54 protein-coding genes are annotated in these 57,671 nt (G+C 39.6%); 40 read left to right on the plus strand and 14 right to left on the minus strand.

Annotated features, from left to right (window positions below):
- Positions 1-185: 185 nt before the first annotated feature.
- The 30 genes from tssA (at position 186) to QUE46_RS17300 (ending at position 29,792) form a co-directional block, all read left to right on the plus strand.
- Positions 186-1,298 (plus strand): type VI secretion system protein TssA, encoded by a 1,113-nt coding sequence (tssA, locus tag QUE46_RS17155; RefSeq protein WP_286248795.1) that lies wholly within the window; start codon positions 186-188, stop codon positions 1,296-1,298.
- Positions 1,299-1,314: 16 nt separating this feature from the next.
- A complete protein-coding gene (gene tssB, locus QUE46_RS17160; protein WP_024032878.1) occupies positions 1,315-1,818 on the plus strand; it encodes a type VI secretion system contractile sheath small subunit in 504 nt (167 codons plus the stop codon).
- A complete protein-coding gene (gene tssC, locus QUE46_RS17165) occupies positions 1,815-3,305 on the plus strand; it encodes a type VI secretion system contractile sheath large subunit (RefSeq protein ID WP_286248800.1) in 1,491 nt (496 codons plus the stop codon). The genes tssB and tssC (QUE46_RS17165) overlap by 4 nt, the downstream gene beginning before the upstream one ends.
- 36 nt (positions 3,306-3,341) lie before the next feature.
- Positions 3,342-4,868 (plus strand): type VI secretion system contractile sheath large subunit, encoded by a 1,527-nt coding sequence (gene tssC, locus QUE46_RS17170; protein ID WP_286248802.1) that lies wholly within the window; start codon positions 3,342-3,344, stop codon positions 4,866-4,868.
- Between the two features lie 2 nt (positions 4,869-4,870).
- Entirely contained in the window at positions 4,871-5,647 is a 777-nt protein-coding gene (locus QUE46_RS17175; protein ID WP_286248804.1) for a type VI secretion system accessory protein TagJ, read from the plus strand.
- A 17-nt stretch (positions 5,648-5,664) separates the two neighbouring features.
- Positions 5,665-6,150 (plus strand): type VI secretion system baseplate subunit TssE, encoded by a 486-nt coding sequence (gene tssE / locus QUE46_RS17180; RefSeq protein WP_064387136.1) that lies wholly within the window; start codon positions 5,665-5,667, stop codon positions 6,148-6,150.
- Positions 6,147-7,973: a type VI secretion system baseplate subunit TssF gene (tssF, locus tag QUE46_RS17185; protein ID WP_286248810.1), complete on the plus strand. Its 1,827-nt coding sequence runs from the start codon at positions 6,147-6,149 to the stop codon at positions 7,971-7,973. Before tssE ends, tssF begins: the two co-directional genes overlap by 4 nt.
- Positions 7,970-8,959 carry a type VI secretion system baseplate subunit TssG gene (gene tssG, locus QUE46_RS17190; RefSeq protein WP_286248811.1) on the plus strand — a complete coding sequence of 330 codons (990 nt, stop codon included), beginning with the start codon at positions 7,970-7,972 and terminating at the stop codon, positions 8,957-8,959. The genes tssF and tssG overlap by 4 nt, the downstream gene beginning before the upstream one ends.
- Before the next feature lie 22 nt (positions 8,960-8,981).
- Positions 8,982-11,585, plus strand: coding sequence for a type VI secretion system ATPase TssH (tssH, locus tag QUE46_RS17195; protein WP_286248813.1), 2,604 nt, complete (start codon positions 8,982-8,984; stop codon positions 11,583-11,585).
- A gap of 238 nt (positions 11,586-11,823) precedes the next feature.
- Entirely contained in the window at positions 11,824-12,303 is a 480-nt protein-coding gene (locus QUE46_RS17200) for a type VI secretion system tube protein Hcp (RefSeq protein ID WP_024032870.1), read from the plus strand.
- 74 nt (positions 12,304-12,377) lie between these two features.
- The gene (locus tag QUE46_RS17205) at positions 12,378-14,255 is read left to right on the plus strand and encodes a type VI secretion system Vgr family protein (RefSeq protein ID WP_286248819.1); all 1,878 of its coding nucleotides are present in this window, start codon (positions 12,378-12,380) and stop codon (positions 14,253-14,255) included.
- Positions 14,256-14,262: 7 nt separating this feature from the next.
- On the plus strand, positions 14,263-14,619 hold the full coding sequence (locus QUE46_RS17210) for a hypothetical protein (RefSeq protein ID WP_286248821.1): 357 nt from the start codon (positions 14,263-14,265) through the stop codon (positions 14,617-14,619).
- A 37-nt stretch (positions 14,620-14,656) separates the two neighbouring features.
- A complete protein-coding gene (locus tag QUE46_RS17215) occupies positions 14,657-14,947 on the plus strand; it encodes a PAAR domain-containing protein (RefSeq protein WP_055015739.1) in 291 nt (96 codons plus the stop codon).
- A 2-nt stretch (positions 14,948-14,949) separates the two neighbouring features.
- Positions 14,950-15,975 (plus strand): hypothetical protein, encoded by a 1,026-nt coding sequence (locus QUE46_RS17220; protein ID WP_286248824.1) that lies wholly within the window; start codon positions 14,950-14,952, stop codon positions 15,973-15,975.
- Positions 15,972-16,823 (plus strand): hypothetical protein, encoded by an 852-nt coding sequence (locus QUE46_RS17225; protein WP_286248826.1) that lies wholly within the window; start codon positions 15,972-15,974, stop codon positions 16,821-16,823. The genes QUE46_RS17220 and QUE46_RS17225 overlap by 4 nt, the downstream gene beginning before the upstream one ends.
- Positions 16,823-21,661 carry an RHS repeat-associated core domain-containing protein gene (locus QUE46_RS17230; RefSeq protein ID WP_286248828.1) on the plus strand — a complete coding sequence of 1,613 codons (4,839 nt, stop codon included), beginning with the start codon at positions 16,823-16,825 and terminating at the stop codon, positions 21,659-21,661. The genes QUE46_RS17225 and QUE46_RS17230 overlap by 1 nt, the downstream gene beginning before the upstream one ends.
- On the plus strand, positions 21,658-22,050 hold the full coding sequence (locus QUE46_RS17235) for a hypothetical protein (RefSeq protein ID WP_286248829.1): 393 nt from the start codon (positions 21,658-21,660) through the stop codon (positions 22,048-22,050). Before QUE46_RS17230 ends, QUE46_RS17235 begins: the two co-directional genes overlap by 4 nt.
- Positions 22,051-22,333: 283 nt before the next feature.
- Complete coding sequence (locus QUE46_RS17240; protein ID WP_286248831.1) at positions 22,334-22,648, plus strand: hypothetical protein; 315 nt, start codon at positions 22,334-22,336, stop codon at positions 22,646-22,648.
- A 42-nt stretch (positions 22,649-22,690) separates the two neighbouring features.
- The gene (locus QUE46_RS17245) at positions 22,691-23,005 is read left to right on the plus strand and encodes a hypothetical protein (protein WP_286248833.1); all 315 of its coding nucleotides are present in this window, start codon (positions 22,691-22,693) and stop codon (positions 23,003-23,005) included.
- Positions 23,006-23,069: 64 nt separating this feature from the next.
- Positions 23,070-23,393, plus strand: coding sequence for a peptidoglycan-binding protein (locus QUE46_RS17250; RefSeq protein ID WP_286248835.1), 324 nt, complete (start codon positions 23,070-23,072; stop codon positions 23,391-23,393).
- Positions 23,390-23,836 (plus strand): hypothetical protein, encoded by a 447-nt coding sequence (locus QUE46_RS17255; protein ID WP_286248837.1) that lies wholly within the window; start codon positions 23,390-23,392, stop codon positions 23,834-23,836. The genes QUE46_RS17250 and QUE46_RS17255 overlap by 4 nt, the downstream gene beginning before the upstream one ends.
- The gene (locus tag QUE46_RS17260) at positions 23,833-24,363 is read left to right on the plus strand and encodes a hypothetical protein (RefSeq protein ID WP_286248839.1); all 531 of its coding nucleotides are present in this window, start codon (positions 23,833-23,835) and stop codon (positions 24,361-24,363) included. Before QUE46_RS17255 ends, QUE46_RS17260 begins: the two co-directional genes overlap by 4 nt.
- 55 nt (positions 24,364-24,418) lie before the next feature.
- Positions 24,419-24,853: a hypothetical protein gene (locus QUE46_RS17265; protein WP_286248841.1), complete on the plus strand. Its 435-nt coding sequence runs from the start codon at positions 24,419-24,421 to the stop codon at positions 24,851-24,853.
- Between the two features lie 75 nt (positions 24,854-24,928).
- The gene (locus tag QUE46_RS17270) at positions 24,929-25,297 is read left to right on the plus strand and encodes a hypothetical protein (protein WP_286248844.1); all 369 of its coding nucleotides are present in this window, start codon (positions 24,929-24,931) and stop codon (positions 25,295-25,297) included.
- 107 nt (positions 25,298-25,404) lie between these two features.
- Complete coding sequence (locus QUE46_RS17275; protein ID WP_286249256.1) at positions 25,405-26,109, plus strand: ChaN family lipoprotein; 705 nt, start codon at positions 25,405-25,407, stop codon at positions 26,107-26,109.
- Entirely contained in the window at positions 26,109-26,690 is a 582-nt protein-coding gene (locus QUE46_RS17280; RefSeq protein ID WP_286248847.1) for a hypothetical protein, read from the plus strand. Before QUE46_RS17275 ends, QUE46_RS17280 begins: the two co-directional genes overlap by 1 nt.
- 105 nt (positions 26,691-26,795) lie before the next feature.
- Positions 26,796-27,062, plus strand: coding sequence for a hypothetical protein (locus QUE46_RS17285; RefSeq protein ID WP_286248849.1), 267 nt, complete (start codon positions 26,796-26,798; stop codon positions 27,060-27,062).
- 90 nt (positions 27,063-27,152) lie between these two features.
- Positions 27,153-27,932, plus strand: coding sequence for a hypothetical protein (locus QUE46_RS17290; RefSeq protein ID WP_286248850.1), 780 nt, complete (start codon positions 27,153-27,155; stop codon positions 27,930-27,932).
- 238 nt (positions 27,933-28,170) lie between these two features.
- A complete protein-coding gene (locus QUE46_RS17295; protein WP_286248852.1) occupies positions 28,171-28,602 on the plus strand; it encodes a DUF6795 domain-containing protein in 432 nt (143 codons plus the stop codon).
- Positions 28,603-28,625: 23 nt separating this feature from the next.
- Complete coding sequence (locus QUE46_RS17300; protein ID WP_286248853.1) at positions 28,626-29,792, plus strand: lipase family protein; 1,167 nt, start codon at positions 28,626-28,628, stop codon at positions 29,790-29,792.
- Positions 29,793-29,806: 14 nt separating this feature from the next.
- Here the strand turns inward: QUE46_RS17300 and soxR are convergent, their stop codons facing one another.
- On the minus strand, positions 29,807-30,268 hold the full coding sequence (soxR, locus tag QUE46_RS17305; protein ID WP_286248854.1) for a redox-sensitive transcriptional activator SoxR: 462 nt from the start codon (positions 30,266-30,268) through the stop codon (positions 29,807-29,809).
- 77 nt (positions 30,269-30,345) lie between these two features.
- On the opposite strand from soxR, the gene QUE46_RS17310 reads away from it, so the two are divergent.
- The 5 genes from QUE46_RS17310 (at position 30,346) to QUE46_RS17330 (ending at position 34,273) form a co-directional block, all read left to right on the plus strand.
- Complete coding sequence (locus QUE46_RS17310; protein ID WP_286248856.1) at positions 30,346-30,819, plus strand: flavodoxin family protein; 474 nt, start codon at positions 30,346-30,348, stop codon at positions 30,817-30,819.
- A 64-nt stretch (positions 30,820-30,883) separates the two neighbouring features.
- On the plus strand, positions 30,884-31,396 hold the full coding sequence (locus QUE46_RS17315; RefSeq protein WP_286248858.1) for a DsrE family protein: 513 nt from the start codon (positions 30,884-30,886) through the stop codon (positions 31,394-31,396).
- Positions 31,396-32,019: a GDSL-type esterase/lipase family protein gene (locus QUE46_RS17320; protein ID WP_286248859.1), complete on the plus strand. Its 624-nt coding sequence runs from the start codon at positions 31,396-31,398 to the stop codon at positions 32,017-32,019. Before QUE46_RS17315 ends, QUE46_RS17320 begins: the two co-directional genes overlap by 1 nt.
- A gap of 123 nt (positions 32,020-32,142) precedes the next feature.
- Positions 32,143-33,693, plus strand: a complete 1,551-nt coding sequence (locus QUE46_RS17325) for an EAL domain-containing protein (protein WP_286248861.1) — start codon at positions 32,143-32,145, stop codon at positions 33,691-33,693.
- A 58-nt stretch (positions 33,694-33,751) separates the two neighbouring features.
- Positions 33,752-34,273, plus strand: coding sequence for a hypothetical protein (locus QUE46_RS17330; protein WP_286248863.1), 522 nt, complete (start codon positions 33,752-33,754; stop codon positions 34,271-34,273).
- A gap of 33 nt (positions 34,274-34,306) precedes the next feature.
- Here the strand turns inward: QUE46_RS17330 and QUE46_RS17335 are convergent, their stop codons facing one another.
- The gene (locus QUE46_RS17335) at positions 34,307-36,556 is read right to left on the minus strand and encodes a TonB-dependent receptor (RefSeq protein ID WP_286248865.1); all 2,250 of its coding nucleotides are present in this window, start codon (positions 36,554-36,556) and stop codon (positions 34,307-34,309) included.
- 280 nt (positions 36,557-36,836) lie between these two features.
- Between QUE46_RS17335 and QUE46_RS17340 the strand changes: the two genes are divergently transcribed.
- From QUE46_RS17340 to QUE46_RS17355, 4 genes are all read left to right on the plus strand, one after another.
- Positions 36,837-37,844, plus strand: a complete 1,008-nt coding sequence (locus QUE46_RS17340; RefSeq protein ID WP_286248867.1) for a LacI family DNA-binding transcriptional regulator — start codon at positions 36,837-36,839, stop codon at positions 37,842-37,844.
- Between the two features lie 164 nt (positions 37,845-38,008).
- Positions 38,009-39,250 carry a sugar MFS transporter gene (locus QUE46_RS17345; RefSeq protein ID WP_286248869.1) on the plus strand — a complete coding sequence of 414 codons (1,242 nt, stop codon included), beginning with the start codon at positions 38,009-38,011 and terminating at the stop codon, positions 39,248-39,250.
- A 16-nt stretch (positions 39,251-39,266) separates the two neighbouring features.
- Complete coding sequence (locus QUE46_RS17350) at positions 39,267-40,769, plus strand: trehalase family glycosidase (protein ID WP_286248872.1); 1,503 nt, start codon at positions 39,267-39,269, stop codon at positions 40,767-40,769.
- Between the two features lie 171 nt (positions 40,770-40,940).
- On the plus strand, positions 40,941-41,630 hold the full coding sequence (locus QUE46_RS17355; protein ID WP_286248874.1) for a response regulator transcription factor: 690 nt from the start codon (positions 40,941-40,943) through the stop codon (positions 41,628-41,630).
- 98 nt (positions 41,631-41,728) lie between these two features.
- Here QUE46_RS17355 and QUE46_RS17360 read toward each other — a convergent pair whose 3' ends face one another.
- The 4 genes from QUE46_RS17360 to QUE46_RS17375 are packed head-to-tail and all read right to left on the minus strand — an operon-like array spanning position 41,729 to position 44,855.
- Positions 41,729-42,502, minus strand: coding sequence for a CsgG/HfaB family protein (locus tag QUE46_RS17360; RefSeq protein WP_286248875.1), 774 nt, complete (start codon positions 42,500-42,502; stop codon positions 41,729-41,731).
- Positions 42,502-42,927 (minus strand): curli assembly protein CsgF, encoded by a 426-nt coding sequence (locus tag QUE46_RS17365; RefSeq protein ID WP_286248877.1) that lies wholly within the window; start codon positions 42,925-42,927, stop codon positions 42,502-42,504. The genes QUE46_RS17360 and QUE46_RS17365 overlap by 1 nt, the downstream gene beginning before the upstream one ends.
- The gene (locus QUE46_RS17370) at positions 42,917-43,315 is read right to left on the minus strand and encodes a curli production assembly/transport protein CsgE (RefSeq protein WP_286248879.1); all 399 of its coding nucleotides are present in this window, start codon (positions 43,313-43,315) and stop codon (positions 42,917-42,919) included. Before QUE46_RS17370 ends, QUE46_RS17365 begins: the two co-directional genes overlap by 11 nt.
- Before the next feature lie 37 nt (positions 43,316-43,352).
- Positions 43,353-44,855 carry a curlin gene (locus QUE46_RS17375; protein ID WP_286248880.1) on the minus strand — a complete coding sequence of 501 codons (1,503 nt, stop codon included), beginning with the start codon at positions 44,853-44,855 and terminating at the stop codon, positions 43,353-43,355.
- Positions 44,856-45,426: 571 nt separating this feature from the next.
- On the opposite strand from QUE46_RS17375, the gene QUE46_RS17380 reads away from it, so the two are divergent.
- Positions 45,427-47,928, plus strand: coding sequence for a S8 family serine peptidase (locus QUE46_RS17380; RefSeq protein ID WP_286248882.1), 2,502 nt, complete (start codon positions 45,427-45,429; stop codon positions 47,926-47,928).
- A 305-nt stretch (positions 47,929-48,233) separates the two neighbouring features.
- Here the strand turns inward: QUE46_RS17380 and puuE are convergent, their stop codons facing one another.
- From puuE to xdhA, 8 genes are read right to left on the minus strand one after another with little or no spacing between them, the layout of a single operon-like run.
- Positions 48,234-49,172: an allantoinase PuuE gene (puuE, locus tag QUE46_RS17385; RefSeq protein WP_286248885.1), complete on the minus strand. Its 939-nt coding sequence runs from the start codon at positions 49,170-49,172 to the stop codon at positions 48,234-48,236.
- 1 nt (position 49,173) lies between these two features.
- Positions 49,174-50,385 carry a urate hydroxylase PuuD gene (locus tag QUE46_RS17390; RefSeq protein WP_286248887.1) on the minus strand — a complete coding sequence of 404 codons (1,212 nt, stop codon included), beginning with the start codon at positions 50,383-50,385 and terminating at the stop codon, positions 49,174-49,176.
- A 4-nt stretch (positions 50,386-50,389) separates the two neighbouring features.
- On the minus strand, positions 50,390-51,754 hold the full coding sequence (guaD, locus tag QUE46_RS17395; RefSeq protein WP_286248888.1) for a guanine deaminase: 1,365 nt from the start codon (positions 51,752-51,754) through the stop codon (positions 50,390-50,392).
- Between the two features lie 2 nt (positions 51,755-51,756).
- Complete coding sequence (gene uraH / locus QUE46_RS17400) at positions 51,757-52,107, minus strand: hydroxyisourate hydrolase (protein WP_286248889.1); 351 nt, start codon at positions 52,105-52,107, stop codon at positions 51,757-51,759.
- Positions 52,104-52,604, minus strand: a complete 501-nt coding sequence (gene uraD, locus QUE46_RS17405; RefSeq protein WP_286248890.1) for a 2-oxo-4-hydroxy-4-carboxy-5-ureidoimidazoline decarboxylase — start codon at positions 52,602-52,604, stop codon at positions 52,104-52,106. Before uraD ends, uraH begins: the two co-directional genes overlap by 4 nt.
- A complete protein-coding gene (gene xdhC / locus QUE46_RS17410) occupies positions 52,601-53,491 on the minus strand; it encodes a xanthine dehydrogenase accessory protein XdhC (protein ID WP_286248891.1) in 891 nt (296 codons plus the stop codon). The genes uraD and xdhC overlap by 4 nt, the downstream gene beginning before the upstream one ends.
- Entirely contained in the window at positions 53,484-55,823 is a 2,340-nt protein-coding gene (gene xdhB / locus QUE46_RS17415) for a xanthine dehydrogenase molybdopterin binding subunit (protein WP_286248893.1), read from the minus strand. Before xdhB ends, xdhC begins: the two co-directional genes overlap by 8 nt.
- Complete coding sequence (xdhA, locus tag QUE46_RS17420) at positions 55,810-57,309, minus strand: xanthine dehydrogenase small subunit (protein WP_286248894.1); 1,500 nt, start codon at positions 57,307-57,309, stop codon at positions 55,810-55,812. Before xdhA ends, xdhB begins: the two co-directional genes overlap by 14 nt.
- Positions 57,310-57,671: the final 362 nt, after the last annotated feature.

The following is a 57,671-nucleotide window of genomic DNA, read 5'->3' on the forward strand; positions in this document are numbered from 1 at the left end:
TATTTCTTATTAATTATATAATTTTAAGTGTTAGTATATTTATATTAGATGTTTATTGTTTATATATTTGCAATTGTTTTGATTAAAATACAATTGTAACTAGGCTTGTATTTTAATATAAAGAATGTAATATGAAATCCGCTCCGCTTTATTGGAGTTTTATGGATAATTATTAGGACGACGGAATGTTTGTATTTGAAGAGTATATTTCCCCTATTTCTGAAACTGAGATCGCAGGCTTAGACCCTCGCTCGGATGTTTCTCCTACGTCGACTTATTACGCCTTAAAAGATTTAAGAAACCAACTTCGTGCCGCTGAAAGAAACGCGCTAGTAGACGAAGAAGGTATTTCATCACTTGCTCGCGACTGGTTACCTTTATTAGAACAATGCAGTAGCGCACTAAAATCTGAAAGTAAAGATATAGAGTATTTAGCTTGGTTTATTGAAGCGCTGTGCCGAATTCATGGTTTTAAAGGATTGGCGTTTGGTTTCAAAGTTTCTCATTATTTATTAAATAACTATTTTGATTCGCTGTATCCATCGCTTGATGAGGATGATGAGCTTTCCGATAAGGTATCTGCTATAGCGGGGCTAAGCGGAACTGCAGGCGAAGGTACGCTTATTATTCCAATTAAGAGTATCTACTTAACTGACAGTGTCAGCATAGATCCATTTACCTTTTGGGAATATCAGCAAGGTTACGATATTTCTAGGTTAAGTGATGATAAAAAAGAGAAAAAGCTGAGCCAGGGTGGCGTTGATTTTGAGTTAATTGAAAAAAGTGCCGCTGAAACCAGTACAGAGTTTTTCGTTAACTTAAAAAGTGATATTGAAAATGCAATGGCGGAATTTGCATTACTCAGTGATGCCCTAGATAACGCAACAGGTCAGCCACAAGCAACATCTAATGTTAAGCAAACGCTCGAAATTAGTTTAGCAGCAGTCAATCACTTAGCGGCCGACAAACTAGCGGCAGCAGAGCAGGCTCAAATTGCAATTGATGCTATCGATGACTCATCTCAAAGCGATGAAGACGAACCTGATGTTGCTGCGCCTAAAAAAACAAACAACCAAGAAATAAACTCTCGTGAAAATGCCATTAATAAACTCAAAGAAATAGCGGCGTTTTTTAGAAAGACCGAACCGCATTCTCCAATGTCATACACGATAGAACAAGTGATTCGATGGAGCGAATTATCGCTGCCTGAATTATTAAACGAATTAATAACAGATAGTGATGCTAGGACCGGGTACTTTAAGTTGTCTGGCATTAAGATCAGCGAAACTGAAACATAAGTAAAAGGAGTTCTCTATGAGTATCCATGATAAATTAAAACGAGTACGTAAGCCTCGCGTTCACATCACTTACGATGTTGAAACTGAAGGAACTGCGGTAAAAAAAGAACTACCGTTTGTTGTAGGTGTAATGGGTGATTTTTCAGGTGATAACACTGAAGCATTAAAACCATTAAAAGACAGACGCTTTATTCAAATTGACCGTGAAAACTTTAACGATGTTTTAAAACGCATGAGTCCTTCATTAAAGCTTGTAGTAGAAAATACACTCAGCGATGATGACTCTGAGTTTGAAGTTAACCTTAGCTTTAAATCAATCGATGATTTTGAGCCTGCAGCAGTTGTTAATCAAGTTGAACCATTACGTAAATTAATGGAAACCCGTAATAAGTTACGTGATTTAATGACTAAGATTGACCGTTCAGAAGAGCTTGAAAATGTTTTAGAAGAAGTATTAAGCAATACTTCAAGCCTTGATTCGATTGCTAAGGAACTTAAGCTAGAGGAGACTGAAAAATGAGTGCAGAGCAATTAAGTACTGAATTAGAGTCAACAGCTGAGACAAGCTCATCGTTATTAGAGCAGGCAATTGGTGCTACTAAGCAAACTGATGCAAGCCGTGCAGAAGAGCTACTTAAAACGTTAACTGAAGAGGCATTAAAAGGTACAGTTCAATGGAATAAAAACATGACTGTGACGTTTAATGAAGCAATTCAGTTAATCGATCAAAAAATATCAAAACAACTTAGTGTTGTTATGCACAGCGACGAGTTTCAAAAATTAGAAGGCTCTTGGCGTGGCTTACACCACCTTGTGATGAATTCTGAAACGAGCTCTACGCTTAAAATTCGTGTTTTAAACATGAAGAAAAAAGAATTACATAAAGATTTAAGCAAAGCGGTAGAGTTTGATCAAAGCCAAACATTTAAAAAGATTTACGAGTCTGAATTTGGTACTCCTGGCGGCGAACCTTATGGCACTATCGTGGGTGACTTTGAATTTACTAACCATCCAGAAGATGTTGAAACATTAAGCTTAATGTCGAATGTGGCAGCGGCTGGTTTTTGTCCATTTATTGCTGCCTCTTCTCCTTCTTTATTTGGGTTTGATAATTGGGAAGAGTTAACTAAACCTCGTGATTTAGAAAAAGTGTTTGAGTCACTAGAGTACACAAAATGGCGCTCGTTCAGAGACAGCGATGATTCACGTTTTGTATCGTTAACTATGCCTCGCTTCTTATCTCGTTTACCGTACGGTGCAGCATCGAAGCCTGTAGAAGAATTTAATTATGAAGAGTTTGAAGTTGAACCAAAAGCAGGTCGTTCAGTAAGCACTGATAATAGCGACTATTGCTGGAGTAATGCAGCTTACGCAATGGCTACTAATATGACCAAAGCGTTTTCACAATACGGCTTTTGTACTGCGATACGTGGTGCTGAAGGCGGTGGTAAAGTTGAAGGCCTACCAACGCATATTTTCACGAGCGATGATGGTGATCCGGATCTTAAATGTCCAACTGAAATCGGCATAACAGACCGCCGTGAAGCTGAGCTTAGTAAACTTGGTTTCTTACCTTTGTGTCACTACAAAAATACTGATTACGCTGTTTTCTTTGGTGGCCAAAGCTGTCAAAAACCACAAGTATATTCAACGCCTGATGCAACAGCTAATGCTGCAATTTCAGCCCGTTTACCTTACTTAATGGCTACGTCTCGTTTTGCTCATTACTTAAAAGTGATGGCGCGAGATAAAATTGGTAGCTTTATGGAAGCAGAAGATGTTGAGTCATGGTTAAACCGTTGGATTCTATCGTATGTAAATGCGACAGAGGGCGGTGGTCAAGACATCAGGGCACGTTACCCATTAGCCGATGCGAAAGTATCAGTTAAAGAAATACCAGGTCAGCCAGGCGCTTATAACGCAGTGGCATGGTTACGACCTTGGCTACAAATGGAAGAACTTACTTCTTCATTACGTCTTGTAGCTAAAATTCCAGAGATTGGTTAATTAACTAGTCTTTAGCGTTAAGGATAATGCAGTAAAATGAATCACGAAGAGTTTTCATTTATAAATCAAGACTACGCTTTTCACCAAAAGTCGCAGTCTAGAATTAGCGATAATGATGCTTTGCTTGATAGGTTTTTGAACGAAAAAAACTTAGACAAGGCACTGTTATTGTGGCTTGAAGGCTCTTCTGATTCTCCCATTTCTTGGACCAAAGAATCCCTAGGTCCCTACTTACAACGAATTATTGTTGAACTCGATCAGTTAATTTCTCAGCAACTAAATAGCATTATTCATGCTAAAAGGTTTCAAAAGTTAGAGGCAAGCTGGCGTAATCTATGGTGGTTAACCCTCCAAACAGAGCAGTACGACAAAGAAAATAAAGTAAAAATAAAAGTATTAAACTGTGACTGGGCAACCCTCTCTAAAGATGTAAATAAAGCAATAGATTTTGATCAAAGCTATTTTTTCCAGTTACTTTATCAAAGTGAATTTGATAGCGCCGGTGGTGAGCCTTTTGGTGTAGTAATTGGTGATTACGAAATTAGTAATATGCCCTCTAATGGTACTATTTACAACGATATTGATACTATTAAAGAAATCTCACGTACTGCAGCGGCTGCATTTTCCCCTTTTATATGTTCAGCGTCTCCTAATCTTTTTGGCGCAGATAATTTTTCGGATCTCGGGTATTACGCCGATTTATTTAACCAGTTTGAACAGCCTGAATATGTAAAATGGCAAAGTTTTAGAGCAATGGAAGAAGCACGCTTTGTTGGCTTAACCTTACCGCATGTATTAGTTAGAGCGCCATATAGCAACGATGGTAAACGCCATCAAGACTTTTATTTTAAAGAACAAATTAAAAACCCAGAAACAGATATGTTATGGGGTAACGCTGCGTTTCAGTTTGTATCAACAATAGTTAGGGCGTACTGTGATAGTGGCTGGTTTGGGCACATTAGAGGAATAGAGCCTGGTAAAGTGTCAAAAGGACTGGTTACAGGGCTCGCCAAAGATAGCTTTGCAAATGATACATACCAAAAAGAAGCTAAACCGCCACTGGATTTATTGGTGACAAGCAAATTTGAAAAACAGTTTTCTGAACTTGGATTTATTCCCACTTCCTCAGTGACAAATACTGAGCATATTGTTTTTTATAGCAATGCATCGGTACAAAAAGCAAAAAATTACGAATCCAGTGCCGCTAATATAAATGCGCGTCTTTCATCTATGCTGCAGTACATTTTATGCGTATCTCGTTTTGCACATTATTTAAAAATATTGGCACGTGACAGGGTCGGTTCATACATAAATGCGCATGCGTGTGAGCGTGATTTACAGGCGTGGATCAACAATTATACAACCGCATCAGACTCGGCATCTGAGCAAATCAGAAGTAAATATCCACTGAGTAACGCGCGCATTAAAGTAAGTGAAAACAAAGCAAACCCAGGTCATTTTTTTTCTGTTTTGCAACTACAACCCCATTTTCAATTAGATCAAATGGTCTCGAGCATTAAATTAATAACAGAGCTCAGTCCTCATCACAAAATAAAGGAATAACCATGAAGAAAATACACAGCTTAATTCGCGAGGGAAAACTAACTGAAGCACTCTCTCTGTGTGCTACAGAGCTTCAAGATGAGCCTTTAAACTTTGATATAAGAAGCGTCTATTCAGAGTTACTGTGCATAAATGGTGATCTTGAAAAAGCAGATAAACAGCTCGATTTTATGGTACAAAAAAATCCTGAGTTTGCTGTAGGTGCGGTCAATCTAAGGCATTTAATTCGTGCTCAGCAATCGCGAATAGACTTTTACCAAGGTAAAGGGATCCCTAAATTATTTCATGATGTTGATGAGATAGACACATTGTTTTTAAAGATGCATGTGGCATTGCTAGAGGGCGAAATAGACGAAGCAGCTGAGCTTTCTGCACAAATGGAAACGTTAAGAGTAAGTTCGTTAAATGATGCAGAGTCTGTGGCACGCGACTTGGACGATACATTAAACCCTTATTTAGAAGTTCTAGGCACAAATGGTGAATTTTATTTGGCAAATTTTGATGAAATTGAGTCGTTAAAGGTAGAGCCTGTAAGCTCAGTATTAGAAAGCATTTGGCTACGCGTGGAAATAACGATTAAAGAAGGCCCTTCAGGCAGTGCACATTTACCGCTTGTCTATGCCAATGCTGAGTCAGATCTCGAAAAACTAGGTCAGGTCTCTGATTGGGTTGAACTAAAAGAAGAATTCATTATTGGTAAAGGCATGAAAATGCTATTTATTAATGATGAGGCGATCACAATTCCTAATTTAAAAGTTAATGCTGTAGAACCAGCATAATTTATATTTGAGCAACAATGATAGAACATAAGCAGCAGCTTCAAGCATCTATTCTAGATAGGCTCATTGATGATGAGCCTGACTTTCAAGATGCACCATCGCGTACTGAAGGGATCACCATAAGTGAGCTACGTAAAAATGTGCGCAGAGACATAGAAGCACTGCTTAACGCCCGAATTCAATGGCATACATGGCCTACTCAATATAGCGAGCTTGCTACGTCATGTTTATCTTACGGTTTACCTGATTTTTCAAGTATGTCGGTAAGCTCTCACGAAGGTCGAGCACTACTATGCGAGACAGTTAGAAATACTATTTTAAAATTTGAACCACGATTTTTAGAAGTTGAAGTATTTACTGATGAGGAAGTACCGGTTAATCGCGTTTTAAACTTGCGTATTAATGCGCTTTTATACGCTGATCCTGAGCCAGAATTTATAAGCTTTGATTCAGAGGTAGAGCCTGTAAATTTAGGTATGAAGATTATTGAGGCATCATTATGAACGATGAATTATTAAAATATTACAATCGTGAATTAGCATTTGTGCGTCACTTAGGTAAAGACTTTGCTGAGAAATACCCAAAAGTAGCTGGGCGTTTAAAGCTTAGTGAAGACCATGTTGAGGACCCTCACGTATCACGCCTTATTGAATCGTTTGCATTTTTAACTGCCAATATTAGACAAAAGCTCGATGACAGTTTCCCTGAACTAACCGATGCTTTATTAGGACAAATGCTCCCTGATTATCAGGCCCCAATCCCTTCTATGTCGATAGTAAAATTGGAAGCCGAAAACCTCTCAACAGCGGGAGTTGTAATTCCAAGAGCAAGTGAAGTTGAAACTAACGTTGATTCTATGAAGCAATGTAAGTTTCAAACTTGTTACGAAACTTACCTTTGGCCCATTGAAATTACGAAAGCTCAGTTTGACAACAGTCCCTTTGTTGCGCCAAAGCCGCGTTGGCACGAAAAAGCAAAGTCTATATTTAAATTAGAACTAACTGGTGAATACAAAGGTGTATCGCTTGCAGAAACCGGTTTAGAAAAGCTTCGTGTATATATAAACGGGCAGTGGCATCATACACTTAAAGTGTACGAGCTGTTATTTAAACATAGTATTGGTATAGCCATAGATAATGGCGAAGAAGGCATTAAATACTTATCAAAAAATCAATTAAAAGCCGTTGGGTTTGAAACACACGAAGCGGTTGTACCTTACTCTCAGCGTTCTGCTGCTGGGTATCGACTGTTGGTTGAGAACTTCACTTTTCCTGAAAAGTTTCGTTTTTTTGAACTCGAAGGCATACGCGACGCTTTACCTAAAAACGCGCATAAATGTGACATCTATATTTATCTTGATACAGAGTCGAGTGAGCTTGAAAAACAAGTCGATAAAGAAATGTTTTTACTTGGGTGTACGCCAATAATTAATTTATTTGAACAAGAGCTTGAGCCAATTCGACCTGAGATAAGTCAGTACGAATATCAACTTGCACCGCGTTATATGGACTCAGAAATTTCTGAGGTGGTAGGTATCTCAGAGGTTATTGCTTTTGATCACAAAGGCAATAAACAAGTTGTTGCGCCATTTTACGGACAAACTCACCCAAACTATCAAGGCCACGAAGATTTATTTTGGCATATAAGAAGAGAAACCGCGTCGTGGGCGGGTGGCTATGTTGAGTCAGGTACCGAGACATTTATGTCGTTGGTAGATGCAAAGTTTGAAAACAGCGCAATGGAATACGGTGAAGGTAACTCGGTACTTACTGTGCGTGCGCATTGTAGCAACCGTAACTTACCTGCAAGTATGCCATTTGGCGACGATGAACTTGGATTACTGATGCCAGAGCGCGGCGATGTAATTAAAAAAATTCGTTGTTTAGCGCCATTTACCCATGCCGTTAGACCCGTATTAGCCGATGCAACGCGTTGGCAACTTGTTAACCATTTAACGCTCGATACGTTTAGCGGTGAAGATGCGTGCAATAAATTAAAAGAAGTACTCCGCCTTTATGATTTTAGAGCATCGCCTCAAACCAAAGGTCTAATAGATAATATATATAGGGTAAGTATTGAGCCTGCAACTGCACGTGTTATTCAAAAGGGGAGGGTAAGTTTTGTGACTGGCAGCGAAATAGAAATTACTTTTGCTAACGATGACTTTTCGGGCAGTGGTATGTTCTTTTTTGCCGCAGTGTTGGATCATTTCTTTGCTCAGTTTGCCGCTATAAATAGCTACACGCGTTTAAGCTTACGTTTAAAAGAGCAAGAGCAAATATATTATCAGTGGCCTGCGCGCGTAGGTGATAGACCACTATTATGATTAAGCAATTAATTGCCCAAGCTTCTCAAGTCGATTTTTATAAAGCGGTTTTCATTATTGAAAACCAGCTTAAAAAAAGAGGCTTAGATTATCGCCATGTAGGTTACGACAGCAACCCAAAACAAGAACTAATAAAATTTACGGCAACACAAAAGTTTGGCTACCCAGGAAATGCAATAACCAAGCTAGAAGAAACTGGCTTTGAAGATGGCCTGCACAAGGTCAATATGCAGGTTTCATTTATGGGGTTAACTGGCTGCTCTGGTGCATTACCGCAATTTTATAGTGAACTGGTTATGCAAAGGCTTCGCTATAAAGATACAACCATGCGCGATTTTTACGACATGTTTAATCATCGCCTGATCTCTTTGTATTACCGAGCTTGGAAAAAATATAAGCCTTCATTAAATCATGTAAACAATGACAAAAATAAAGATCCATATACCAAAATATTGGGGCTATTAAGTGGTGGGTATAATGAGCATCAGTTGCATTTTTCAGGTTTGTACAGTCGAAAAATTCGCAATGCATTTGACTTACAAAGTGTACTCAGCTCATACCTTGGCTGTGAAGTAAAAATAAAACAAATGGTTGGACAATGGCACGAGCTCAAAGAGCAAGAGCAAACCCGCCTTGCTAGCCAAGCGTTATTTGAAGGTCAGCATGCTCAGTTAGGTATAGATACCATGCTAGGCAAAAAGGTTTGGGATGTCTCGTCCAATATTGAAGTGCACATAAAATCAAATGATCCAAATAAAGCAAAACTTCTTTTACCAAAAGGGGTTTTGTTTGAACTAGCAAATAAAATTACTAAAGACTACGTTGGAAATTCAATTCAGTTCCGCTTAGTTATTGAAACTGATTTTCAGCATTTAGGCGCCGCTCAGCTGGCTAAGAATGATTGCCAATTAGGCGCAAATTCTTTTTTAGCGGTGCAGAATAAAAAATCAAAATCTAACCCTACTAAGTTATCGTTTAAGGGATAATTAAAATTAAAAGGAACACTGTATGTCTTCGATGACACTCAATAAATTAGTTGAAAAACTAAGCCCTGATTGCAGAAAAAGCCTAGAGGCCGCGGTTGCAATTTGTAATAGCAGAAGCCACTTTACAGTGGAGCTTGAACATTGGTTACTTGCCATGATTGAGCAGCAGCTCGATGATGTTAGACTTATTTTTGGCTCTTTTGACATTGATATTGAAAAAGTAAAACAAGACTTAAATCAATCTTTAGAAGCGTTTAAAACCGGTAGTGAGTCATCACCTAGTTTGTCTGTACATGTTACGAGTTTATTAAAGCAATCTTGGTTAAGTACCAGTATAGAGTTTACTGATAATCAAATTCGTAGTGCCTACGTTATTTATACGCTTGTAAAAGACGATACTTTATCGAGCTTAGTAACGCGCTGTAGTAAGTTATTTAATAAAATAGAGCCTGGGCAGTTACTCCATGCATGGCCAGAAATAGTCGCCCAATCGCAAGAACGTAATCATTCAGTACAAAGTACGGCGAGTCAATCGGCTACTAACTCTAAAACCCCGAGCCTTGATCAGTTTACTGTTGATTTAACGGCACAAGCAAAAGCCGGAAAAATAGACCCCATTTTAGGTCGCGACTTCGAAATTCGTCAAATGGTAGATATTTTAACTAGACGCCGTCAAAACAATCCAATATTAACTGGTGAAGCGGGTGTAGGTAAAACTGCTGTAGTTGAAGGTTTGGCACTAAGAATTGCACAAAAAGATGTGCCAGCCGTACTGCAGAACGTAAAAATTCACAGTTTAGACTTAGCACTACTTCAAGCTGGCGCAGGCATGAAAGGTGAGTTTGAAAATCGTCTTAAATCATTAATCAACGAAGTAAAAAATGCAGTTAACCCTGTTATTTTATTTATTGATGAAGCTCATACTATGATTGGTAGTGGTGGAGCAGCAGGTCAAAACGATGCTGCTAATCTATTAAAACCAGCACTTGCTCGTGGTGAGCTTAGAACCATTGCCGCTACAACGTGGGCTGAATATAAAAAGTTTTTTGAAAAAGATGCTGCGTTAACGCGTCGTTTCCAAGTGGTAAAAGTTGAAGAGCCAACGCCAGAAAAAGCAGTGGCAATGTTGCGCGGTTTAGTGCCAGTGATGGAAAAACACCATAAAGTGTTTATATCTGAGCAGGCTCTTGAAAGTGCCGTGCATTTATCTCATCGTTATATTACGGCAAGGCAACTACCCGACAAAGCAGTGGCATTATTAGATACTGCTTGCGCACGGGTGGCAATGAGCCAAGCATCTACACCAAACACTATAGAGCAACTTGTAAATCGATTAAGCGAAATAGAGACACAAGTGCAAATGTTACACCGTGAACAAAAAACAGGTTTAGATCATTCAGTGCAACTAGATACACTTAAAACTGAACTTGTAACCATTGAAGAGCAATTAGCACCATTAACTGAGCAGTTTAAAGTAGAAAAAGAAATTGTAGCTGAGCTTAATCAGGCACTCGAAGCTATTAATTCAGATCAAGATAACTCATCAGATGAAATTTTAGCCAACCTAAAGCAGAGCAAAGAAAAGTTAACTGCTTTTGAACATAATATGGTTCATTGGCAAGTGGATGAAGAGCTTATTGCACAGGTTATATCAGATTGGACTGGCATACCTGTTGGTAAAATGCACGAAGATGAAATACATGGCATTTTAAACCTCGCGCAAGAAATGAAAAAACGTGTTGTAGGGCAAGATCATGCTTTAGATTTAATCGCTAAAGTCGTGCAAACATCTCGCGCACAATTAGCAGATGAAAGCCGACCTAACGGTATTTTTATGTTGGCTGGTCCAAGTGGTGTAGGTAAAACCGAGACTGCACTTTCGCTTGCACACGAAGTGTATGGCAGTGAAGAAAATGTCACCATTATTAATATGTCTGAGTTCAAAGAAGAGCACAAAGTATCACTACTGCTTGGTTCACCTCCAGGGTATGTAGGGTATGGCGAAGGTGGCATATTAACCGAAGCCGTGAGAAGAAAACCGTACAGTGTAGTATTGCTCGATGAAATGGAAAAAGCACACCCTGGTGTACAGGATATTTTCTATCAAGTATTTGATAAAGGTACAATTAAAGACGGTGAAGGCCGCGATATCGACTTCAAAAATACAATCATAATTATGACCTCTAATGTGGGTACTGATACGACCATGAGTTTATTTGAAGACGAAGAAAGTAAGCCGAGTATTAAAGGTTTATTAAAAGCATTACAAGATGATTTACTAGCATCATTTAAGCCAGCTTTTTTAGGGCGAATTAATGTAATACCTTATATTCCATTAAGTGACGATATTCTTACAGAAATTGCATCACTACAAATTGCTAAAATAATTAAACGCGTTAAAAAGCATTACAATGCTGAGCTTAAATATGAAAATGATGTGATAGAATATATTATTGATAACTGCCAAAATGCTGGGTCCGGTGCTAGGAACATTCACACCATTTTGCAAAATAAACTATTACCTTTACTGTCGGAAGTTTTACTTTCTAACATGATAGATGATAAAGAAATAGATAGTATATTTTTGTCAGTTATAGATAATGAATTTAATATTGAGTTAAATTAAAGTTTATTTAAATTAACTTAGTATTAAGGTTGTTTCTTTATTTTTAGGGTATTATAATTTTGGTGCCTTAAATCACTACATGGAATTTTTGAGACATTGTCTTCATCTAAGGAAAGGAATCTGAAGGCCTTTTCATTGCTGTATTAAAGATAATGATTTCAAAGGAATTTTTGGGAAACCAAAGTAAATAATCCAGTCTAAATGGATAACATTGTTTAATTAAAAGGAGCATTATCAAATGCAAGCAAATACATATTTAAAATACGGTTCAATCAAAGGCGAAACTACAGCTGAATCTTTCAAAGATTTAATCACAGTATTATCTTTAGATTGGAACGTAAGCCGTGAAATTAGCGCAGCAACTGGTACAGCAATGGACCGTGAGTCTAGCTCTACTCGTCTTGGCGACGTAACTATCACTAAACTTCAAGATAAAGCATCTCCGGATCTTTTCAAAGAAGCAACTATTGGTAAAGGCTTACCAGCTATTTTCCATATCACTAAACAAGGTGATAAAGTTGAAGAAATCATGAAAATTGAACTTACAGATGCAATGATTTCTAGCTACTCTGTATCAGTGCAAAACGATCGTCCTATTGAAACAATCACTATCAGCTACACAGAAATGATGATGACTGTTACTCCAACAGACGACAAAAATAACATTACTGCTCCACTTGTATACGGTTACAGCGGTGTTAAAGGTCAACAAATGTAATTTTTGTTACCTTATAATGGCTCTGGGCTTTTGCTCAGAGCTTTTTTTGATCTTTAGGATGGGAAAGGCAAGGAATGCAACAAGCAACACAAGATAATAACGTAATTCAAATTAGCACCCCTGCTGGTAAAGATGCCCTCTATTTAACTCGTTTTGTTGCCCAAGAGGCAATGTCAGATTTATTCGTTATGTCTGCCAATATGTACACGATTGGTAAACAAATAGCACACGAAGATTTAGTAGGTAAGCCTGTATCTATTAAAGTAAAAAATGCACAAGGCGGTGGTGAGCGTTACTATCACGGAATAGTAAGTCACTTAGTTTCAAATGGTAGCCGCACAGCTGATGTAGAAGAACAAAAAAACTATATAGATTACCAAGCAACGATAGTTCCGTTTGCAGCATCAATGCGCAATCGTAAAAACAGCCGAATATTCCAAAAGAAAACAATTAAAGAAATAATTGCTGACCTATTTGGCCAACACAATGTTGCCTTTAGCGATAAAACCAGCAAAACATACCCTAAGTATGAGTACTGTGTTCAGTATCAAGAGTCAGACTTTGACTTTATCCAACGACTTTTTCAACAAGAAGGTATTTTTTACTTTTTTGAACATACGAATAGCAGCCATACACTCGTACTTGCAGATGATATAACTGCTTATGAAGTGTGTGACGAAGCTAAAGTTGTTTACTCAACTGGCCATTTAAGCGAATCACACGTATCACGTTGGCAGGGTGGTTTAAGTATTGCGCCTGGCAGCTTTAAACGTGTTGGTTACGATTTTAAACAGCCATCACGCTACCCAGATGGTGAGCAAGCAAACCCAGAGCTCCCGACGCAATCGGTATCAGAAATTTTTGAATATACGGGCGAGCAAGAATGCCACCCGCGCGCAGCTAACTTAGCATCAGTGCAGCTTGAGTCATTACAGCGAGACATGAAGCTTTCTAGTGGTCGCAGTGATTGCCGTTCATTCACTGTGGGTAGACTCTTTAGCTTTAAAAAGCACGAAGACCCACGCCTTGAGGGTAAAACATTTGTCATAACCTCTATGATGACCTCAATTACAGTGCCAAACCAATCTGGCTCGCAACAGTCATCGGTAGAGGAGGTGTATTCAAATCACTTTGAATGTGTCCCAAAAGAAATCCCTTACAGAGCACAAATAAATAAGAAAAAACCGGTAATAAATGGGGTTCAAACTGCAATTGTAACTGGCGATAGCGCCGATGAAATAATGATTGATCAATATGGTCGCGTAAAAGTGCAGTTTGATTGGGACCGAGAAGGCAAAAAGGATTCAAAAAGCTCATGCTGGATCCGTGTAGCGCAAAACTGGGCGGGTAAAAAGTGGGGGGCGTTTTTCTTCCCGCGGGTTGGCCAAGAAGTCCTAGTAGACTTTATAAATGGCGACCCAGATCAACCCATTATTAGTGGCGCTGTTTACAACGCAGATTTAATGCCTCCGTACGCATTACCTGGCGAAAAAACACAAAGTGGTATTAAAACACGCTCTACAAAAGAAGGCGGAGCTGATAACTTTAATGAGCTAAGGTTTGAAGATAAAAAAGGCAGCGAGCTTGTTTATATTCAAGCAGAAAAAGACAAACAGCTTTACGTAAAAAATGACCAAAACGACAAAACAGATCACGACCATAATATTGAAATTGGCAACGATCGAAAAGTTGATATTGGCAATAATGAAACCCTTAAAGTGGCAAAAAACCGCAGTGATGATATAGGTGAAAACGACACATTAAAAGTGGGTAAAACACTTAATATTGAAGCGGGAGACGAAATAGTAATTAAAACAGGCTCTGCACAAATTAAAATGAGCAGTAGCGGTAATATAACTATAGAGGGCACTAATATAGATATTAAAGGCAGTAATGTTAAAGTGGATGGTAGTGCCATTACTTTATCTGCCGGTATGATTAAATTAAATTAGTGCAATTATGGAAATAATAAATAGTTTTTACTCAGGGTATAGAAACGGCATTAATAATAACGGTTATGTTGTATATTGCCGTTATGGATTGCCTCATTTAATTTGTTTGCCTTTAAATAGACCTGATGATCCGTTGCTAAATCCTGCATTAACGCATTTAAAAGCAATGAATGGTTATTACGCTAATCAGTTTTTGAGTAATTTACATAGTGCATTAAATAGTGAAGATGTTATAGCTGCTTTGTATCAATATGCTCTACAAAGCCCTGTATCTATTTCTGATTACAACAAAGCGGAATTAATTGATACGTTATCGGGTTTAGTTGCTCAAAGTAAATTATTAATTATTCCTTTATTTGATTAGTTTTATTGTTAAAAAGTAAATAAGACAAGGAGTCTTTATGGGTAAGCCCGCAGCTACAATTGGTCATATGCATGTATGCCCTAAAACAACAGGTACAGTCCCACATGTTGGCGGCCCTGTTGTGGTTGGCTCTGCTAATGTATTAATAGGTGGAATGCCTGCGGCACGTAAAGGCGATATGTTAGTATGTGTTGGCCCACCCGACAGCATAAAGTCAGGCTCTGGTAGCGTAAAAATTAACGGTAAACCCGCAGCTCGAATGGGTGATGATAGCTCCCACGGCGGAAAAATTGTTGTTGGCAACCCTACTGTATTAATAGGTGGCTAATTTTGCTGTCTACCTACTTAAGTAATCATCAAGCACAATTACTCAGTATAAGTAAGGCGCAGTGCTGCCCGTTTACTTCGGTAGGTTATGTAAAAACACTTAAAAAAAAGTTGTTAGAAACAACTTGGCTAACCGCTAAAAAAAATAATACTCCTCAAAATTTTACCCAACCCGATTTAACACAACTTAATGCATTAGTAACTAGCGAGCAAAGCCTTGATGTAATTTCGCAAGCATGTATAGAAGTGATGGCTAATTTACCGCAAACAATTAACCTTGCTTTTATAAATGCTTTGCTAAACAGCCCGTCCTTGCATGGCTTAGCAAAGGTTGTTATTCATAAAGTTTTATTACAGCAACACAGCTTTAATTTAATTGCATTAATTGACTTAAACACTCTTTATTTTGCGTTAGCTAATAGCACTGAACAAGAAGTAACAACAGCCGAAACAGTCTCGTTTATCAGCGCGTTTAACCCTAATGCCAACATAAAAGTGCTAAAACATGTGTTTGATGAGCTATGTAAAAGTAAGCTTGTTAATTCACCGTTAATGTCGCTTTTTTTATTATCACTAAGTTGGGAACAGGTAAACGCTTTAAGTAACTACGCAAGCCACGTTTTAACAGTAGATGATACGTTGCATGTGCTATTACAAAGTGGCTATGTAAAGTTAGTGCCTTTAGCGTGTATGTCGTTAAACCAAGTAGAAAACCCAACAGCTATTATTGCCTTAATAAGGCGTATGCTTGGCGATAAACTCGATTTACTCGTAAGCTATGACATTCAAGTAAGCGCGTTTAATGCAAATCAACAAGCACTAGTTGCCTTTAAGCAGCAGTTACAGCAAAACTGGCCTAAATACGAGGAGGAGCTTTGCGTACAACGGTTAGTAGCCGGTAAAGCACTTAATCATAAGTTAAACGCAATAGAAATGTCGGCAATGGACTGTTATAGCCAAGCAATATTCAATTTGTATACCTACTACAAATCGATGGCTAAAAATGTAAAAGCAGAGGCGCAAGCATGAAGGCGTTTAACGTAAACGTAAGCTGTTTTTCTACGCCTTTGTCGCAAGACATAGATACACTGTTATATGCAGATACTCCAAACTCACCTAACGGTATTAATTGGCAATCATGGAATGCCTGTATTTATGATTGCATAGTAAAAGCAAAAGAGCTTTTTGCAAAAGTAGAAGACTTAAACTTGCCACTTGTATGGCTATTGCCAGCACTGGCGTACCAAGATGAGCTAAAGCAGCTTTTAGCAAAAAGTTTTAAACAGTTGTTCCCTGAACATGTAGAGCACTTATTATTTTATGGTGCTGTTGGCGCTAATACGTTAGTACAAATGGCGGGGCAAAAAAAATGGCGTAAGGCAAATGTTATAGCCATTGATGCAACCTATAAAGCCGATAAAAACAATGAGTGGGTATACTTAGGAGTAGGTGGTGCACTCGCGACTATTGAAACGATTAAAAGCGGCTGGATGCAAACAAGCCATGAGCTTGCCCCTTCAATAGATTTTATAAAGCACGACCAACTAGGCGGTATATTTTCAAATATTGCACAGGGTAATAAAGACTATATAGATCTTATATTTGCACCTGGCAACGGCATACATCAGCAAAGTGATGTATGGCTGACTAATTTACAATTGCTCAGTAATTTAATTAATGAGCATACACATTATGAATTACCTAATTACAAATTAGGTAAAATGGGTGCACTTGAAGGACTTGTCAATTTATATCTATTGACCTCAAGCCCGGCTATTGTAAATCACTTTAAACACGCGTTAGTGATTTCTCAAGAACAATCAAAATACCAGGCCGCAGCATCATACTTATGGATAAGTGAGGAAGTACACAACTAATGCAAAGTAATACAGTTGTTTTACAAGGAACGAGTTACCCCATTTGCCTAGTTGCTGGCAAAGGCCAAACGCCGTCAGGTTATGCACCAACAGTGGCAAACACCCCTGAAACGGCTAAACAACAAATAGCTCAAATTGGTGGTGCGTTAACTGGCGATGCTGCCAAACGCCTTGATGTAATTAATTTATTAAATAGTGCAGGCGTTAGCTGCCCACGCAGTGCCTCTGCCCGCGAAACCGCAAGCGTACTTACGCAGGCCTTAGTAAGTGGTGCCGTAACGTGTTACCACCAAAAAGCAAAGTCGGCTATTCAGGTAAGCGATAACACAAATAGTGGCTCAGCGGGCAAAAAGTCGAACAAAAAATCAAGCTCAACCGCATCGGGTAAAAGCGCAACGCAAGCACCTGCAAAAAATACGGGTGGGGCAAGTAATAACACCGCAAGCGAAGAGCCCATTACAAATCAAGAGTGCCGCTCAGATCCGGTTTCAATGCTGTCGGGCGAAGAAATTCTCCCGCTTATCGACTTTACCCTAGCAGGCAGCCGCCAATTAGTGTGGCGACGTTTGTATCGCTCATCTCATGCTGATTTGTGCACAACAATGGGTAATGGTTGGCGCCACGACTTTATGGCAAGCCTTACAGAGCATTACTTGCCGCCGCCAAAAGTGGGCCCTAAGCAAAAAGGCACCTATTGGTTAGAGTACCAAGACGAGCACGGTGCTAAACATAAATTTGAAAAGGTAAAGCCTGGCCAATCAAGCTATCAGTTAAGTAGTAACCTTGCGCTACATTACCAAACAAATGGTAAGCAAGTCCTTGTAACGCCAGACGACCAACACCTTACGTTTAAACCGGGCGAAAGCGCATGGTTGCTTGAAAAAATAATTAACGAAAAAGGCCAAAGCATCGCGTTTTATTACGATGCAAAAGAGCGCCTACACCGCATAGAAGTAAACAAAGTACGTGGCTGCATTATTAGCTACAACGCGCAAGGTTTATTAAGCAAAATAGCAGCGTACCACACCGATAAGAACAACAAACAGCAATTACTATCGCCATTACTAGCAAGCTATGAATACGACGAAAACAAAAACCTTGTTAAGGCTACTAATCAGCAAAACGAAACTGAGCGTTACGCCTACAACGCCGCTAATTTATTAACAAAGCGTACCCGAGCCAGTGGCTTTAGCCATCATTTTGAGTGGGATAGCTACTCACCTAGCGCTAAATGTATAAAGCAGTGGGGCGATAACAACACCTATACTTACCAGTTTGAATATAACCTAGAGACTGGTGAAACAACCTGTATAGATTCTCGCGGCCACAAAGAGCACTTTGTACATAACGCACAAGGTAAATTGGTAAAACATATCGACCCTAACGGCAACGTTTGGCAATATACATACAATGCGCAAGGCCAAAAGCTCAGTGAAATAAAGCCCGATAGCAGTACAACGCGCTATAGCTATACACCTTTCGGCCAGTTAGAAACATTAACGCAGCCAGATGGTAGCCAAACGCATTTTGCCTACAATCAACTTGGGCAACGTGTATTAACTACCTTACCTGATGGCCAAACCGTTACACGTAAATACAGTGTGGCTGGCTTATTACAAAGTGAAACCTTTGGCGATGGCCGCACTACATTATACAGCTACGATAAGCTTGGCCAGTTAACTCAGCATATAAATAAAAACGGCCAAATCACCAAGTTTATTTGGAACGAGCAAGGCGAGCTTTTAGCAAAGCATCATAACGATGAGCTAATACGTTACAGCTACGACAGTCTAGGCCGCGTAAATGCCACACTGAATAACGCAGGCTTACTCACTCAATATAAATACAATGAGCACGGCCAGCTTACACAAACCATTGCCTTTGATGAAAACGACCCTGAAAATAAACAGCATCAATATTTTAGTTACGACGAAGCAGGGCGATTAATTAGCTCGCAAAACAGCAAAGGCGACACCACCGAGCAACACTTTGAAGGGCTAAGCCAACCGCATTGTGTTATTCAGCCCGATGGCAGCGCGCTGCATTTAACGTACGACAAAGAGCGAAACCTAACCGCCATCGAGCGGAGCGACGGCCACGTATACCGCATAAGTTACGATGCGAACGAAAACCCAACACAAATAACCGGGTTTGATGGCACGCTACAGCAATATAAATACGATGCCTGTAACCGCTTAGTCTCAGTAACGCAAAGTAATAAACGCCATGTAAAAATAGAGCGCGACAGCCTTGGCCGCGTAACTGCGCAGCATGCAAGCCTTGCCAGTGACTCACATATCGTTAATAACGCCAATTACTACAGCTACACAAAGCAAGGTAAAATTGCGCGTGCACATAATGCGCAATCAACACTTAAACAACGCTTTGATAAAGGCGGCAGGCTACTGTGCGCCGAGCAAGTAAATAACCAGCAACAAGCGCATACCTTAAAATACAGTTACGACGAATACGGCAGAAGGCAAACCCTTACCCTGCCAGATTTAACTACGCTTAAATACAGTTACAATCAGTTTGGTCAGCTAAACGCTATTAACTTATTGCAAGCCAATAGCGAAGCGAATGATTCAGCTAGCGCAGAAAAGTCGCTTGTAACATTAAGCTACGACAGCCAAGGTAATATTAAAACCCAGCAGTTTGGCAATAGCATAACCCTTACTCAACAGTTTGATGTATTCAACCGTTTAACGCAGCAACAGCTTACACACCCAGCGCAAGCATTATTTGATACCTGTACGTACAATTACGACAGCGTAAACCAGCTCATTGCCCGTAAAAACGAAGGCGTAAGCAGCCAAAATATCAATTTTGAATACAACAGCCTCGGGCAGTTAATACAACAAACATTGGCAAGCTCACGTGCTGATACAACCACACACTACCAGTGGGATAGCTTTGGTAACCCGCAAAGTCAGACTGTTCAATCAAACACAAACGATGCAGACCTTAGATATACAAGCACGTGTGATAAAGAAACTAGCGATACAGCTAACGGCGAGCAGGGTATAGAACATAATGCTGCCAGTAACGAGCATACAGCCAACTCTTCTATTGATTTAACACACGCCACGCATAGCGAATACAATGAGCTAGCGCTAAATAGTAGTGAAAATAGTAGTAAAAATAGTAGCAACGCTGACTCAGTAGCAAACAATGAAGGCACTAACAACACCACAATAAACAGTGCTACCGACGCCGACCGCCTAACACGCTTTGGCGACAGCGATTTTTACTACGATGAGTTTGGTAACCAAATACGCGAAACCGGTAAAGGCATAAAAACCCGCCGTGAATACAACGCATTTAATCAGTTAAGCTGTTTTAACAACAACGGCACGCTCACGCAATACGACTACGACCCATTAGGCCGCCGAATTGCCAAGCACACCGAGCACGGTAAAATTGACTACATTTGGGATAACGACCAGTTAATTGGCGAATGCCAGCACGGTGAATATACCTGGTATATCAACCTCCCGAATCAATTTCACCCAATTGCGCTGATTAAAAAAGGCGAAGTGTACTACTACCACCTAGACCAACTTAACACCCCACGTTTTGTAACCAATAACAAAGCAGAAGTTGTGTGGGAAAACCAAGCCGATGTGTATGGTTATGAAGAGTTAAAAGCAGAATCAAATAAAGAAGACTCTTTCACTCAACCAATCCGTTTTCAAGGGCAATACCTTGATGAAGAGAGCGGCTTACATTACAACCGTTATCGCTACTACAGCCCCAAGCAGCAGCGCTTTATAAATCAAGATCCAATTGGTTTAGTGGGTGGCATAAACCACTATCAATATGCGCCAAATCCGGTGAATTGGGTAGATCCGTTTGGGTTGAGTTGTAAGGAAGGCATAGCTACTGTATTAAGAATAGGTCGTGGTAAAGATACTCATTTTGCTATTCAGATAAAAACTAAATTTGAGGTTACTAAAACTCATCAGCTAGGTGGAACTGATGATAATGGTATTAGTAGTAGGACTCTTATTGATAGCTACGATGAAGAGGATGATTTTGCTGGCAAATTAATAGAAAAAGCTACAATAAAACTACCAAATGCGATTGCTGCGATTGATTTACAAAGACAGCTAATACTCAATAGTGAAATAGCTCTTGATGCCGCTGGTGGTGATCCTGATAATTTACAAACTCCTTTATATGATGCTGCTACTCAAAGCTGCCTGACGCATGTTTTCGATGTGTTGGAGGCTGGTGGGATAGAAGGCACGCCAAAGAGCTCCTCTATTAGAGATAAATCAGTCCGTAAATTTACACGTGATATGATGAATGGGAAAATTGGCGAAGAAGAGGTTTCTGAAGTTGTGGAAGAGTTTGAAGATAACAAAGCAACTTGGAAGATTGATAGTAAAGGTAGGCCTATTTCAGTTGAGGCAACGTTAAAATCTACTTACCATGGTAAGCGCTCATCTAAAGAGAAAAAAGCACAAAGTGAAGCTGGTGGTGAGGCTAGGTTAGCTGATGATGATGGCGGTCATCTAGTTGGCCATCGCTTCATGAGCGATCAAGGAGAGAAAAACTTATTTCCACAGAACTCTAACTTCAATCGAGGTAGTTACAAGTCGATGGAAAATGAGTGGGCAGATTGGACTGAAGCCGGGTATGAAGTGAGGTTGAAGGTTTCTTTAGAACCACCGGGTGCCGTTCGGCCTACTGATGTCATTAGTGAATATGAGGTGTGTGACCCTGATACTGGTGATGTGGTTTATGAAAAGCGGCATAAGTTTAATAACCAAAGTGGTGAGACTTTTGGTCGAGTTACTAAGAAAGATATTGAGAAGTTGAAGGGATTGTTATGAATATAAAAGATGAAACATTAATTGAAATTGCGGGATTATTTTTACGTTGTAAAAAAGTTGAGGAAAACCCTTGGACGGAATTTGTGTTTGTTTTTGAGTTCGGAGAAGGGCACATATCTAATTCAGGTTTTTTATACAATGGCGAGAGGGTTAGACCTGCTACAGCTTCAATTGAAGATGAACAGTTGCTATTAGACAATACTTTAGAGCAACTAAGAGAAGATATTTATCAGCAATGCGGTGAAAAGTTCAATCAACTATTATTTCAAATGGAAAATGAAACGAAGCGTTTTAAAATAGATTTTGAATTTGATGATCCAAAACGGTGGGCTATTACACCTAGTAATATGTTCGAAATGAGAGAGAAACTTCGCCCCAAGTTTGACTGAGTTTTAACGTAATATTAATAAATACGTAGAGTATCTTACGAGTATTATAATTAAGTCTAATAACGTTTTTATTAGGCTTAAAGCTTTTTAAACTTGGAAGTCACAGATGAAACCGAGCAAAAAATTAAATTTTACTATTAATTCAAGTGAAAAAGTGTGTAGTCATTTACATGATCTTATTGATAAAGAAAGCGAAATAATTCCAAAACCATATATTATTGGAATCAGTGCTGAACATTATACTCTAACTTGGTACTGTGAGCTTTGTTGTGAGAAATATTCCTTGCCGACTCAGGGAGTATTTTTATTTGACTTTCCTGAAGATAAAGAAGAGTACGACGACCTTGCTTCTTTGAAAGAGCTTTATAGTTTTAAAGATTTAAAGTCATACGTTGGTAGTTTACTTAATTTTAAAGTATCAGAAGTATGCGATAGCAATCCATTTTTAGCATTTGATAAAGATGAAGGCTCTACCCCAAAACACGTTAATCAAGAACTATTTTATTCGTTATCGAGATTAAACGACGAAAAAGTAGAGCAGATGGTAGAGAAAACATTAATGGTGCCATTTGGCACAGTGATTGACGTAATCGACTAATTTAATAATAAATCTCTTACATAGGTGTACTAATTATTTATTATGATGTGTATAAACACGACCCACTTAACACTCCAAGACGTTGCTTCTTTTACGCTAAAAAACAATCCCAGCGAGCAATTTAAAGAAAAATGGGGTGACGAGTATTTTAGCCGCGCAATATCATTATGGCGTGGAGCAAAGGAATGTTATTCAAAAAGTGAAGAATATAACTTCACTGTACAAGAGCTTTTATTTGTAATGAGCTATGAATATGCTGTTGCGCCCTACAGCTCTGAAAATAATGACGCTATTGAGTTTTATAAATGGTGTTTTGAAAATTTAAAGAAAAATAAACTAGACACCCACTTTAAATAGTGGTGCCGATTTACTACTAACACATTGTAATTCAAAATATAACTTTAAAGAAAAGGATGCTTCGATGGCAGCAATCAGAATAACCCAATCTGTTGGATTGGGTGGTGCTAACAGTTTAAATGATGTAAAAACTGTACAAACCGCTTTGAATAAATTACTAAAACTTATTCCACCTACTCAAACTTTAATTGTCGATGGTCGCTTAAATCCTCGTCCTGAGAGTTCAAAAACTATTGCTGCTATTAAGTTATTCCAAAGCAAAGTATTAAACATGGTTCGTCCTGATGGAAAAATAAATCCCAATGATGCTATTTTTCGCAAAATCAATGAAAAGCTCGCCTTATTTAACTCTCAAAAAGCAGGAATGAAAGATCCTCAACTTTTTTGAACAATGTAATAAAACCAACGCTGTTAAAAATCGGTTTATCATCAAAAAAAGCAGAAGTCTTATTGCTAGGTACAGCGATTCAAGAAAGTCGATTGAAGTATCGTCAACAACTAGGCGGTGGACCTGCGTTGAGTTATTTTCAGATAGAGCCTGCTACTCATGATGACATTTGGGATAATTACCTAAGTTACAGAGGAGAGTTAGCATTAAAAGTTAAAAGCTTAATGACTACTGAAGATAAGTTAAAGGAGCTAAAAGAGAATGATGCTTATGCATGCGCCATTGCTAGAATTCACTATTTAAGAGCGCCAGCTGCCTTACCTGAAGCTAATGATACTAATGCGCAGGCACAGTATTGGAAAACTTATTATAATACGCCACTTGGAAAGGGAACTGTGCAAGAGTTTATCCATAATTGGCAAACATACGGAGTAAGTATATGAATGTTTTTAAGGTCTTAATTTATACTCTGCTATTAACGATAAGTCATACCGCTTTCGCGTCAGAATGTTTAAATATAAAAGTAACTAAGCCTATAAAAGTTGATGACAAAACAGGGCTATTACAGTCATTGAAGTTTGAGCAAGTTAAATTACTCCACAAAGATAAGTCAGGTATTTGCTTGCCTACAAGGGATACTTACATTTTGTCTTTTAGTGAAGGGATCCCTTTTATTGCCACTCGATTAAAAGGCCACACGCCAGAAATAACATTGTTCGAAAAAGGCAAAAATTATTATGCATTAATAAAGTTTTATGCAGGTAATAAATTGCAAGTACTAAAGGGATATCAAATCATCAACTCAGAGCTATACGCGCTCCCTAATTTTACTTTAAGTAGTAATGTAAGCAATATTAGTATTGATGAAGGGGTTATTAGCGTAAAGAATACTAAGTTAGTTGAAGAGCACTCAATTGATTCAGTTACACTTTACAACTTTGATTTATCAGGTGTATCAGTTAAGCATTAAGTAATGTATTTACTAAATAACTATAATATTGAACTACCAAGGGTATTAAAAAAGCATGATAAAAAGTAACCTTGGTAAGTTTTTTCTGATTATAGCCTTGTTTTTTATTGCACCGTGTAATGAAGCTCAAGGTGCTACGCAAGTTATATTTAAATGTAATGCGGATGTACCTACACCTATTGAGCTGGTTATTAACAAAGTAGGGAGTAAATTTCACTTAGCTGAATTTACTATAAATGTAGCCCCTGTTATTGATTCAGCAGACTTTAAAGCTGTAGAAAAATCGAGCTATCATCGCTCTTTGGTTACTGAACATAGTTTAACTTTTAATGGGGGAGAAAGTGAAGTTATAGTAAGTGATTACTATAGCGAAGAGTTTGATACAGTAACAAAAGAAAACACAGTCACACTACAAAAGAATGATATAAAGAAATATTGGGCTTGTGACAGTACTGCTATTAGTAAATTAGCTTCTATTGAAGATTTTTAGCCAATTAGAAGGCTGATCGCGCACACTATTTTATTAAGCTTTATTTTTTGTGCTAATACTCAACATACTGATTTATTGGAGCTTGATGGCTTTAGAAAAGCGGTCAATAGTGCTGACTATTTAGCTAAAGTAAAAATTATTAAAGTGGAATCTTTTCAAGAGGTTGATGGTTCCCAAAGGCATGTTTTTACCGCTGATGTAGTTACTACCTATAAAGGCTCAACTCATAAACAGATTTCTTATGAGATGTTTGTTGAGAGAGGTGAAGATGTAATGTGTAACTCGGCGCCCATTTACCTAGCACTTTGTAAGAGTTTAAACGGGTCTTATTATTGGCCTGGTACGGGTTCAGAGTTTAAACCTACACCTGTTATTAATGCTTGGATTAATGAAAATAGAGTTTCCCTTAAACTAGCACGCACACCTGCAGGTTGGTGTGACTAGCTTGGGTTTTTGAATAATATTAAGAATATTAAACATAAGGAAATACAGTGAGTAAAATAAACACGGATGTAAATTACAGAACAATGGCAGGTAACGCGCGCTTAGTGATGCTCGGTGAATCTAGCCACAACCCAGCTATTTATAAATTTGAGGCTATTAAAGCACTTAGACAATTGAAAGCTTTTGGGTTTACTCACTTTGCAATCGAAATGCTACCAAGGTCTATGCAGGAGAAAATAGATTTTTATCAACGCACTGGTAAAGGCTTTAATGTTATTCAGCAATATTTTAATGATAACTGGCGTTGGGGCTACGGCGTGCCAAATAGTTATGGTGAACTAGTTAAAGCGGCTAGAGAGTTAGGATTAAAAATTATTGCTTTGGATTTAACTTTAGATGAAATGGATTTGATTGACGCTTCATGTAGTTACAATAATTCAGTCGCAGGAAATTGTTTTAATAGCCATACAATAAGAAATATGGTTTGGACACAAAATATTAGTAATATTTTAAATACGTCTAAGCAGAATAAAATTATTGCTTTTATGCATAGGTGGCATGCTGTGAGTTCTACTAATTATCAAGAAGGCCTAGACACACTGATAAAAGCGCAAGGTATTTTAAAAATTAAATTTATCGATTTTATTGGTGGGTCAGTTTGTTACTCACAAACTGATTGCAAGGGTTACTCTGATGAAAAAGAAGCGCTTAAGCAAAAGTACTTTTATCGAGAGGGCTTCCCGTTTAAATCAGCAGTGACAACTTATCAGGTTCACTTACCTGAAAATTCAGCTCATATGAAAGGGCTATAATGGTGAAAACAATAGCTACTTTTCTTTTTACTACCGTAACATGTTTTGGTGCGATGGCAGGAACTCTTTTCCCTAACCTTGATATTAATGATCCTAACTTATCGCAAGATAAAGTCATGCGCCAATGTCAAAAAAGCTTAATGCATGCACCTCAAGAGCTTGATGCTTGGTGTGATAAAGCCTATAAAATGGGATATTGGCAAGCTCTAGAATTGGTAGGCCTTCATACAGGTGATGGAAGCCGCTATATTGCTGAGGCAAGAAAGCATGCCGAAGAAGGCGACCCTGACGGTATTTTAGCTTTAGCGTATGTATATAGTACCGGACGTTTTGTTACTAAAGACTTAGCACAGTCTATAAATCTTTATAATCGTTACCTAGCTGATAATAGTAATAAAGTTAAAGAAAAAATGAGAGTGCAAAGGACTCATAAAGATCTTTATTTAATTTACACTGAGCTAGGCAACTTAGAAAAGGCTGCTGAACATAAACGCTTTTTAGATGAAAGTAACTATGAAAAAATCAGAAAAGAAATGTTTGAAAAGCAACTTAAGGATTCGGGGATTTCTTTAGATAATTAAGAAATGAGCATTTACTCAAACTATTTATAATTAGTACAAACCATTAAAGTTATTGCACTTTTAAAGGAGCTATAAACGCCTAAGCTAAGGCACTATAGAAATAATATGGAACAACAAAACCAACAAACACTAACTAACCTTGTTTACGATATATACGAAAACCCAACTTTAATAGAAGAGCATCAAGTGCTTATAAACCCTTTGTTGAGCGATTTAGTTGCCACTGCGCCAGCTGGGTTAGAGGGTATGGCGACGATGATTAATACCCATATTTCGAATGGGTTTAAATTCAAAAATCCTAAAATACAAAAATTTGAACTTGAATCAGGGCTTTTAAAACTTAAAACATACTTTCAAAAAATAAACCTATAACACCTACCTCTTTTTATTATTGAGCACCCACATTTTTAATTTTAATGCAGCACTAGTGCTGCATTAATTTTTTCTCATCAAGGATGATCTATGAGCCTTATCACCACGAGTATTTTAATGCTGTTTTTACAGCCTTTATTTGTATATTTAGCTCTTTTTAAAGAGTCAGATCGGAGTACTCCAAGCCGTTCATTAGATAACGAAGATGCTATGTATCTATTTATAGCGCCAGGGTTAGCTGTATTTTATTCTGATGACTTTTGGCAGGCGATACTTTATTTAGGAAGTGTATGCCTACTAGGTTTAATGCTCGCCATTATTGTAAAAAGCAAAGCTAAAAAAAGGTTAACAAGGGATGACGCTATCGGGTTTACTATTGCCAGTTTTTTATTTTTTTGGATTATAAAATTAATTATTGGTGGGATAGGGTATCTCTTTACCGAAAATGCCGCGAATGCTTCAGCGGCCGACATAGGCCAGCAAGCTTATTCATCAACTTCAGGTGAGCTTTTAAACTGGGGGTATTTATATTATCAGTTTTGGCCAACGTTATACTTTTTACTCTTAATGCTAGCCACATTAGCTATAAAAATAATTGAGAGCCGGTTTGATAAACATTCATTTTCAGGCTCGCTGCTAATATTGGGCGCAGTTTTAGCTGGCGTATCACCGTTATTTGGCAATGCTTTTATTTTAGGTGTTATTGCTAACTTTTTTATATTTTTTGTTATTTGTACGGCATGTATAGAAATTGATAAAAGGAGCGATCCTTCAGCGGGTGCTATTAGTTTTATGTATGCTTTTTTGCTTATGGGCGGCATCATGTTTAGTGGCATTGGTAAATTAATATATACACTATTTTATAATTAGATTAGTGATTGTTTTTTGATTAAAAAACATGCAGTATAATTGTACCTAATTAGTATGTTTCCCTACTTTTTTTAATATAAATATGGTTGGTGTAATTAATTGGCCATAAACATTAAGTATCTTATAGCTAGGTCTTGGGAGAGTGTTTGCTTTGTTTTTATCGCGTTTAAAAATTTTTGTGTTGGTAATAGTCTCTATTGCCGTTGTTTTTTTTACTACATCACAGGCTTGTGCAGATATGTTTGGCTTTTTTAATAAACAAGAATTTTATTTATCGGCTCCAGTAAAAGGGCAGTTATTAGATAATGGGCAGCCAGTTGCAAACACTAAAGTAATGCGCTCACTCACCTATGGCGATGAATACGTTGACGAAACCACAACAGACGAACACGGTTATTTTACATTTACAGAAAAAACAATAAAAACAGGTAAGCCCGCTAATATGTTTGATAACGACTCGTTGGTTCAACATATTTATTTAGAAAACGGCACGCCAGAAGGAATTGTTTTATGGTACACGCTTGTTTCAATTCATGAAAAAAGTGACACACTTAAAGCGCTTCTTGCACACTTAGAGTGTGATATTGGCCAAGAGCCACAAACTTACGATATTCCAATTAAAGAAGATACAAGCCACACCTTTGCGATATACACATCATGTAAACTTTAACTATTAATTTAAAGGGAACTTATATGAATACTTTGACACCCACTCAAGCCGTACAATTAGCAAACCTTGCTTATAAAGCAAAAAGTATTAAAACCACTAATTTACTCAATCGCACACTTCATGCCTCTTTGCGCGACAATTTTAACTTTTCAGTTAACCCTGGCGCAGTACAAGGCGTAACGGGTAGTTTTTTCTCACATTTATTTAATTTAAGCACGGGGTTTGCTTTAGTAGGGCATGGGCTTGGCGCGTATGAGGGCGATTCGGTTATAACTATTCGCGGTACTAACTCGCTAAGAGATGGATTAACCGATGGACACTTTGGCGTAAGTGGTGGGTCAAATGGCAGTATGGTACATGCTGGTTTTAATAAGACTTTTTATAGTATGAAGCCTGCGCTGCAAGAGTTTATAGCTGCGAATATTCAAGATAAAGTAACGGGTTGTGTTCACTTAGTTGGTCATAGCTTAGGAGGTGCACTAGCGACGCTTTCTGCTGATTGGATCAAAGCTGAGTATTCACTTCCTGTAAAATTATATACGTTTGGTTCGCCACGTGTTGGGCTTGAAAACTTTTCTCGCGCAGCAACATCCAGAATCGATAAAATATACCGCTGTACACATGGGGCAGATCCAGTGGCTAAAGTGCCTTTGTGGCCTTTTTCGCATGCTCCGCATAACGGCCAAGAAATACGTTTAGATAGTGGACAAGGTTTAAAAGGTGCTGCACATACTCTTGCTGGTACGCCTGGCTACTTAAACACGGCCAATAGCAATAATTGGAACAACTTAACTATACAAGCTAATCACTTTTTAAACATGCCTGTGCGTTTAAAATTTGAAGACCGAAACCAAGCATCATTTACCTCACATTGGGCAGATAAACTAGGTGCGGCATTAATTACCCTTTTAAAAGATGCGGGCTATTACAGCGCAGTTGCTGCCCAAGCTGCCATTGGAACCGGGCTCACCTTTTACGATATGTTGGCGCGAACGCTTGATAAAATAGCTAAAGCGTCAGCCTCGTTTGCAACACAAACATTAGGTTTACTAGGGCATATGTTGGTGTTTGCAGGCAAGGTAATCAGTAAAGCGGTAGAGCTGACTTATAGCTTTATAAAATCTGTATTCGATTCTACCCTAGGGGCTTTATACAGAGCGGCAAAAGAAGGATTAAGTGGCTTAGATTAACCTTAACTTAGGCCTCAATCTCGCTCTAACAAAATAGCACCACTTTGGTTTTCTCCTAAGTGGTCGTTTTTGTTATAAATAGGGCATTTGCTCATTGATAAGCACCCACAACCAATACAGCCATCAACGCGGTCGCGCAAACGCTGCATATACGCTATGCGCTCATCTAGCTGTGCTTGCCATTGCTTTGAAAGGGCTGCCCAGTCTTCTTGTGTGGGTGTGCGCTGCTCAGGTAATGTGGCCAGAGTGAGTTTAATTTCATCAAGTGTTATTCCCATGGCTTGTGCGGCTTTTATTACCGCTATACGGCGCAGTACATCTTTTTTGTAGCGGCGTTGATTGCCGCTATTGCGCCAACTACGTATTAGCCCTTTTGTTTCGTAAAAGTGCAAGGTTGATACTTTTACGCCGCTGCGCTTGGCGACATAACCTACGGTTAGGTTGGCTTCAGTTAATTTTTTTTGCTGTATTGGCATTATTTTAAATTTCCGTTTGACCTCAATATAACTTGAGGTTTTAAGCTTCTTGCAACATTAAAAAAGGAGCTAACTAAATGCAACTAAAACTTGAGCGTAGCACTGTTATTATTTACTCAAGCGCACGTAAAAATGGTAATACGCAGGCACACGTTAACAGCTTTGCTGAGCAAAATAATGTGCGGGTAATATGCTTAGATGATTATAAAATAGCGCCGTACTGTTATAACAAAAACTATAAAAGTGATGATTTTTACGCTGTATTTGAAGCGCTTTTAAAGTATGACCACTGGGTGTTTGCCTCACCCGTTTATTGGTACAGCACCACAGTACAAATGAAGTTATTTATTGATAGAATAACCGACTACATGGACGATGAAGCATTAAAACCAAAGTTACGAACGCTGCGTAGTAAGCATTTTTCTGTGCTTTCTAATGCCTCATCAACCGAAGCCCCCGCCTGTTTTATAGAGCAGTTTAAAAATACCTTTAGCTATTTAGGTATGCAGTTTATTAACCACAGCCATAAAAGTACCCAAAAGGTTGCTTAAATTGCAGCCTTTTTTGGTTGTCTCTGGTAGTTTAGTAATCATATTAAAAACACAGGATTGTTTTATGAAATATTTATTAGGGTTAGTACTGCTTTATAGCTCGTTTGTTAGTGCTAATGAGCAACCAATTAAAGGGTTTGGTAATTATTATGATGTACCTAAACACGATAAAATTAATAGCTCTACGGTATTTAAAATAGCATTTGATGTTGCCGATGGCGCTAAAAAAGGCGAGCAAAATCATGCAATAAATTCGTTAGCGCGCTTTATTAATATGCATGTAGCGCATGGTGTAAAGCCTGAAAACATACAACTTGCATTAGTTGTGCACGGCAGCGCAAGTGTTGATGTGTTAGCTAATAGCGAATATAAAAAACGCTTTAGTGCTAACAATAAAAACCAAGCCTTAATTGAACAGCTACTTGCTAAGAACACTAAAGTGTATGTGTGCGGGCAATCTGCTACTCACTTTAAAGTAACGCCAGCGCAGTTAATTGATGGCGTAAACATGTCGCTTTCTGCCATGACCGCGCACGCTCAGTTACAACAACAAGGCTATACGCTCAATCCATTTTAATGACACAAATAACAAAAAAAATTCTCTGCTTTGGGGATTCTAATACGTGGGGCTTAAACCCCGAAACAGGTAAGCGCTATGATGAAAGTGCTCGTTGGACAATGCTTTTAAATCAGCAGCTTGGCTCTGAATATAAAGTAATAGAGGCAGGACAGCCAAATCGTACGCTAGTGAATAACCCGCCTTTTACGGGGGAGCTTAATGGGATTCGCTATTTAAAACCCTACTTAGAGCAGCATGTGCTGAGTATTATTGTTATAGCACTTGGTACTAACGATTTAAAAAAGCGTTTTAACTTAGCACCTGCAGATATAGCAACTAGCGTTACACAGTTAATCAGCTCTATTGAGCAGTTTTACTCGCCTGCAGATTTACCCCAAATAATTATTATTGGTCCTTTATTTATTAATCCTCAGCCTGGGTTAAGTCGTATTTATTTAAATTACGAACAAAAGTTGTTGCCTTTAAATGTACTCTTTGAACGTATAGCACAAGAATATGGGCTTAATTATGTTGATATTTCAAAACTTAAAGCCCCTCTAGGGAGTGACGGTATACATTTAAATTACCAAGGCCATAAGCAGTTAAGTGAGCTGCTAAGCCAAGTGGTTTTGCAATTATAATGCAACCAAATCAATAAATTAAAAATGTAATGTGGTTTAATTATTTTACAAGCTTAATTGCTTTTATGCACAGATATGCAATTATTATTGCACCTGTCTTACACTGCTTCTTTAAAAGGTGTTATGAAACAATATCAACGTAGGTCGTTAATTGCTGTAATAAGCGGTGTCGTAGTTTTTGCGATATGTGCTAGTACATTACTTTATTTTGCTGCACAAAAACTAGGCCGTCAGTTAGCGCGCGACTCAAATTATATTGTTCAACACATTGATGCTGCAGCTACAGAGCGCAGAAGCATTTTAACCCGCCTTAATAACTCGAACGCTAAACAATGTAACAACAATACACTAATAGAAATGCGCCGCGCATTGTTTGATGCACAATACGTGATAGATATTGGCTTTTTTATAAATGATGAACTTGTGTGTACGACTGGAGCTGGTAAATTAGCCAAGGCTATTAAAGATAACCCACCTGATTATATCCGCACTGACACTAACGATAATAAATCTGTAAGAGTAAGGTACGAACCGCAGTTGTATTTGCTTTTGTTTAGTGGTCGAGCAATGGAAGTAATCATTGTAAGGCAAGGCAGCTACAATTTAATTGTAGATACGCGGGCCTTTAACGACAAAGTGATTGTTTCTCCTCAGTGGGAAGTGCTTTATAAAAACAGCGATAACATGTTTCATCTAGCAGGCTCTAAAGGGGTTTATGAGCAGGTAAAAAGTAATGCATTTTTACCTTATGAGTCAATTATTAAATGCAGTACCGATAACCCAGGATACTGCGCAGCAGCGCAACTACCGTGGAGCCAATTTTTTGCAGATAATCAATTTTTATTGATTATTTCGATTATTTTAATTTCGTTAGCTGGTGTATCGAGTGGGCTATTAATTGACTACAGCTTAGCGGCTAGGCGCTCAACTATTACGCGCGTGCGCAAGGGGCTAAAAAAAGGCTCATTTTATTGGACCTACCAACCTATTATTTGTTTGCAAACAGGTAACGTTGTTGGTTGTGAGGCATTGGCCCGTTTTGAAGATAAATACGGGGTTTTATTTCCTGATCAATTTATTCCTATTATCCGAAAAACAAATTTAACGTGGCGCTTTACTCAAGCTATGATTGAAAAAGTACTTTATGAGCTAACTACCGTTGAGGAGTTGCCACGTAACTTTAAAGTTTCTATTAATATTTTTCCTTACGATGTAGAAACAGGCAACATTGCGCTTTTAAAAGACATACCGGCACTTACTGATTCGCGCTTTATTATTTGCCTAGAAATAACAGAAGATGAATATTTAGACTCAACAGTTGCCCATACTCATTTTAAAAGCTTGGTTGAGGCGGGTTTTAATTTATCGATAGATGATTTTGGTACGGGTTATTCTAACTTAAAAAATCTACAAAACTTGAGCTTTCATCAACTTAAAATTGACCGCACCTTTGTGCAAGACATAACCACACAAGGCTTAAAGGCATCGATGATCCCTAATATAATGGCCTTGGTACGTAAATTTAATTACACCTGTGTAGCAGAGGGCATAGAAACAAATGAGCAAGAAGCCATACTAAAACAAGCTGGCGTACATTACGGCCAAGGTTGGAAATACGCCAAACCCATGGCGCTTAGTGAGTTTAAAGCGTATTTAAAATTACAAACAATTTAAACGTGTTTTACCTCACGCACGTATCAGTAGGGTATTTATAACAGTGTAAGGTTTAAAAATGACTAAAATAATAACCAGTGCATTTATGGTGTTAATGCTTAGCGCTTGCTCAGCCCAATACCCAAACCAGCAAATTTTAGGTAAGCAGTTTCCAACCATTAGCGGTCAAAGCCTAGATGAAAAAAGCGTAACTATACCAAGTGATTTTAAAGCCGATAAAACCTTGTTACTCATTGGCTATAAACAAGACAGCCAATTTGACATAGACCGTTGGTTAATTGGCTTAGACATGACAGGTGTTACATTGCCAACTTACGAACTGCCCACCATAGCAGGCATGGCACCGCGAATGTTTAGTACATTTATAGACAGCGGTATGCGTAAGGGCATACCAAAAGAGTTATGGGGTGGGGTAATCACTATTTATAAAGATGGTGAAACTGTGCAAAAATTAACAGGTAATAAAAACCCCAACAATACACGCGTTATTTTAATAGATAGCCAAGGTAAAATTTTACATTTTTACGATAGGGGCTTTTCGGTAGAGGCGCTTAATAAACTAAACGAAAAAATTAAATAAAGGGAGCCAAGCTCCCTTTATTATTAAGTGTATTTAAAACGCATAACTTACACTAAAGCGCGTGGTGCGTGGCATAATATAGCGGCCATTTGGCGCATCGGCATTGCGTGGGTCGCCCTCTGTTATACCTTGCTCATCAGTTAAGTTATCAATGGCAAGCTGTAGTTTTATGCCTTCCATAGGTTCTAAAATTAAACCTAAATCTACTTTTTCGTAGCCATCAAGCGTTACAGTATTTTCGTTGTTACCAAAGCGGTCATCAACAGCTGATAGGGTGCCATATAATGTAGCGTATATACCTTGTAGCTCAAAATCGTAGCTGGGGGTAATACGTAATTGCCATTTTGGCTGACGCTGAGACTCATTTCCTTCATTGGTTGGGCTTTGCGTTATTTCAGTTTCTTGTAATGTGGTATTTAAATTAACCGAAAAACCCGACTGATGATTAAAGTTGTAATCAAGCTCTATACCGTACGCTTCGTTTGTTAAAATTTCTGCAGGTACACCCGGGCGGCGTACAAATGTATCGCCCTTCACTTCGTTAACAAACAAAGTGGCGTAAAAATCTGTAGAGTCAGAAATTAGCTTGTAGCCCAATTCGCCTTGAGTTACTTCTTTAATTAGCTTTTCGCCGCCTTCATAAGCGCTAAAGTTATCTCTAAAATCATCAAAGTAAGGCATTTTATAACCACGGTTTACGCGAGCAAATACACCCATGTCATCGTTTATTGAATAGTTAATACCCGTGGTCCACGATGTTTTACTTTCATCGTAATTAACTGCTTTAGTAATAATGCCATCAAGGCCTTCATCAACACTGTATTCTACTTCATGATTTTCATGGCGCACGCCTGCATCTAAGGTGAAGTCTTCGGCAAATTTGTATTGAGCTGTTACATAAAATGCATGGGTGCGCGCATCACCTGTTGAGCTAATATCGTAGTTAAAATCGCAGCCATCAGTGCTTTGATTACACTCAATGCCAGTTAGCGACTCGCCGCCTGCTTCTAATACGTGGTAGGCTGTATTACCTAAACTCCACCAATCATTTGCCGATGTGCTTGCTGTGTAGTAACCAAACGTGGCTGATAAATCATCAAATTGCTTTGAAAATGCTAAATCGTTTGTAAATGAGTTAATTTCTTTAAGTACAACCCAGCGGCCAAGTTGCTGTATTGGGGTATCGCTTGCGTACTCAGTATTACTTATTGCGCCAAACGCGGTTTGACCATTATCGGCAACTGAGCCAACCGTGGTTGCTGAGCCACTTGGCACTAACCCATACGTATTAGCATCCCCTTTAGTTATATTAAATCGGTCAGAAAATTGCCACCCATTATCAAGCTCTAGCTTAATGCTACCGCCTGAAACATGGCCATCCCAGCCTCGGCCATCACCTAAGTCTATATCGTGTGATTGTGCATCAGGGCCTGTGAATATAGTAGCTTGGCGGTTTAATGTGCCAAGTTGCGTATACTCTGCGTCAATCCCTTCAATATTAAGTGGGGTAGGTAAGTACCATGCACCGTGATCATCTGTTTGGCGGGTATAAAAGTTAAGCTCGCCGTTATCTAAATCTTTAGTAATATTAATGGTAAATTGGCTGCCTTTCTCAGAGGTAAAACCTGCATCACGAATACCCGGTGAGCTTTTTACATACCCGCCAACCATAAAGTATAAATCGTCAGTAATTTCACCACTAATAACAGCATCTACACGCTGTAAATCGTAATCTGATGTGGTGTATTTAAATAAGCCTTCGGTGTCTTCACTGCCACGCTTTAGTCTAAAGTTAGTTGTTAAACCGGGTTGGCCGTTTGATAAAACAGGGTTTGGTCCGCCCCGTAAAGCTTCCATTGTTTCAATGGTTTCATCAATTCTAAATAGCGAAGAGTTTTCTAAAAACGATAATGTAGGGGCTGGGTAAACGGGTGAGCCTTCAATGCTAAGAGTTAAAAATGGGGCGTCACCGCCGCCAGGAAAGCCACGTACAAATACATTAGCGCCTGATTCACCCCCTGAGCTTTCTACCCAAACACCTGGTACGGCTTTAAAAAGGTCGGCAGTGCTTTTTGGTGAAAGCTTAATAATTTGCTGGCTATCAATATTTGTAACAGCGTAGCCTGCATCAATTTTTCTGATGCCAACTCCGGTAGGTGTGCCCGAAACAACAATACGCTCTACCTTGGTTTCTTGTGTTTGCTCTTGTGCAAATGTGCTGTGTGAGCTTAAGGCTAAAGTTATAGCGCAGGCTAATGTACTTTTTGCTTTATTGAATGTCATGTGTGATCCCGTTTTTAGTGTGTTAAACAGTGTGTTTTTTACTGCCTGCAGACAAATTTTTATGTAAACAGGCTGTATATGATGAAACCATAAAGATTAATGCAAACGTTTGCAATATTTATTTGTAAATTATTTATGAATTTAATTTGTGTGAATATTGAGCGCAATACTTGAGATATCGCTTTTTTAGTCAGTGGGGCAAGCCAGAAAAAATTAATAATGCTATATTGTCAGCTAGTTACACATCACATTATTTAATAAAACGTGGCTTAGGGTTTTCATGAATAGCAAAAAAATAAAATTAGCAGATTTAGCAAAGCTGGCAGGAGTGTCTACCTCTACGGTTTCGCGTGCATTAAATGACAACCCTTTAATAAAGCAAGAAACACGCGATAAGTTACAGCTACTCGCTAAAAAGCATAATTTTAGTTTAAACACCGCTGCTAGCCGCTTGCGAACACAAAAAACGAATGTTGTTGCTGTCATCATTAATCTTGATGAGCAAACAGAACAATCGATTAGCGATCCATTTTTGCTTAAAGTGGTGAGCGAAATTAACCTTGCACTAAATCAGCAAGGATTAGAGCTTTTATTGTCTAATTCAATAATGGCGCAGCACGATTGGGCCAATTATTTTATAAATGGTCGCAGAGCCGATGGCATTATCGTGGTTGGGCAAGGTAAAGATCAACGTAATATAGAGGCGGCTGCTAAAGCGGGGATCCCTTTGGTTGTGTGGGGAGACCCTAAAACACCCAGTAATTACCCCATTGTAGGCAGTGATAACTACCTAGGTGGAATGCAAGCAACGGCGCATTTAATCGAACACGGTGCAAAAAATATTTTATTTTTAGGCGACCCAGAACACGGCGAAATTAGCGAAAGGCACCGTGGATATGCGGCCGCGTTATCTACACATAAATTAGAGCAACATGTTGTTTCTATTGATATAACTAGTAGTTCTGCGTATCAGCAAATTAATAGCTTATTGCGTGAAAAAGGCCTTTACTTTGATGCTATTGTTGCCTGTAGTGATATGGTTGCACTAGGAGCAATGAAAGCGTTAAAAGAGCGTTATGTGAGTATTCCAAACGATGTTGCTCTCGTTGGATTTGACGATATTGCAATGGCAGATATAAGCCACCCATCACTTTCTACAATTAAACAAAACACCCAGTTAGCTGCCTCTTTGATAGTTAAAAAGTTGATGCAACAATTTTTGGGCGAGAAGGTTGAATCTCAAGTGATTGATATAGAATTAATAACTCGCCAATCGAGTAAACGCTGATGTATAGACGGTAAATATAAATTTCACATCTTAAAATGCAAACGATTGCATTGGTTTTTATTCTACACTAAACTCAATGTTCACTGACACAAACACACACGCTAATTACCTAAAGGTGTTAGCTTTAATCGTTATGGCGTACTGCGCTATAAGTAAGGCAAGCTATGAGTAAAACAAAAATCACACTCGCAATTGCTGCAAGCTATTTTATTTTTGCAATATTATTAAATAGCGTAGGAACAGTAATTTTACAGGCAATAAACACATTGGGCGTTAGCAAAACTGAGGCGTCTGTTTTAGAAGGGTTTAAAGATTTATCAATAGCAATTATGTCTTTTGTTGTTGCCTCGTTCATTCCTAGATTAGGGTATAAGCTCGCAATGTTAGGCGCTTTAGCTGTTGTTGCATTAGCGTGCTTAAGCACTGCAATGCTCAGCGAGTTTTATATGTTTAAGGTGCTATTTGCAGTGATAGGCTGTGGCTTTGCGGTAGTCAAAGTTTCTGTTTATTCAATTATTGGTCAAGTAACCGAAGATGCTAACGGTCATTCGTCACTGTTAAACACTATAGAAGGTATTTTTATGGTGGGTGTATTAAGCGGCTATTGGATTTTTACGGCATTTATAGACCCAAACCAAAGCAATGCGTGGCTAAATGTTTATTATGCGTTGGCTGCGCTTGCTTTAGTTGTATTGCTAAGTGTTGTTATTGCACCGATTGCGCCTGCGGTTGTTGATAAAAATAAAAGTGGCTCTAGTTTGAGTGACTTTATAGCCATGCTTAAATTAACGTATCAGCCTTTGGTGCTTATTTTTATTATAAGTGCATTTTTATATGTACTTATAGAGCAAGGCGTAGGTACTTGGCTGCCCACCTTCAATAACCAAGTTTTACAATTACCTGTGGCTATAAGTATTCAGTTAGCGAGTATTTTTGCAGCGGCGCTAGCGTTTGGTCGTTTAGTTGCAGGGCAGGTGCTTAAGTATATTAATTGGTTTTTTGTGTTGTGCGGATGTTTAGTCGCCATGGCATTACTTATTATTTTAACGTTACCTTTAACTGAAAACCTACCTAATACAGTAGTCACTAGCTTATTTGATGCGCCACTTGCTGCATTTATTTTGCCCCTCATTGGTTTTTTTATGGCGCCCATTTACCCCGTTTTAAATTCGGTAATGCTCAGCGCTTTAGAAAAGCATCAACATGCAGCCATGACAGGGTTAATCGTTGTGTTTTCAGCACTTGGAGGCACAACTGGTTCAATGATCACAGGTTATGTGTTTGAGCATTTTAGTGGTCAGCACGCATTTTACCTGTCGTTAATTCCCATTAGCTTAATTTTTATAAGCGTGATTATTTTTAAACAGCGCACCCGCGCCATTTCTCAGCACGCTGCCAGCATATAATTGATTTAGGATTGTTATGAATTTTTTTGAAAGCCAGTTATTTAAAGATGTACAGACCCAACATATTTTTGATGACTGTAAAACATTTGCAGATGCAACTGCACGAACCAGCTGGCAAAGTGCGTGTAAAAACTATGAGCAAGTAGCACCGCTTAATCAAGCCCAATTAAAAGAGTTTGTAAATGCTCACTTTTTAACAACTCCGCTATTAAAAATGAGCACCGAGGTAGATACTTCAAGTGTAAAAAGTTACATCAACTCGCTGTGGGGAGGATTACGCCGCGAGGCAGACAAGCCCAAAGCCGATTCTTTATTAGCGTTAAAGCATAGCTACATTGTGCCTGGAGGACGTTTTCAGGAGATATACTACTGGGATAGCTACTTTACAGCGCTTGGCTTAATTGATGCTAATAAAGCCGAGATTGTTGAAGATATGCTGCAAAACTTTATTGATTTAATAAATGATTTTGGGTGCATTCCAAATGGTAACCGCAGCTACTACTTATCGCGTTCGCAGCCACCTATTTTAGCCCTTATGGTTGAATTACTATGGCAGCACGAACATAGTCAAACTAATAATGTGGCTTGGCTCGAAAAGTGTGTTGATGCGCTTCAAAAAGAGTATGCGTTTTGGATGCAAGGCGCAGAAAACGTTACTAACGAGCAAACGGCACTAAAGCGAGTAGTAAAAATGCCATGTGGCGGAAAGCTAAATCGTTATTGGGATGATGAAGCAACCCCAAGGGCTGAATCTCTTAGAGAAGATCTGGCACTCGCAGAAGGTTTAGCTGAGCATAAAAAGCCTGACTTTTATCGACATATACGTGCAGCATGTGAATCAGGCTGGGACTTTAGCTCCCGTTGGTTGGCTGAGCCTAATTCACTTAGCTCTATACACACGACCGATATATTACCCATTGATCTTAATTGTTTACTTTATTACCTTGAAAAACAGCTTGGTAAGTTTAATAAGCTGATAGGTAATAGCCAACAAGCCGATTTATTTAACGATTACGCAGCAGCTCGCCACACATTGATTAATAAATACATGTGGAGTGAGCAAGCACACTTTTTTGTTGATTATAATCATCACAAAGCGAGTCAATCTAAGGTGTTAAGCGCTGCCGCAAGTACTGCATTATTTTTTAACTTAGCGTCTGAGCAACAAGCTCAACATATTGCCGAACGACTAAGCCAAGACTTTTTAAAGGCCGGTGGCATAGTTACTACCGTTACCCCTACATCTCAGCAATGGGATAGCCCAAATGGCTGGGCTCCGTTACAGTGGTTTGCTGTTAAAGGGCTTAATAATTACGGTTTTAGTGATCTTAGTAAACGTATAATGCAGAACTGGTTAATTATGGTTGAGCAAGATTTTGCTCAAAATAAGTGCTTACTAGAAAAGTATAATGTGTGTGAGCCACAGCTAAAAGCAGGCGGCGGGGAGTATGTGGTACAGCAAGGTTTTGGCTGGACTAACGGGGTTACTTCTCGGTTTTACACATTATGTGAACACTGATCAGAGCAGTGCTTTGTATGAAAATAAATCTTTGTTAATCTTTAAGTTATTGTAAGTATTAACTTAATGCAATTAATGCTAGTTTTAGCTACGTAGTAATAATACCAAAATCGCATTGTAAGTTGTTTATAAATTCGGTAATGTAGGATAAACATTTCAAGGAAGAAATTTATGCTACAACCACATTCCGTTTTTGTAAAAACGACGTTTCAATCTTCTTTTCATTGCGAAAGCTACACAACTATTTTAAAAACCATGCAAGCCATTTTTGGCGATATTAAAATGGACGACGTTATCCCTAAAAACGAGAAAAGGGACAAGTTTGATTTATTTTTAATTGATGGAGCTAAAAACAACTGGTTAGATTTACTACCTGCTGATTTAATTTGCTTAGCTAAAAAGCATAAAGTGGTGCTATTTAATGTAGAGCCAAGTGCAGTATGTGAAAAAAACTTACTACTCAATCATTTTAATGGCGTGTTTTATAAATCAGATGCGCCAGAAGATATATTTAAAGGGCTAGTTAGAATAACCTCAGGTGAATTGTGGTTTACGCGAAAGGTTATATCAAAAGCGTTTTCAGATATTCTTTCAGTGGCCTCGTCGTTTAATAGCCTACAAGAAGACATCACCCTTAAAAAAGGGGATTATGCGCACCTCACTAAACGTGAAAAATCGGTTATTCATTTAATTGCCCAAGGGGCGACCAATAACGCTATTGCCGATAAGCTTAATATAAGTGACCACACCGTTAAAACGCATTTGTACAGCGCCTTTAAAAAAACCAATTCGCGCAACCGTGTAGAATTGGCAAATTGGGCTCAGCGTTATATATCGGTTTTATTACCTATGGCTAAGTAATTATGCCAATTCGATACATTTAATGTCGGTTTAAGCAAAAATATTTTATATAAAAAAAGGCTACATTACGTAGCCTTTTTAGTTTATGAATTATAATTTTACGCTGCTTTTTGAGCCCATAACCCTCTATCAATTCCTTTTGTAATTAAGTCTGTGAGTGCTTTTTCAATCGCTTGAGTTACACATATGCTCATTGGTTCGTTATCACTAAAGCCGGCCTCAGCTTCGGCTAGGCGTTTGTAGCTTACATACCTAAAAAAGCCTGCACGCATTTCTTGGCTAAGTACTTTTTTGCTGGTGGCTACACTTAGTAGTACTTGGCCGGTGCGAACATCAACTGCGCGTAAATAAATAGATATTGCATCTTCACGGTATAATTCAGATGCGCCAATACCAAAGTATTCCATGCCTAAACCGCCCGTTTTTACATTGGTATCGTAGCTAATAATACCGCCTTCTAAAATTATTTTAGCGGTGGTTAGGGGCGGTAAATCTGGTTGATTAGGGTTGTCAGATTGGCCTGCGCGAATAATTTTTCGTTCGGTTAATATATTTTGTAAGCCTTCGCGTTCAACTGGTGTAAACCAATCAGACTCGTGCAAAGCTTGCACTAAAATAGAGTTAGCACCTTGTGTTACTGCAGTTGAAAACGAACTAACATTAGTTTGCGGTTTGTATTGGCCTGTTTGATCTCTAAATGAATACACAGACACAGGGATACTGCCTACAGGCTTAGGTAAGTTTTTTAAATCACTAAATATTTCAGTGGGTTCTAATGTGGTAGCCACTTGCTGTGAAGGAGGAATTAAGTTTCCCATAGTTGAGCAACCGCTAAGTGCTAATAGAGTTATTGTTATTATTATTTTGCGCATTATCCAAACCTCGGGACTTCGATGATCACGACAGAGTCATCTAATATATTGGTTATTTTTACTGTTATAGTGTCTGTTGTGCTGGTGATGACTTCTATTTGATAATCGCCACTCATAAATATTGAGTCTTGGTCGAAGAGGCTGTCTTCAATTTCTTCACCAAATGCCATATCAGTTATTTCTCTGACCATGCGGTTTAAATAGGTGCGCTCCAACGAGTCTTGAAATTGCTCTGCGTAGCCTTTTTCGATGGTGGGGGCTTTGTGTTTGTTTTGCGCTTGCGCTTTGCTCAGCAGCATAGTGGCGTTTAATGGGTTACCACCAAAGCTTGGATTTATTGGAGTATAAATTATTTCAGTTGCCGAGGCCGAAAAACAAAGTGTTGTTATTATTATAAGTGCTATTTTTTTCATTTTACCATCCATTTACTGCCATATCGGGTGACGATGTTGCCATGTTTGAGCGCGCCATCGCGTCTATTACAGTGTAAACAGCTTGCTCAACACGTTCGTCGAGTGGGGCTAATCTACGTCCTAAATAGGTTACATACACAAGTTGGTTATTCATTATTAGCGAAAGCTTTGTACCTGCTTTTGGGATTACTGTTTCTCTTATTTCTATATTAAAACCAGCGGTAGAAGGGAGATCGCGCCAGTAATTCGAAAATTCGTAATAAAACTGATGACCAAAACGACTTATACTTCTATCAAGCAGTAAGCCATCTATTTCTAGTTCTTGCGAAGCACTGCTTAGCGAAGAAAAACATAGAAAAAAACTTAGTAAGGAGTAACGTAAGTGAATATTTATTTTCATAGTAAAATGGGGAGGGTTAACCTCCCCACCTCAATAATTACATTTGCGTAATTGTTGCTGTATTGCCATCACCAATTTGCGTAACAGATACCGTGCTGTCGTAACCAATTACTGAGCCTTCAACAAGGTTATCATTACCTACTTGAGTGACTGTAAACGACACGTTTTCACCGCCTACTAAAAAGGCTGATTGCCCAACACCGCCTACCCAGTTACCTTCACCTTCTTGTGAAATATCAATACTGTGGTTACTTCCTTCAACCATCATATCAACTAGGTTTAACATACCGTCTTGCGCAATATCGATTTGGTTATCATTACTATCTAAAATACCCGCAAGCGTTACAACCGCTTCGTTTTGAGCACCTGTTTGTGAAACATCAATATCGTTATCGTTAGATGTAAGCGACACATCAGGATACGACGATTGCACCAGCATGGTGTTTTCATCACCAGATTGAACTAAATCAACATCGTTACCTGTGCCATTAAAGTTAGCAAGGTGAACCGAGTTTAAGTCGCCAATTTGAGTGGTTGAAAACTCATTGTCAGAGCCAATTACACCCAGGTAAGATTCGTTCAAGTCACCGTTTTGTAATGAAGTTAGCTCATTGTTGTCACCTATTAAATCGGCTGTCACTAAGTTTTCAGCGCCAACTTGCGTTGCTGTTACTTCGTTGTTTGCACCTTCAAATAAGTTTGATTCAATAGTATTAAGTGAACCTTCCTGATCTAACTTTATTTGATTATCATCGCCCATAACAGCTGCAAACGTTACTGCATTTGTTAATCCATCTTGTTCAACGTCAATCTCATTAGCATCACCAGAGATTGAGCTAAACGTGACAGCGTTTCGGTCGCCGCTTTGCTCAACATCAAGCTCGTTTTCATTACCTTGTAAGCTACTTACTTTGAAGGTATTCCAAAAACCATCTTGTTCTAGACTTAAAGTGTTTTCGTCGCCAGTAAGCATAGTGATTTCTGCTTCATGCCATTCACCCTCTTGCAAAGAGCTAATTTCATTTGCATTACCTTGCATATCCATGTTGTAGAACCAGTGGCCGCCGTTGCCTTGCTCTACATCAATAAGGTTGTCATCACCAGTTACAATGTTAATCGCTTCGTTATTTACAAAAAAGCCTTGGCCAAATTGGCTAACAAACAACATGTTGTTGTTACCTGTTACCTCTGAAATAAAACCGTTAGCAACGCCATCTTGAGAGTACACTTGCGTATTGTTATCGCCAGTGGTGGTTACTTCGGCATAATTACCAAATTGGCTTTGCACAACTTCAGTTTCATTATTGTTACCTGTGGTGGTAACAAGCATAGTGTTGCTGTCGCCTTCTTGATAAAGAAACGCGTTATTTTCATTTGAAGTCTGACTTAGGGTTAAGCTGTTCTCTAGGCTTTCAGTTGATACTTGTGTACTTAGCTGTGAGCTTGATACTGATTTATTTTGTGTATCTGCATGTGAGGCAAAGCTGGTACCGACTGCTAATGCAACAGCGCAGCTTAAAAGTGTTTTATTCAACTTCATTATTTATTCTCCTTGAAATAGTAAAATCAAATACCTTAAGTGTTATAAATTTTAATAAGATATTTTCGCTCAGCATGCCGTGCTGAATAATGGTGTGATCCACTTTTTAATTTGATTTTGTAAATCGTTTGTTATTACAAATAAAAATTTAGTCCTGTCATTTTTATTAAACATAAAGTGGATAAACTTTTTTGTAAGAACACCTTCACTGTATTCCTCCTGACAATAGACTTAAATCATCTTTTTTTACCAATTTTATTTTTGTTAAGTTTCATGTATTTACAAAAAAGTATTCATATGGGAACAAAAAAGGAAAGAAAAACTAGTAAAAATGTTTGGTCCTTAATAAGGTAAAATCGGCGGTTGTTAATTCATAAAAATGACTGTGTTGTATGTTTTTTTGTTAATCAGTCTGGTTAAAAATGTTGATTTTTAGTTGTTTGTTACTTTTTGCCTTGTGTAAATCCATATTTCTTAGTTTTCTAGTTCTATGCCACGTGATCCTCTTGTATTTGAAGTTGTAAGTAAACTTACTTAGCACCGCTAAGTTAAACCAACTATGGATAGAACAATGAAAACAAAATTATCTATTATCACTCTTGCTTTACTACCGTGTTTAGCTGCTGCAAAACTACCTGATGCTGGAGTTAAACAACCTGTTGTAGCAAGTAGCGATGCAGTAATTGTTAAATACAAAAAAAATGCGTCAGCACAAATGCGTAAACAAGCGCGTTCGTTAGTGAAGGCAAAAATTTCAGATGTAAACGCTGATGAAATCGATGACAACTATAAATCTTTACTCTCTGGGCGTTTAGCTAAGTTTAAAATATCAGGCATGAGTACTAAAGAAGCAATCGAGCGCTTAAAGTCACATCAAGCCATTGAGTATGTTGAGCCTGATTATCAGGTAAGTATTGCAAGTACGCCTGATGATCCGCGCTTTGACGAGCTATGGGGTTTGAATAACGAGGGTCAAACAGGTGGTACAGCCGATGCTGATATTGATGCAGTAGAAGCATGGGATATTTCGACGGGTAGCCGCGATGTTGTGGTAGGTGTAATTGATACGGGTATTGATTACAGCCACAGCGATTTAGCGAGCAATATGTGGGTAAATAGCAGCGAAATACCAGGAGATGGTATTGATAATGATGGTAACGGCTTTGTAGATGACGTACATGGTATTAATGCAATTACCAACAGTGGCGACCCTATGGATGATGAAGGCCATGGTACTCACGTATCAGGCACTATAGGCGCAAGCGGTAATAATGCAACAGGTGTTGTAGGCGTTAACCACGAGGTGTCACTAGTTGGTTGTAAGTTTTTAGATGCTGCAGGTAATGGTTCAACATCAGACGCTATTAAGTGTATTGACTACATGGTAGGGCTTAAAAATGCCGGTGTTAACTTACGCGTATTAAATAATAGCTGGGGCGGTGGTGGTTATAGCCAAGCACTAGCAGATGCTATTGCATCAAGCGAAGCGGCCGATTTATTGTTTGTAGCCGCTGCGGGTAACGACACAATAGATAACGATGTAAACCCTCATTATCCTTCTAACTACGAAAACGCAAGTGTATTATCAGTTGCAAGTACGGATCAAACCGATAATATTTCATGGTTCTCACATTATGGTTTAACAAGCGTTGATATGGGCGCGCCGGGTAGTGCTATTTTATCAACTACACCTGGTGAGAGCTACGCATCTTACTCTGGTACATCAATGGCGACTCCTCATGTGGCAGGTGCTGCCGCGTTAGTGTTATCTATTAACCCTGAACTTAATACGCAAGAGCTTAAAGAGTTACTAATGAACTCTGGCGATGCAAATGCGGCACTACAAGGTGTAACGGTGGCAGGTACTCGTCTTAATGTGAATCAAGCACTTATTGATGCAGATCCTACCCCTGGCTTTAAAATTTCAGCCGATCCACTTACGCAACAAATTGTAGCGGGCCAAGCTACAAATTACACATTTACCATTGGCTCAATTGCCGAGTGGGATGAAGAAGTAACGCTTGAGCTATCATCAGCATTAAGCAGCGCTTATTTATCGGCTAGTACCGCTCGCCCTGGCGATGATGTAATGCTCAATGTTGAAACCGACACTGATACACAGTGGGGTGAATACGACCTAACAGTGATTGCCACAGCAGGTGACATTGTTAAAGAGCAGTCAGTTAAATTAATGATTCAACCTGTTGGTCTAAACGACTTTACCTACAGCAGTAATGCAAGTGTTGAAATTCCTGATAACTCGCCAGTGGGCGCTGTATCAGTGATTAATGTACCAGATGATTTAACCGTTTTTGGTACTACTGCAGATGTTGATATTACGCACACTTACTCAGGCGACTTAGTGGTTACATTAGTATCTGCACAAGGTACGCAGGTAACACTGCAAAGCAATGTGGGTGGTTCAAGCGACGACATAGTAAGAAGCTTTACGTCTGAGTCATTTAATGGTGAAGTGGCTACAGGTGATTGGACACTACACGTAGAAGATACCGCAGCAGCTGATACGGGCACCATTAATACTTGGTCTCTTACATTAAGTGCTATTGGTGAAGTTAGCCCACAACCACCGCGTGCGGGCTTTGATGTAGAAACACAAGGCTTAACAGTTAACTTTACAGATACAAGTACCGACTCAAATAACGATATTACACAATGGAGCTGGGACTTTGGTGATGGTGCAACATCATCAGATCAAAACCCAATGCATGTATATGCAGCATCAGGTAATTACGAGGTTGTATTAACTGTGACTGATAGTGAAGGCAATACTAGCAGCTCAACGCAAACGGTTGTAGTGAGTGATGTAGAGCTAGAGCTTACCCTTAAACGCGCTAATAAATCTCGCCTTGATACCATGCGTGTAGATTTAAGTTGGGAACGTGTTGGCGCTGAGTCGTTAAGCCTATACCGTAACGGTGAGCTGGTTGATACTACATCAGACAACGGCCGTTACCGCGACTACGTACGTGGTGCTACATTACCATCGTACGATTACCAATTATGTGTAACTGAAAATGTATGTTCTAACATCATTACGGTGTCATTTAATTAAACCACTACTCCTAAAGTGACCTTAAGCCCAGCATTGCTGGGCTTTTTTTGTTTTACGATATATCTTATAAGCTCTTAGAGTTTAGTTTGAACGGCTCACATCTAGGCTTTTTTATACCAAACCGCATAATTAAGTGATCTATTTTGAGGATGGATAAACGTGTTGATAGCAAGGCAAAAAATTCGCTATTTAGTTGTTCTCGGCAATTGCTCCTGCATTGCTCTACCTTCTGCATCCATGCAGTCGTAAATGAGAATTTTCTAACGCAGATAGCGACACGTTTAGCCCCTGAAAATGATTAAGTACTATTGCGGATTGGTATTATACGGATGGGTTTTAAGCCAGTGCTCGGCGATTTGTTCGCGCGTGGCAAACCATACTTGTTCATGCGATTTAGCATATTCAAAAAAACGTGCTAGGGCTTTAATGCGCCCTGGGCGGCCAATTAAGCGACAATGCAAACCAATCGACATCATTTTTGGGGCGTTTTCACCTTGTGGATCGCCTTCTTCATACAGCGTATCAAAGGCATCTTTTAAATAATTATAAAATTGATCACCGGCGTTAAACCCCTGCACTGCGGCAAAGCGCATGTCGTTTACATCAAGGGTGTAGGGCACTATTAGCTGTGGCTTACCTTCTTTAATGCTGTAAAAGGGTAAGTCGTCGCTGTAATCGTCGGCATCATATAAAAACGAGCCATTTTCCACCACAAGGGCAGCTGTGTTAGGGCTTGTGCGCCCGGTGTACCAGCCTGTGGGCTTTTTACCGGTAAGCGTTTGAATGATCTCGATGGCTTTTTGCATGTGCTCACGCTCGGTTTGCTTATCTATATGTTGATAATTTATCCAGCGCAGGCCATGGCTTGCAATTTCATGCCCTGCATCAACAAAAGCTTTAGCTACATCGGGGTGGCGCTCAAGGGCCATTGCCACAGCAAAAATGGTGACCGGTATATCGTATTTTTTAAAGAGTTTAAGTAAACGCCACACACCCGCTCGCGAGCCATATTCGTAAATAGACTCCATGCTTATATGGCGGTCTTCTACATGGGGAGCACTGACTATTTCAGATAAAAACGTTTCAGCCGCTGCATCGCCATGTAATACAGAGTTTTCTCCGCCTTCTTCGTAATTTAATACCACTTGCACAGCAATGCGGGCATTATTGGGCCAATTTGCATGGGGCACTTGTGAGCCATAACCAATTAAATCGCGCGGGTAGTGTTTAAATTGCTCGCTCATGTTACTGCTCCTTTTTAAGTGTTGTGAGCCAAGAGCCTAGCATTTCGCGCTCTGCATCAGTCATTTTGGTCATATTTGCCAATGGCATGTCTTTGGTTATAACCGCGCGAGTATGAATAAGTGCACTGGCTTTTTTTACATCAGCAAGTGAGTCGAGTTTAAAGCCAAGCGGTGCTGTTTGAAAAAGCTTTGATGTAGGTGTTTCACTGTGGCACTGTGTACAGTGCTTATTAATTATATCCCACGCTTGCGTATCGCTTATACTTGCTTGTAACGGTGCGTTTTCGCCTGCATGGGTTGTACTGCTAGGCCATGGTGCTATGGCTAGCATTAACGCAAAAAACGCGGCAATACCGCTTATTAGTACTGAAGGCTTATTAACACCTTGGTGTTTTAAATTAAAAAAGTGGCGTATCCACATACCAATAATAAAAAAGCCAATAAGCACTAACCAACCAAACTCATGGCTATAGGTATACGAAAAGTGATTACTTAGCATAATAAAAATAACCGGCAGGGTGGCGTAGTTATTATGTACCGAGCACTGCTTTGCTTTTAAACCCGGCGCTGAATCAGGAATTCGCCCAGCTTCTACTTCGCTTACCATGTAACGCTGCGCAGGCATAATAATGTGATATACATTACCGGCCATACAGGTACCAATTAATGCACCAACATGAATATATACCGCGCGGTCACTAAATAGCTGATCAACCCCATACGTCCATAACGCTAAAAAGCCAACGCTGAGCGCAATAAAGGCTTTGCCGTTTTCAACAAGTGGGCTTTTACACAGTAAACGATAAACCCCATAGCCCAAGCCTATGAAACCAAGTGATGCACCAATAGCGGCAAATTTACTTAGCTCACTTTTACTGGCATCGAGTAAATACACATCTGCGCCTACATAATATAAAAGCGTAAATAACAGCACGCCGCTGATCCAAGTGGTGTAGGCTTCCCACTTAAACCAGTGTAGGGTTGAGGGCATTTGCTCTGGGCCATTTTGGTATTTAGCCACTTCGTAAAAGCCACCACCATGAATTGCCCATAAATCGCCTCTTATGCCTTTATCTTGTTTCCATTGTGGCGGCGTTTGCAAGTTGTTATCAAGCCATACAAAATAAAATGAGGCGCCTATCCACGCAATACCCGCGACCACGTGAAAGTATCTAAACACCAAATGAGCAAGCTCAAATAAATAGTTTTCCATCGGGTTATGCCTCTTCTAATTGTGGTGTGTGGGTTGTTGAAAACTGCTCTTTTGCATCGCGCTTATACACGCTTTTACCCATGATGTAGGTTTGTTCAATACAGCGGTCGTCGCCTAGCATCATTATGGCAAAAAGTTGCTCATGCAGGGTTTTGGCATGGCCAATTCTGAACTTTAAAAACGAGGTGGCCGCGTAGTCCATTACAATAAAATCGGCCTCGCAGCCTATATTAAAGTTACCTATGGTGCCTTCTAAATCAAGCGCCCGTGCACCGCCTAGGGTGGTTAAATAAAAACCTTTAAATGCGGAGAACTTTTGACCTTGTAACTGCTGAATTTTGTACGCTTCGTTACCTGTTTGCAGCATAGAAAAACTTGTTCCTGCGCCTACATCGGTGCCCATGCCTACATTTATTCCGTGTTCTTCACATCTCTTTAAATTTAAAAGGCCCGAGCCTAAAAATAAGTTAGAGGTAGGGCAGTGAGATATAGCCGCGTTGTTATCACCAAGGCAGCACAGCTCACGTTCCGATAAATGAATGCTATGGGCAAATACCGAGCGTTTACGCACCATTTTAGCTTGCTCGTAAACGCCAAGGTAATCTTCGGCTTCTGGGAATAATCCTTTTACCCATTCGCACTCGTCCTTGTTTTCAGATAAGTGCGTATGCAGGTAGGTGTCGGGGTATTCTTCTAATAATTGAGTACATTTTTGTAGTTGCTCAGGGGTAGAGGTAGGCGCAAAACGTGGTGTTACCGCATAGCTTAATCTATCAACATTGTGCCATTTTTCTATCAGTGCTTTTGATTGATCGTAACTGGTTTGCGCACAATCTGATAAATCATCTGGGCAGTTTCTGTCCATCATTACCTTACCGGCAATCATGCGTAAATTACGTTTTTGAGATTCGTTAAAAAACGCATCCACCGATTGCGGATGCACAGTGCCAAATACCAATGCAGTGGTGGTGCCGTTTCTAAGTAGTTCGTCTAAAAAACGATTCGATATGTCTTTTGAATAATGCTCACAGGTAAACTTTTTTTCGGTTGGGAAGGCATATTCGGTAAGCCAGCTTAAAAGCTGCTCGCCATACGCGCCGACCATTTCGGTTTGTGGTAAATGTATGTGCGTGTCTATCATGCCGGGCATAACCAATTTGCCATCGTGGCGAATAATAGTGGCTGATTTATCAATGCTTGGCAGTATGTCTTGCTCGTAACCAAGGTTTACCACTTTGCCGTTTTGAATAACTAACGCGCCTTTTTCAAAATAGCGATGGGCGCTTTCGCCGGCTATGGCTGGGTCGTCAACAAAATCGAGTATGTTGGCACAAATTACGGTTATTTTATTATTATTTTGCGTGCTCATTGTTAGCTGCCTCTGTACGTTGAGTAGCCAAATGGGCTAAGCAATAACGGAATATGATGATGCTTTTGATCTTGTAATCTAAAGATTATTTGCGCTTCTGGGTAAAACGCTGGGGTAGGTTGGTTTTCATAGTAACTATCTAAATCAAATACCAACTTATAGGTTGCAAATTCTACGTCTGTATTTAGCCAGTCGGTAATACGCCCGTCGCTATTTGTTTTACCTTGGGCAATTAATTCCCACTCGTTATTAGTGTGTACAAACAATTGTACAGCTACATTTTCAGCCGGTTTGCCTGTGCTGGTATCGAGAATATGGGTAGTGATAGGGCTTTTGTTCATACTTTTATTCATATCAGGGACTCCAATCTTATTTTTGTTATTTTGGCTTGTTCGCCCGCGGCTATATTAAGCTCTGTGCTGCGGGTGTTGTGTATACGCTGCTCAATAAGTTCAAGCATTTGCTCAGCACTTTTGCCGCTGGCACACACAATAAATATAAAGCCAAATTTACTGAGGTATTCTTTATTTAGCGCAATCATTTTTTTAAGGGTTTGCTCGTTTGCTTTGCTCATTCCTGATTGTTCGTGGCCCGCTTTTTGCGCTGTAGCGGCGTACTTTTTACTTAATGTTGATAAATCACCTATTTGCGGGTGGCCTTCAAAAGCGGCTAAATAATCGCTCTCGCCTAGGCCATCCCATACGCTTTGTGCACTCTTAAATAGGTGCTCTTTATTTTCAAATGGCATGGTATTTAGCATACCGCTTACCCAATTAGGGGCGGCGCAGCAGTGTTCTAAGGCTTGATGCGCTTGCGCTTCATTTAGGTTATTAATTTTTAAGCTACTCATGCGTTTTCTTCCTCTTGCGCGGTGCTAATTAGGGCATTTTTAAGTGCACGCCATTGCACACCTTGGCGTTTGGGCGCATGGGTTTGCATAGCCTGGTAAAGGCCAATTAATTGCCCGCTAATTGATATTGCCACTTCCATAGGGAGCTTGCCCGTTACATTTTCAAGCCCAACAGGGCAGACCATTTGCTTTATTTGTTCGGTGGTAAAATCTCGATGAGCTAAGCGCTGCTTAAAGCGTTTTGCTTTAGTATATGAGCCAATAACGCCCAGCCAATTGGCATCGGCACGTTTAATAATGGCTTGAGTGAGTGCAAAATCGAGCTGGTGGTTATGGGTGAGTATTAAGTAATTGTTAGCTTTCGGCGCGCGTTTAACTTGCTCTGTTGGCTCTTCATCAACCACTTTTACTACGTTATTTGGAATAACCTGTGGGAATACATCGGCGCGGCTATCTATCCAACGTATACGCATAGGCAGTTGTGCTAATATACCAATAAGCGCCTGTGCTACATGGCCTGCGCCGTATATGTCGAGGGTAAAGCGCTCGCATTGCATGCACTCAAGCATCACGGTGGCAGCTCCGCCGCAGCATTGGCCTAAATTTGCGCCTAGGTTAAATTGCTCTATTACTTGCGCGGCCTCGCCTTTGGCAAGAAGCTCGCGGGCTTTTTCTATTACTGCGTATTCAAGGTGGCCACCGCCTAGGGTGTCGTAAATATGCTCGCCACTTATTACCATTTTAGAGCCTGTGCCCCGTGGGGTTGAGCCATTGGTGCCTAGCATAGTGGCAATAACATAGTTAGTGCCGCTTTGTTCGTGCTCGTTGATAGCTTGCGCCCAGTTTTGAGTATGAAAACCCTGAAACGACTCATTTAAATTAGCCATGTTGCTGCTCCTTATACCAGCTAGCGGTTTGCTCAATTGCATTTAATACTCGCTCAGGTGTCGCAGGCGTATCGAGTGGGGCGGTGTATTTGTAATCGGCCACACTGCTTATGGCATTACGAATAGCACTCCATACACTAAAGGCCAGCATAAACGGCGGTTCGCCAACTGCTTTTGATCTAAATACGGTGGTTTCTGGATTGGCCGAGTTATATAAATTTACGTTAAATTCGGCAGGGGTATCGCCGATAGCCGGAATTTTATAGTTAGCGGGGCCAAAGCTTGCAAGCTGGCCTTTATCATTCCATTGTAAGTCTTCGGTGGTAAGCCAGCCCATCCCTTGCACAAAAGCCCCTTCAATTTGCCCTATATCAAGTGCCGGGTTAATTGAGCTGCCTACATCGTGCAGTATATCAACACGCGTAACGGTGTTTTCGCCTGTCAGAGTATCTACTTCTACTTCACTGAGTGCTACGCCATGCGCGTAGTAAAAAAATGGCCGGCCTTCGCCTTTCGCTCTATCGTAATGAATTTTAGGCGTGGCGTAATAGCCCGTTGATGAAAGCGATATACGATTCATATAAGCAAGGTTTGCAAGTTCGCTAAAGCTAATTTCGCCTTTGCTAAAGGTAATGAGGTTATCTTTAAATACAACAGTGTTGCTGTCTACTTCAAAGTGCTTACTTATAAAGTTTATTAAACGCTCCTTTATGGTGTTTACCGCGTTTAGCGCTGCCATGCCGTTTAGGTCAGTCCCGCTTGATGCAGCAGTTGGCGAGGTGTTTGGTACTTTATCGGTACGGGTTGCGCTTATACTTACTGCGTCAAAATCAACGCCAAAGCCATGGGCGACTATTTGCGCTATTTTTGTGTTTAAGCCTTGGCCCATTTCGGTGCCGCCATGGTTTAAATGAATTGAACCATCACTATATACATGCACTAATGCACCCGCTTGGTTTAAGTGCTGTACGGTAAACGATATACCGTATTTGACCGGCGTCATTGCAAGGCCTTTTTTGATAATAGGGGATGATGCGTTAAAGGTTTTAATTGCCTTTTTTCGCGCCCAGTAATCCCCCGATTCTTCAAGCTGGGCAATCATATCTTTTAAAATATGTTGCTCTACTGTTTGATGATACGGCGTGGTGTCGCGGCCTTTTTTGTATAAATTAAGTTTTCGGATTTCAAGCGGATCTTTACCTAATTTAGCGGCAATGTCGTCCATTATTAGCTCGCCCATGATCATGCCTTGCGGGCCACCAAACCCTCTAAACGCAGTGTGACTTACAGTATTAACTTTACAGCGATTACCTTTAATAGTGGCTGCTGGGTAGTAATACGCGTTATCAGCATGAAACATCGCACGGTCTACAATGGCATCAGATAAATCAGGCGAATAACCACAAAACCCATTTACGGTTACATCAGCGCCTTCAATTAGGCCATTTTCGTCAAACCCTACATGGTATTGATTATAAAACGGGTGGCGCTTACCGGTAAGTTTAAAGTCGTCGCTGCGGGCTAGGCGCATTTTAACGGCGCAGCCAAGGTAGTAAACTGCAAGCGCTGCAAGGCAAGCCCACGGTGCGCCTTGGGTTTCTTTACCGCCAAAAGCACCGCCCATACGGCGGGTTTCTACGTTTACAAAGCTAAATGGCTTTTTTAAAATTTTGGCAACTAAGTGCTGCACCTCCGTTGGGTGCTGCGTAGAGCATTGCACATGAATTCCACCATCGTTATCGGGCTGAGCAAGTGCTATTTGTCCCTCAAGGTAAAAGTGTTCTTGCCCGCCTATGTGTATTTCGCCTTTAAGCTGGTGAGCTGCATTATTTATGGCTTGCTCGCTATTACCACGCTGTAGTGAATGTGGCGGCCTTACCCAATGCTCTTTTTTTATGGCTTCTTTAATATCAAGTATGGGGGTGGTTTGCTCGCACTCTATAACCACTAAGCGAGCAGCGCGGCGCGCGATTTCATAGCTGTCGGCAACGACTACCAGCACAGGTTGCCCGTGGTATTGAATTTCGTGATTGGTCAGTAGTACATCACCTGGAAATACTGGGCCAATATCAAGCTTACCGGGTACATCATCGGCCGATAAAATACGTTTAACACCTGCCACTTCAAGCGCTTTACTTGTATCAATTGATTTAATAAAGCCGCTGGTAATAGGCGCAAGCACAGGGTAGGCGTGTAAACAGCCATGAGGCTCTGGGTTATCGTCGGCGTAGTTTGCATTGCCACATACTTGTTTTATTGCGCTTTCGTGGTACTTAGATTGGCCAACGCTTCCGCCTTGGGCTTTTAGTTTATCCATTTCAAAGTGACGCATGTGAGATCCTCGTAATGGCAATGTTGTTATTTTTATTGCTACTAGGCTGTGCACCGCAAAACTCAATACCAATGCGTTGTAGCAAGTTTTTGCTTACCGTAGTGCGATAATGTGCGCTGCTGCGTACATCGCTCATGGGGGCAAAGTCATCATTTATAGCATTAGCCGCATCTATAAACGTGCTTACTTGTAAGGGCTGTGCGTTAAGGTTTTGCTCTATGTGCGCAGCGCGTTTGGGTATGGCAGCCATGCCGCCCATGGCGCAACGGGCATTGCAAATTGCGCCTAGTGTTTGTTCAATAGCCAGTACTAAACACACGGTAGATATATCATCTTCAAAGCGTTTTGAAATTTTATGGCACGCAAGCTTTAACGAGTCTGGGCGTTTTGGCACTGTAATTTTGCTAATTACTTCATCGCTTTTAATTACTGTTTTTTTGTAATCAACAAAGTAGTCGGCCACGTTTATAGTACGTGTGCCTGATGCGCTTAATAAATCTAGAGTGGCATTAAGTGCAATTAACAATGGGGCTGGATCGCCAATTGGAGAGGCATTTCCGATGCTGCCACCTAAGGTGCCACTGTTACGTACTTGGTTAGAGCCAAGGCGTTCAAACAGCTCTTTAGACTCAGGGTAGTAAGTGTAAAACGCTTCAATAAACTGGCTGTAAGGGAGTGCTGCACCAATATGTAGCTCGCCATTGTTATCGCTTATTGTGCACAGCTCTTTAGCTTGGCTTAGGGATATTATTACATCGGGTAATAGCATATTTTGGCTAAGCTCAATGGCAAAGTCGGTGCCACCAGCAACCAAGTGTGCATGGGGGTAAAGCGCTTTAAGCTCAACAAGTTGCGCTGCACTTTGCGGTAAATAAAACGTACGAGGGCCATTTTTTAAAAATGGAATGTCATCACCTATATTTAGTGATGCCTTAAATTGTGCCGCCATGGCTGAGTAAGGCTCATTTTTACGCTCGTAGCTGTAGGCTTTTTCTACCGCTAGTAAAATAGGGCTGTAGCCAGTACAACGGCATAAGTTACCACCTAAAGCATGAATAGCGGCTTTTTTACCTGGGTAACTCGGGTTATTAATGTAAAGCGCCAACATGCTCATTATTATACCTGGGGTACAAAAACCACACTGCGAACCATGGCACTCTACCAATGCGCGTTGTACTGGGTGTAAGTCATCAAGGGTTGGGTAAAGCCCCGCTGTTACAGCTTCTACGGTTACAATGTGTTTTGCGTGTGCATTGCCTAATAAAAGCAGACAGCTGTTCATGGTTTGGTAGTGCCAAACTGGGTTACCGTTTGAGTTTGTTTTTTCTTCGCCGACTAAAATTGTGCACGCGCCGCAATCGCCTGTAGCACACCCTTCTTTGGTGCCCACTTTCCCTTTTTTGGTGCGTAGCCAGTCCAAAATGGTGAGACTTGGCGAACATTCTTGTACTTCTATTGGCGTGTCATTTAATAAAAACTGAATCACACAGACCCCCTTAACTTTTTTAAAGCCCTGATCTTTAAAGGCTTGGCGTATATTTTTTCTTGTTGTTTTGGTGCTGCTAAGAAAAAAACTTTTTCATCTTGGTAAGTTTATTGCAGATACCATGCCATTGTTGACCGCTCGGTCAGTAATTTAATTAAAGCACAGTTTTGCTTAACAAGTACACAAAAGAGTGAGGGCTAAAAAGCTATTTACCCTTTTATATAAAGTAAAAGCTGTTAGCTAAATAGCTTTTTATAGAAGTTTATTTTTAACATTTTAAATAGGCGCCATAAAAATATTTGCACAATAAACTTGACCATTAGGACAGTTTGTTGGCTTTAGATATAAAGCAATAGTTTTGA

The sequence above is a fragment of the Pseudoalteromonas sp. MM1 genome (genome assembly GCF_030296835.1).
Classification (GTDB): Bacteria; Pseudomonadota; Gammaproteobacteria; order Enterobacterales; family Alteromonadaceae; genus Pseudoalteromonas.

Bases quoted from the DNA above. Each gene is read 5' to 3' on its own strand.
- tssG (WP_286248811.1), top strand. From the start codon at position 7,970: ATGATTAAGCAATTAATTGCCCAAGCTTCTCAAGTCGATTTTTATAAA.
- QUE46_RS17355 (WP_286248874.1), top strand. From the start codon at position 40,941: ATGCTACAACCACATTCCGTTTTTGTAAAAACGACGTTTCAATCTTCT.
- QUE46_RS17285 (WP_286248849.1), top strand. From the start codon at position 26,796: ATGGAACAACAAAACCAACAAACACTAACTAACCTTGTTTACGATATA.
- QUE46_RS17315 (WP_286248858.1), top strand. From the start codon at position 30,884: ATGAAATATTTATTAGGGTTAGTACTGCTTTATAGCTCGTTTGTTAGT.
- QUE46_RS17265 (WP_286248841.1), top strand. From the start codon at position 24,419: ATGATAAAAAGTAACCTTGGTAAGTTTTTTCTGATTATAGCCTTGTTT.
- QUE46_RS17350 (WP_286248872.1), top strand. From the start codon at position 39,267: ATGAATTTTTTTGAAAGCCAGTTATTTAAAGATGTACAGACCCAACAT.
- QUE46_RS17310 (WP_286248856.1), top strand. From the start codon at position 30,346: ATGCAACTAAAACTTGAGCGTAGCACTGTTATTATTTACTCAAGCGCA.
- xdhB (WP_286248893.1), bottom strand. From the start codon at position 55,823: ATGCGTCACTTTGAAATGGATAAACTAAAAGCCCAAGGCGGAAGCGTT.
- QUE46_RS17225 (WP_286248826.1), top strand. From the start codon at position 15,972: ATGAAGGCGTTTAACGTAAACGTAAGCTGTTTTTCTACGCCTTTGTCG.
- QUE46_RS17235 (WP_286248829.1), top strand. From the start codon at position 21,658: ATGAATATAAAAGATGAAACATTAATTGAAATTGCGGGATTATTTTTA.
- QUE46_RS17325 (WP_286248861.1), top strand. From the start codon at position 32,143: ATGAAACAATATCAACGTAGGTCGTTAATTGCTGTAATAAGCGGTGTC.
- puuE (WP_286248885.1), bottom strand. From the start codon at position 49,172: ATGAGCGAGCAATTTAAACACTACCCGCGCGATTTAATTGGTTATGGC.
- QUE46_RS17300 (WP_286248853.1), top strand. From the start codon at position 28,626: ATGAATACTTTGACACCCACTCAAGCCGTACAATTAGCAAACCTTGCT.
- QUE46_RS17275 (WP_286249256.1), top strand. From the start codon at position 25,405: ATGCTCGGTGAATCTAGCCACAACCCAGCTATTTATAAATTTGAGGCT.
- QUE46_RS17175 (WP_286248804.1), top strand. From the start codon at position 4,871: ATGAAGAAAATACACAGCTTAATTCGCGAGGGAAAACTAACTGAAGCA.
- QUE46_RS17250 (WP_286248835.1), top strand. From the start codon at position 23,070: ATGGCAGCAATCAGAATAACCCAATCTGTTGGATTGGGTGGTGCTAAC.
- QUE46_RS17280 (WP_286248847.1), top strand. From the start codon at position 26,109: ATGGTGAAAACAATAGCTACTTTTCTTTTTACTACCGTAACATGTTTT.
- QUE46_RS17200 (WP_024032870.1), top strand. From the start codon at position 11,824: ATGCAAGCAAATACATATTTAAAATACGGTTCAATCAAAGGCGAAACT.
- QUE46_RS17295 (WP_286248852.1), top strand. From the start codon at position 28,171: ATGTTTGGCTTTTTTAATAAACAAGAATTTTATTTATCGGCTCCAGTA.
- QUE46_RS17375 (WP_286248880.1), bottom strand. From the start codon at position 44,855: ATGAAGTTGAATAAAACACTTTTAAGCTGCGCTGTTGCATTAGCAGTC.
- QUE46_RS17290 (WP_286248850.1), top strand. From the start codon at position 27,153: ATGAGCCTTATCACCACGAGTATTTTAATGCTGTTTTTACAGCCTTTA.
- uraD (WP_286248890.1), bottom strand. From the start codon at position 52,604: ATGAGTAGCTTAAAAATTAATAACCTAAATGAAGCGCAAGCGCATCAA.
- QUE46_RS17210 (WP_286248821.1), top strand. From the start codon at position 14,263: ATGGAAATAATAAATAGTTTTTACTCAGGGTATAGAAACGGCATTAAT.
- QUE46_RS17205 (WP_286248819.1), top strand. From the start codon at position 12,378: ATGCAACAAGCAACACAAGATAATAACGTAATTCAAATTAGCACCCCT.
- QUE46_RS17380 (WP_286248882.1), top strand. From the start codon at position 45,427: ATGAAAACAAAATTATCTATTATCACTCTTGCTTTACTACCGTGTTTA.
- soxR (WP_286248854.1), bottom strand. From the start codon at position 30,268: ATGCCAATACAGCAAAAAAAATTAACTGAAGCCAACCTAACCGTAGGT.
- QUE46_RS17245 (WP_286248833.1), top strand. From the start codon at position 22,691: ATGATGTGTATAAACACGACCCACTTAACACTCCAAGACGTTGCTTCT.
- QUE46_RS17260 (WP_286248839.1), top strand. From the start codon at position 23,833: ATGAATGTTTTTAAGGTCTTAATTTATACTCTGCTATTAACGATAAGT.
- tssH (WP_286248813.1), top strand. From the start codon at position 8,982: ATGTCTTCGATGACACTCAATAAATTAGTTGAAAAACTAAGCCCTGAT.
- QUE46_RS17365 (WP_286248877.1), bottom strand. From the start codon at position 42,927: ATGGATGGTAAAATGAAAAAAATAGCACTTATAATAATAACAACACTT.
- QUE46_RS17360 (WP_286248875.1), bottom strand. From the start codon at position 42,502: ATGCGCAAAATAATAATAACAATAACTCTATTAGCACTTAGCGGTTGC.
- tssF (WP_286248810.1), top strand. From the start codon at position 6,147: ATGAACGATGAATTATTAAAATATTACAATCGTGAATTAGCATTTGTG.
- tssE (WP_064387136.1), top strand. From the start codon at position 5,665: ATGATAGAACATAAGCAGCAGCTTCAAGCATCTATTCTAGATAGGCTC.
- QUE46_RS17390 (WP_286248887.1), bottom strand. From the start codon at position 50,385: ATGGAAAACTATTTATTTGAGCTTGCTCATTTGGTGTTTAGATACTTT.
- tssB (WP_024032878.1), top strand. From the start codon at position 1,315: ATGAGTATCCATGATAAATTAAAACGAGTACGTAAGCCTCGCGTTCAC.
- tssC (WP_286248802.1), top strand. From the start codon at position 3,342: ATGAATCACGAAGAGTTTTCATTTATAAATCAAGACTACGCTTTTCAC.
- QUE46_RS17330 (WP_286248863.1), top strand. From the start codon at position 33,752: ATGACTAAAATAATAACCAGTGCATTTATGGTGTTAATGCTTAGCGCT.
- QUE46_RS17335 (WP_286248865.1), bottom strand. From the start codon at position 36,556: ATGACATTCAATAAAGCAAAAAGTACATTAGCCTGCGCTATAACTTTA.
- QUE46_RS17230 (WP_286248828.1), top strand. From the start codon at position 16,823: ATGCAAAGTAATACAGTTGTTTTACAAGGAACGAGTTACCCCATTTGC.
- tssC (WP_286248800.1), top strand. From the start codon at position 1,815: ATGAGTGCAGAGCAATTAAGTACTGAATTAGAGTCAACAGCTGAGACA.
- guaD (WP_286248888.1), bottom strand. From the start codon at position 51,754: ATGAGCACGCAAAATAATAATAAAATAACCGTAATTTGTGCCAACATA.
- QUE46_RS17370 (WP_286248879.1), bottom strand. From the start codon at position 43,315: ATGAAAATAAATATTCACTTACGTTACTCCTTACTAAGTTTTTTTCTA.
- xdhC (WP_286248891.1), bottom strand. From the start codon at position 53,491: ATGGCTAATTTAAATGAGTCGTTTCAGGGTTTTCATACTCAAAACTGG.
- tssA (WP_286248795.1), top strand. From the start codon at position 186: ATGTTTGTATTTGAAGAGTATATTTCCCCTATTTCTGAAACTGAGATC.
- QUE46_RS17320 (WP_286248859.1), top strand. From the start codon at position 31,396: ATGACACAAATAACAAAAAAAATTCTCTGCTTTGGGGATTCTAATACG.
- QUE46_RS17215 (WP_055015739.1), top strand. From the start codon at position 14,657: ATGGGTAAGCCCGCAGCTACAATTGGTCATATGCATGTATGCCCTAAA.
- QUE46_RS17345 (WP_286248869.1), top strand. From the start codon at position 38,009: ATGAGTAAAACAAAAATCACACTCGCAATTGCTGCAAGCTATTTTATT.
- uraH (WP_286248889.1), bottom strand. From the start codon at position 52,107: ATGAATAAAAGTATGAACAAAAGCCCTATCACTACCCATATTCTCGAT.
- QUE46_RS17340 (WP_286248867.1), top strand. From the start codon at position 36,837: ATGAATAGCAAAAAAATAAAATTAGCAGATTTAGCAAAGCTGGCAGGA.